This window comes from Mycobacterium sp. NGS63 (genome assembly GCF_059812295.1).
This window is the reverse complement of sequence record NZ_JCALCJ010000003.1, coordinates 219,621-275,825: the sequence shown is the minus strand read 5'-3', so window position 1 is coordinate 275,825 and position 56,205 is coordinate 219,621. Positions and strand designations below refer to the sequence as shown.

Sequence of the window (56,205 nt, the reverse complement as noted above, 5' to 3'; positions counted from 1 at the left end):
GGCGCCCGGTTCGGAATATCCCTGGCACCACAGCTCGGTGACGTCGAGGATGCGGGGCAGGAACCGCTGCTGCTGCTCGGGGGTCCCGAACGCGATCAGCGTCGGACCCAGCAACTCCTCGCCGAAGTGGTTGACCTTGTCCGGCGCGTCGGCCTTGGCGTACTCCTCGTAGAAGGCGACCCGGTGCGCGGTCGAAAGGCCGCGGCCGCCGTGCTCGACCGGCCAGCCCAGGCACGTCAAACCAGCCTTGGCCAGATGCTGATTCCAGGCCCGTCGTTCCTCGAACGCCTCGTGCTCGCGTCCCGGTCCGCCGAGACCCTTGAGGGCGGCGAATTCACCGACCAGATTGTCGGCGAGCCAACCTCGAACCTCAGCCCGGAACTCCTCGACGTCCTGCATGCCTTGTACGGTAACCTACCAAGCACTTGCTTTGTTAAGGAGTTCCCGTGTCCAGCGACCCCCGCACCGTGCCCGCGGCGCTGGATCGTCTGGCGCGCCAGTTTCCCGACCACGACGCGCTGATCACCGACGAGCGGAGCTTCACCTCGACCGAACTGCGCGACGAGGTGCACCGGGCGACGGCCGCGCTCATCGCGCTGGGCGTCCAGGCGAAAGACCGGGTGGCCATCTGGTCGCCCAACACCTGGCACTGGGTGGTCGCCTGCCTCGCGATTCACCACGCCGGCGCCGCCATGGTGCCGCTGAACACCCGCTACACCGCCGAAGAGGCCGCCGACATCCTGGCCCGCACCGGCGCGCCGGTGCTGTTCGGGATGGGGCGCTTCCTGGGCAACGACCGCGTCGCCGACCTGGACCGCGCCGAACTGCCCGCGCTGCGGCATGTCGTGCGGATCCCGATCGAGGCTGACGATGGCACCTGGGATGACTTCGTCGCTCAGGGCAGCGATAGCGACGACGTCCACGCGCGCGCCGCCGCCGTCGCTCCCGACGACGTCAGCGACATCCTGTTCACCTCCGGCACCACCGGCCGCAGCAAAGGCGTGCTGTGCGCGCACCGGCAGTCGCTGTCGGCCTCGGCATCGTGGGCGGCCAACGGCAAGATCACCGCCGACGACCGCTACCTCTGCATCAACCCGTTCTTCCACAACTTCGGCTACAAGGCAGGGATCCTGGCCTGCCTGCAGACCGGCGCGACGCTGATCCCCCACCTGACCTTCGACCCGCTGCGCACGCTGCAGGCGATCGAGCGGCACCGCATCACCGTGTTGCCCGGGCCGCCCACCATCTACCAGACGCTGTTGGACCATCCGGCGCGCCGCGACTACGACCTGAGCTCGCTGCGGTTCGCGGTCACCGGCGCGGCCATCGTGCCGGTCGTGCTGGTCGAGCGCATGCAATCCGAACTCGACATCGATATCGTGCTGACCGCCTACGGGCTGACCGAGGCCAACGGCATGGGGACCATGTGCCGCGCCGACGACGACGCCGTCACCGTCGCCAACACCTGCGGGCGCCCGTTCGCCGACTTCGATTTGCGCATCGACGATTCGGGAGAGGTCCTGCTGCGCGGGCCCAACGTGATGCTGGGCTACCTCGACGACCCGGACGCCACCGCCGCCGCCATCGACCCCGAGGGCTGGCTGCACACCGGCGACATCGGCGAGGTCGACGAGGCGGGCAACCTGCGCATCACCGACCGGCTCAAGGACATGTACATCTGCGGCGGCTTCAACGTCTACCCCGCCGAGGTCGAGCAGGTGCTGGCCCGGATGGACGGGCTGGCCGACGCGGCGGTGATCGGGGTTCCCGACGAGCGGCTGGGCGAGGTGGGCCGCGCGTTCGTGGTGGCTCGGCCCGGGTCGAACCTCGATGAGCAATCCGTGATCGCTTACACCCGTGAGCATTTGGCGAACTTCAAGGCACCACGGTCGGTGCGGTTCGTCGACGCGTTGCCGCGCAACCCCGGCGGCAAGGTGGTCAAACCACAACTGCGAGAGCTGGCGTGATGGACCTGCGACTAGACGAAGACACCCTGACCTTCCAGGCCGAAGTCCGGGAATTCCTGTCGGCCAACGCCGCTTCGATCCCGACCAAGTCCTACGACAACGCCGAAGGCTTTGCCCAGCACCGGCATTGGGACAAGGTGCTGTTCGACGCCGGCCTGTCGGTGATCACCTGGCCGGAGAAGTACGGGGGCCGCGACGCGCCGCTGCTGCACTGGGTGGTGTTCGAGGAGGAGTACTTCCGTGCCGGGGCGCCGGGGCGGGCCAGCGCCAACGGAACATCCATGCTGGCCCCGACGCTGTTCGCGCATGGGACCGACGAACAGCGCGACCGGATCCTGCCGAAAATGGCCAGCGGCGAACAGATCTGGGCGCAGGCCTGGTCGGAGCCCGAGTCCGGCAGCGACCTGGCGTCGCTGCGGTCGACGGCCACCAAGACCGACGGTGGCTGGCTGCTCAACGGGCAGAAGATCTGGAGCTCGCGCGCGCCGTTCGCCGAGATGGGCTTCGGGTTGTTCCGGTCCGACCCCGGCGCCGAACGGCACAACGGGCTGACCTACCTGATGTTCGACCTGAAGGCCAAGGGCGTCACCGTGCGGCCCATCGTCCAACTCGGCGGCGACACCGGGTTCGGCGAGATCTTCCTCGACGACGTCTTCGTCCCCGATGAGGACGTGATCGGCACCGCAGGCGACGGCTGGCGGGCGGCCATGAGCACGTCGAGCAACGAGCGCGGCATGTCGCTGCGCAGCCCCGCCCGATTCCTGGCGGCCGCGGAACGTCTGGTGGCGCTGTGGAAGGACCGCGGCTCCCCCGCGGCCTTCGCCGACCGGGTCGCCGACGCGTGGATCAAGGCGCAGGCCTACCGCCTGCAGACCTTCGGCACGGTGACCAGGCTGGCCGCCGGCGGCGAGCTCGGCGCCGAATCGTCGGTGACCAAGGTGTTCTGGTCGGACCTCGACGTGGCGATACATCAGACGGCGCTCGACATCCTGGGCGCCGACGGCGAGCTGGCCGGCGCCTGGACCGAGGGCCTGCTGTTCGCGCTGGGCGGCCCGATCTACGCCGGCACCAACGAGATCCAGCGCAATATCATCTCGGAACGATTGCTGGGTTTGCCCCGGGAGAAGCGGTAATGGACTTTGCACTGGACGAACAGCAGCGCGACTTCGCAGCCAGCATCGACGCGGCGCTTTCCGCGGCCGACCTGGCCGGCGCGGTGCGGGCGTGGGCGGCGGGCGACACCGCGCCCGGGCGCAAGGTATGGGAGCAGCTGGCCAACCTGGGCGTCACCGCGCTGGCCGTGCCGGAGAAGTTCGACGGCATCGAGGCCGAACCCGTCGACCTCGTGGTCGCCCTGGAACGGCTCGGGCGCTGGTGCGTTCCGGGCCCCGTGGCCGAATCCGTCGCGGTCGCACCGGTTTTGCTCGCTGACGACGAGCGCTGCGCCGGGCTGGCATCCGGTGAGCTGGTCGCCACGGTCGCGCTGCCCCCGCACGTCCCGCGCGCGGTGGACGCCGACACCGCCGGGGTGGTGCTGGTGGCGGGCGACCAAGGCGTCACGGAGGCCGAAGTTGGCCAGCAGCACCCGTCGGTCGACCCCAGCCGCCGGCTTTTCGATGTCGAGCCGACCGGCGGCGCGTGGCAGGCGGACGTCAAGCGCGCCTTCGAGTTCGGGGCGCTGGCCACCGCCGCGCAGTTGGTGGGCGCGGCCGAGGCGCTGCTGACCGGCGCCGTCGACTACGCCAAGCAACGCAGCCAGTTCGGCCGGGTGATCGGCTCGTATCAGGCGATCAAGCACAAGCTCGCCGACGTGCACATCGCGGTCGAGCTGGCCCGCCCCCTGGTGTACGGCGCCGCGCTGACGCTCGACCCGCGGGACGTCGGCGCGGCCAAGGCGGCCGCGTCCGAGGCGGCCCTGCTGGCCGCGCGCGTGTCGCTGCAGACGCACGGCGCGATCGGGTTCACCCAGGAGCACGACCTGTCCCTGTGGCTGCTGCGGGTGCAGGCACTACGCTCGGCCTGGGGCACGCCCGAGGTGCATCGCCGACGAGTGTTGGAGGCCCTGTGAGCGAAGAACGGGAGCTGCTGCGGGAGACCGTCGCGGCGCTGGTGGCCAAGCACGCCAACCCCGCCTCGGTGCGCGCCGCGATGGAATCCGACCGCGGCTACGACGAATCGCTGTGGCGGCTGCTGTGCGAGCAGGTCGGCGCCGCCGCCCTGGTGATCCCCGAGGAGCTGGGCGGTGCCGGCGGCGAATTGGCCGACGCGGCAACGATTTTGCAGGAGCTGGGGCGCGCCCTGGTGCCCTCTCCCCTGCTGGGCACCACCCTCGCGGAGCTCGCCCTGGTCGCGGCGGCCGAGCCGGACGCCGAGACGCTGGCCCGACTCGCCGAGGGCAGCTCGATCGGCGCGCTGGTGCTCGATCCCGACTATGTGGTCAACGGGGACATCGCCGACGTCATCGTCGCCGCCGACGGTGGACAGCTGAGCCGGTGGACCCGCTTCGGCGCCGAGCCCGTCGCGACCATGGACCCCACCCGCCGCCTGGCCCGGGTGCGGCCCGACGAGAGCGAACCGATCGGCGCCGACCCGGGCATCGCGGACACCGCGGCCATCCTGCTCGCGGCCGAACAGATCGGCGCGGCCGAACGCTGCCTGGAACTCACCGTCGAATACACCAAGAGCCGCGTGCAATTCGGCCGCCCGATCGGCAGCTTCCAGGCGCTCAAGCACCGGATGGCCGACTTGTACGTCACGGTCGCCGCGGCGAAGGCCGTGGTGTCCGACGCGTGCGACGACCCCACGCCCACCAACGCGGCCACCGCGCGGCTTGCCGCCACCGAGGCGCTGGAAACCGTTGCCGCCGAGGGGATCCAGCTGCACGGCGGCATCGCGATCACGTGGGAACACGACATGCACCTGTATTTCAAACGCGCACACGGCAGCGCCCGGCTGCTTGCCTCGCCGCGAGAGCTGTTGCGCCGCCTGGAATCCGAAGTCCTGCCGACGTGACCGACCGCGTAGCGCTGCGCGCCGGCATCCCGCCGTTCTACGTGATGGATGTCTGGCTGGCCGCCGCGGAGCGCCAGCGCAGCCATGGCGACCTGGTGAACCTGTCGGCGGGCCAGCCCAGCGTGGGCGCCCCGGAGCCGGTGCGCGCGGCGGCGGCCGCCGCGCTGCACGTCAACCAGCTGGGTTACACCGTGGCGCTGGGCATTCCGGAGCTGCGCGCCGCGATCGCCGCGGACTACCAACGCAAACACGGAATCCTCGTGGAGCCCGAGGCGGTCGTGGTGACCACCGGTTCCTCGGGCGGGTTCCTGCTGGCCTTCCTGGCCTGCTTCGACGTGGGCGACCGGGTGGCGCTGGCCAGTCCCGGCTACCCCTGCTACCGAAACATCCTGTCGGCGCTGGGATGTGAGGTGGTGGACATCCCGTGCGGGCCGGAGACCCGCTTCCAGCCCACCGCCCAGCTGCTCGCCGAGCTCGACCCGCCGGTGCGGGGCGTGATCGTCGCCAGCCCCGCCAATCCCACCGGGACGGTCATCCCCCCGGCCGAGCTGGCCGCGATCGCCTCGTGGTGTGAGGCCTCCGGGGTGCGGCTGATCAGCGACGAGGTCTACCACGGGCTGGTCTACGACGGCGCGCCGCAGACCAGCTGCGCCTGGCAGACATCGCGAGACGCGGTGGTGGTCAACAGCTTTTCGAAGTACTACGCGATGACGGGCTGGCGCCTGGGCTGGCTGCTGGTGCCCCCGGAGCTGCGCCGGGCGGTGGACTGCCTGACCGGCAACTTCACCATTTGCCCGCCGGTGCTGTCGCAGGTCGCGGCGGTGGCGGCGTTCACCCCGGAGGCCACGGCCGAGGCCGACGGCAACCTGCGCCACTACGCGGCCAACCGGGCGCTGCTCCTCGACGGCCTGCGGAGCATCGGCATCGACCGCCTGGCACCCACCGACGGCGCCTTCTACGTGTACGCCGACGTCTCGGAGCACACCAATGACTCGCTGGGCTTCTGCTCAAAGCTGTTGGCCGACACCGGAGTCGCCATCGCACCGGGCGTCGACTTCGACACCGAACGCGGCAACTCGTTCGTCCGGCTGTCGTTCGCCGGCCCCACGGCCGACATCGAGGAGGCGCTGCGCCGCATCGGCCCCTGGCTGCGGGTCAGCGGCTGAACCGCCCGGCCAGGTACTCGGCCCGGCAGGCGCTGCGGGCCAATTTGCCGCTCGTCGTGCGGGGGATGGTCCCGGCGGCCACCAGGCGAACGTCGGCGACGCGGATCTGGTGATGCCGGGAGATCGCCGCGCGCACGGTCTCGGCGATCGGGCCCAGCTCGGCGCGGCCCGCGCCGGCGGCGCGCTCGGCGACGACCACCACCTGCTCGCCGGAGCCCCCGTTTGACGAAACAGCTTCGGCGGGAACGGAAAACGCGGCGACATAACCGGAGCGGATCGCGCTCGAGGCCGCGCTGACCGTCGTCTCGATGTCGTGCGGGTAGTGGTTGCGGCCGTCGATGATGATGAGGTCTTTGATCCGGCCCGTCAGGTACAGCTCGCCGTCGACGTAGACACCGAGATCGCCGGTGGCAAGCCAGCATCCGTTGTCCGGGGCGCCCTCGGCATGGCTGTCGGAGTCGAGCCGGGACTGCAGCTTGTTGCCGAAGACGCGCCGAGTCTCGTCCTCGCGGCCGAAGTATCCGCGGCCGACATTGTCGCCGTGCAACCAGATTTCGCCCACGGTGCCGTCGGGCACCTCCGCGCCGTCGGGACCGGCGATCACCGCCCACTGGTCGATGATCGGCTGCCCGCACGAGACATGGGCGACCGCGCCCGGCGACGCCGAATCGACGACGACGGCGCGGCCCGCGCCGAGCTGTTCCCGGTCGAAGAACACGGCGCTGGCCGCGGCGTCATGCGCGATGCTGGCGACCGACAGCGTCGCCTCCGCCATCCCGTAGGACGGCTTGACCACGCGGGCCGGCAGTCCGTACGGGGCGAACGCGCTCGTGAACTGCTCGATGGCCGACATCGTCACCGGCTCCGACCCGTTGAGCAGGCATACGACGTTGCTGAGGTCGAGCTCCTCGTCCCGCGGCGGAAGTCCCCGCTGGGCCGTCAATTCGAAGGCGAAGTTCGGCGCCGCCGCCATCGTCCGGCCGCTCTTGGCGGCAATGCCCAACTGTTTGATCCAGCGGTACGGGCGGCGCAGGAACGCCATGGGATCCATCAACGCCACATGCGCACCGAAGAACGCGGTGAACACGAGCATCATCAATCCCATGTCGTGATACAGCGGCAGCCAGCTCACGCACTGAACGTCCGTGTCCAGCCCGCCGTGCACGATCATCTGCATCGCGTTGGTGTAGACGGCGCGGTGGGTGATCTCCACCCCGGCCGGCGTGCGCGTCGAGCCCGACGTGTACTGCAGGTAGGCGAGATCGTCGGTGTCGCGGGCCACGTCGGCGAACATCGAACCCAGCGACGCGGGGATCGCGTCCACCGCGAGCAACCGCGGCCGCTGGTCGGGGGCCAACGTACGGATGAACGTCCGGACCGACTCGGCCGCCCCGGTCGTGGTCAACACCGCCGTCGGCCGGCCGTCGGCCAGCACCGCCGCCAGGCGCTCGCCGTGGCCCGCCAGCGTCGGCGCGAACAGCGGGATCGCGACGTTGCCCGCGTGGACGGCGGCGAAGAAACCCGCCACGTAGTCCAGGCCCTGCGGCGCCAGGATCGCCACCCGATCCCCGGGCTTGGTGACCTGCTGCAGGCGGGCACCGATCGCGCAGACGCGCGACCACAGCTCGTTCCAGGTGAGCTCGACGAGCCGCCCATCGGGTTCCTGCGAATAGTCGATGAAGCGGTAGGCCGGGGCGTCACCGAGTTGGGCCCTGTTCGCGTCGAAATTCGACGTCAATGTCGTGCCCTCGGGCACGACGATGCTCGAGGCAATAGTGGTCAACCCGTGATCCCGACTCACGAAGGGAAAGGTTAGTAGACAGACTTACAATTCGACGTATTTAGGGGGGTATGGCGGTCATCACTATCGGCGGCTGACCAGCGGCCGATCACACCGCCCCGAGGACCTTTTCGAGGCGGGCTTCCAGCGCGCCGCGCTCGCCCGCGTCGGCCACGTTGATGCCGAACCGGCCGGCCAGGGTGTCGACGACGGCGGCCGCGTCGTCCAGCCGGATCTTCTCGCTGCCGCCGGCGCGATGGACGGTGAGGTGGCGGCCGGCCAGGTTCAGCCGGGCGTCCCCGGTGACCAGCGCGGCCATCAGGCCGGTGACGAAGTGCGACGACGGGTGGGTGGAGACGTACCAGCTGCCCACCCTCAGATCGATGTCGGGCCGGGTGCGGGTGGTGAACTCGTAGAGCGGCACCCATTCGCCCCGGAGCTGGGCCTGCAGGACCAGCCCGTCGCGGCGGTCCTCGAGCCGGTACGGCTCGTGGCTGGTCTGCTGGACGGTGCCCGTTTCGATGCGCAGCGGCGAGGTCGGTGTCTGGCCGCCGAAGCCGACGTCGACGAGGTAGGACCCCTGCGATCCGGGGAACGTCACCGCCAACACGGTGTGCGTCTGCGCGGGGAACGGCGCGTCGGGCGGCAGCATCCAGATCACCCGGCCGGCCAATCGCCGCACCCGAAAGCCGATTTCGGCGAGCACGTAGCCCATCAACCCGTTCTGTTCGTAGCAGTAGCCGCCGCGCCGCCGGTGAACGAGCTTGTCGGCCAGCGCCTCTGGGCCGAGGTCGTCGACCGGCACTCCCATCACCGGATCGAGGTTCTCGAACGGGATCGTTCGCGTGTGGGCGGTCACCAGGCTCCGCAGCGCCTCGAGATTCGGCTCGGCCGCGCCGCGAAAGTCGATGCGGTCGAAGTACGCGTTCAGATCCAGCGACATAGGGCCATTCTGTCCCGAGGGCTACTGTTCCCCCCATGCCGACCGACTTTTCGGACCTGCCAACCGCGGATCGGGAGGCGATCGGCAAGACGCTGCTCACGTTGTTGAAGGCCTTCGAGGAGCGCGACGCCACGGCCCTGCGGGCCGTGTATTCCGACGACGCCGACTGGGTCAACGCCTTCGGCACGGTCAAACGCGGGCGCGAGGAAATCGTCGACTACCTCACCGGCCTCTTCCGGGACGACAACTTCAACCGGGGCGAACTCGCCGGCCCGCCGGAAACGAGCTTTCGCGTGCTGGCCCCGGAAGTGGTGCTGGTGTCGGCACACCTCAGGGTGCAAGGTCAGGGACTCGTCGGCGGCGGCACGATCGATCGGGACAACTTCTCGTTGCGTGCCCTGCAGCGGCAGGGCGACGGGTCCTGGCTGATCGTCTCCGAGATGTTCCAGGACGCGAACACCGACGCGACCTACCGGCGCTGAAGTCGCGCTTGTTTGATCCCTGTCGAATAGGGGGACCCGGTACGGGCGGGCTGCACCTCCAATATCCACGAACGACGGAGTCCCCGATGAACACGACTGTTTGGATTGTGATCGCCGTGGTGGCGGTCCTGGTGATTGCCGCTGTGGTCGTCGCGGTGACCGCGGCGGCGCGTCGGCGCCGCCAGCGGCAGGCCGCAGAGATCCGCGAGCAGGCCAAGGTGGCGACGACCAGACTCGAACGCCGCCAGGCGCTCGCCGACGAGACGGCCGCCAGGGGGCGCGCCGCGCAGGCCGAGGCCGAAGCCAAGGCCGCCGAAGCCGCCAGGCTGCAGGAGCGAGCGGCGACCCAGCAGAGCGAGGTGGCGACGTCCCGCGACCAAGTCCAGGAACATTGGGACCGCGCCGAGCGCATCGATCCCCAGACCCCGAAACAGGAGCCCGCGGACGAGCCGGCCGACGGAGGAGCCGTCAGGCACTCACCCAGGGAAGCGTCCAACTGATGCGGCGGTGGCCCGTCCCCTCAACGGGCCATCCGGGACGCGAGCGTAACGCCAGGGCGACAGAACGCGCCGACACTCGCACTGGCGTTACGCTCGCGGAACCTCAGAGCCAGGTGTCTTGGGTGGTGGTGGTGAGGAAGGCTTCCAGGTCGTCGCGCCACTGCGCCGGCGTCGTCTTGTCGGGTTCGATGCCGGTGTAGTCGCCGCGGTAGAACAGCAGCGGCCGCGGCTTGATCTTGGGCGCTTCCGACAGCGAGTGCACCGCGCCGAACACCACGAAGTGGTCGCCGCCGTCGTGCACGGACGCCACCGTGCAATCGATGTAGGCCAACGACCGGTCGATGATCGGCGAACCCAATTCGGAAGGGTGCCAGTCGATCCCGGCGAACTTGTCGGGTTCCTTGGACCCGAATCGCGCCGACACGTCCTTCTGCTCCTCGGTGAGCACGTTGACGCAGAACCGGCCGCTGGCCTGGATCGCCTGGAAGGAGCGCGAGACCTTGGTGGGGCAGAACAGCACCAGCGGCGGATCCAGCGACAGGGCCGCGAAGGACTGGCAGGCGAACCCGATCGGGACCTCGTCGTGCACGGTGGTGATGATGGTGATCCCGGTGCAGAACTGGCCCAGCACGCTGCGGAAGGCGCGCGGGTCGATCGGCGGGGTGGTCATCAGCCCTTGAAGCCGACGCTGAAGTCGTGGCCCCACAGGCTCACCGCGGTGCTCTCCCGGGCGATCCAGTCGCCGTCGTCGACTTTCCTGCCCTCGCAACCGAATTCGACGTCGAACCCGCCCGGGGTCTTCATGTAGAACGACAGCATGAGGTCGTTGACGTGGCGGCCCAGCGTGGCCGACATCGGTACCTTGCGGCGCAGCGCCCGGTCCAGGCACAGGCCCACGTCGTCGGCCTCTTCGACCTCGACCATCAGGTGCACGATGCCGCTGGGGGTCTGCCCGGGCATGAAGGCGAGGCTGTGGTGGCGCGGGTTGCAACCCAAAAACCGCAGCCAGGCCGGCACGCCATCGGCGGGCCGGCCCACCAGCTGCGGCGGCAGCCGCATCGAGTCGCGCAGCTTGAAGCCCAACACATCCCGGTAGAAGTGCAGCGTCTCCTGGTCGTCGCGGGTGGTCAGCACCACGTGCCCCAGGCCCTGCTCGCCGGTGACGAATTTGTGGCCGTAGGGGCTGACCACCCGGCGGTGCTCCAGCGCGGCGCCGTGGAAGACCTCGAGGCAGTTGCCCGACGGGTCGGAGAACCGGATCATCTCGTCCACCCGGCGATCCGCCAGTTCGGCCGCGGTGGCCTCCTTGTAGGGCGTGCCCTCCACCTCGAGGCGCTTGCGGATCTCTTGCAGGCCTTCGGCGTTCGCGCATTCCCAGCCGGCCTCCGAGAGCCGGTCGTGCTCGCCGGGCACGATGACCAGGCGCGCCGGGAAATCGTCCATCCGCAGGTACAGCGCTCCGTCTACTGTGCCCTTGCCCTCCACCATGCCGAGCACCTTCAGGCCGTACTCGCGCCATGCCCCCATGTCGGTGGCCTCGATGCGCAGGTAGCCCAGCGACCGGATACTCATCGCGCGCCTCCCAGGAAATCTACGGTCAGCTTGTTGAACTCGTCGAACTTCTCCACCTGCGCCCAGTGCCCACATTGCCCGAAAACGTGCAGCTGCGCACGCGGGATGGTCTTCAGCGCCACCAGTGCGCCGTCCAGCGGGTTGACCCGGTCCTCCCGCCCCCAGATCAGCAGCACCGGCTGGCGCAGCCGGTGGACCTCGCGCCACATCATGCCGAGCTCGAAGTCGGCCCCCGCGAACGACATTCCCATCGCCCGGGTCGCCGTCAGCGCCTCCGGCGTGCTGGCCAGCGCGAAGCGCTGATCGATCAGCTCGTCGGTGACCAGCTTCTGGTCGTACACCATCACCCGCAGAAACGCCTCGAGATTTTCGCGGGTGGGCTCGGCGGAGAACTTGCCGAGCCGTTTGACGCCCTCGGTCGGGTCCGGCGAGAACAGGTTGACGCTCAGCCCGCCGGGACCCATCAACACCAGGCGCCCGGCCCGGTCGGGATAGTCGAGCGCGAACCGGACCGCGGTGCCCCCACCCAGCGAATTGCCCACCAGCGGAACGCGTCCCAGGCCCAGCTGGTCGAAGAGCCCCTTGAGCGCCCGGGCGGCGTAGTGGTTGAACTGCCCGTGCTCCGCGCGCTTGTCGGAGTGCCCGTAGCCGGGCTGGTCGACGGCCAGCACGTGGAATCGCTCGGCCAGCACCGGGATGTTGCGCGACCAGTTCGTCCAGCTCGCGGCGCCGGGGCCGCCGCCGTGCAGCAGCACGATCGTCTGATCGTTGCCGGCCCCGGCCTCGTGGTAGTGCAGCTTCAGCCGCCCGTCCACGTCCACTTCGGCGAAGCGCGACGTGGACTCGAACGTCAGCTCGTCCGTCGCGGTCATCACACCATGGTGTCGCCCGGCGGCAACCCGAACTCGTTGTTCCCGAAGATCACGTAGGCGCGCTCGGGGTCGTTGGCCGCGTGCACCCGGCCGGCGTGCGCGTCGCGCCAGAACCGTTGCACCGGCTGGTCATTGGCCAACGCGGTGGCGCCGGACGCCTCGAACAGCCGGTCGATCGAGGAGATCGCCCGGCCGGTGGCGCGCACCTGGTCGCGACGGGCCCGGGCGCGCAGCTCGAACGGGATCTCCTTGCCGGCCGACAGCAGCGCGAACTCGTCGGCGACGTTGCCGGACAGCTGCCGCCACGCGGCGTCGATGTCGCTGGCCGCCTCGGCGATGCGGATCTTGGCGAACGGGTCGTCCTTGGCCTTCTCACCGGCGAACGCCGCCCGCACCCGCTTGCCCTGGTGCTCGACGTGCGCGTCGTAGGCGCCGTAGGCCATGCCCACGATGGGCGCCGAGATGGTGGTGGGATGCATTGTGCCCCAAGGCATCTTGTAGACCGGGGCGGTGTTGGTCCGGTACCCGCCGGCGGTGCCGTCGTTCATCGCCTTGTAGGACAGGAAGCGGTGCCGGGGCACGAAGACGTCCTTGACCACCAACGTGTTGCTGCCGGTGCCGCGCAGGCCGACGACGTGCCACACGTCGTCGATGCGGTACTCGCTGCGCGGGATGAGGAAGCTGCCGAAGTCCACCGGCCGGCCGTCCTTGATGACCGGGCCACCCACGAACGTCCAGGACGCGTGGTCACAGCCCGACGACCAGTTCCACGAGCCGTTGACCAGGTAGCCGCCGTCGGCCACCACGCCCGCGCCCATCGGGGCGTACGACGACGAGATCCGGGTCTTGGGGTCGTCGCCCCACACCTCCTCCTGGGCCTGCTGGTCGAACAGCGCCAGGTGCCAGTTGTGCACGCCGATGATCGAGCTCACCCAGCCGGTGGAACCGCAGGCGCTGGCCAGCCGGCGGACGGCCTCGTAGAACAGGGTGGGGTCGCACTGCAGCCCGCCCCACTGCTCGGGCTGCAGCAGGGTGAAAAAGCCGACGTCCTCGAGGTCCTGGACGGTCTCGTCGGGCAGCCGGCGCAGATCCTCCGTCGCCTGGGCGCGCTCGCGGATCTTAGGGAGAAGATCGTCGATCCCAGCCAACACCGACTGCGCATCGCGCTGTTGAATGGACGTCACTAGATTTGCCTTCCGGGCCAGACTGACAGAGTGGACTTACACGAAAGACTAGAACACGTTCCGATTTGTGTCGAGCAGGGTATTCCTGCGGCTGGTAGCGGTATGAATCGGGTTTTCTGTAACATGTTCTAGTTACCAGGAAAGGACGGACGGGTCTTGACGGAAGCCGATCTGGACCAGGCGCCCGACGAGCCACTAGGCGACCACGTCCTCGAGCTGCAGATCGCCGAGGTCGTCGCCGAGACAGACGAGGCGAGGTCGCTGGTGTTCGCGGTGCCCGCGTCGCCGGGCGATCCGGACATCCCCCCGGAGCGGCTGCGGTACGCGCCCGGCCAGTTCCTGACCCTGCGCGTCCCCAGCGACCGCACCGGCTCGGTGGCGCGCTGCTACTCGCTGTGCAGTTCGCCGTTCACCGACGATGCGCTGACGGTCACGGTGAAGCGGACCGCGGACGGCTACGCGTCCAACTGGCTGTGCGACAACGCGCACGCGGGCATGCGCGTCCACGTGCTGGCGCCCTCGGGCAACTTCGTGCCCAAGACGCTCGACGACGACTTCCTGCTGATGGCGGCCGGCAGCGGGATCACCCCGATCATGTCGATCTGCAAGTCGGCGCTCGCCGAGGGCAGCGGGCGGGTGACGCTGCTCTACGCCAACCGCGACGACCGCTCGGTGATCTTCGCCGACGCGCTGCGCGAGCTGTGCGCCAAGTACCCCGACCGGCTCACCGTGGTGCACTGGCTGGAGTCGCTGCAGGGGCTGCCGAGCGCGGATGCGCTGGCGAAGCTGGCCGCGCCCTACACCGACCGGCCCGTGTTCATCTGCGGCCCCGGCCCGTTCATGGACGCCGCGCGGGTAGCGCTGGACGGGCTGCAAGTGCCCGCCGCGCAGGTGCATATCGAGGTGTTCAAGTCGCTGGACTCCGACCCGTTCGCGGCCGTCAAAATCGACGACACCGCCGAGGGTGACCAGCCCCCCGCCACCGTGGTGGTGGAGCTGGACGGCGAGACCCACACCGTGTCGTGGCCGCGCAACGCCAAGCTGCTCGACGTATTGCTCGCCAAGGGGCTGGACGCGCCGTTCTCGTGCCGGGAGGGCCACTGCGGCGCGTGCGCCTGCACGCTGCGCAGCGGCAAGGTGAACATGGAGGTCAACGACGTGCTGGAGCAGCAGGATCTCGACGAAGGCCTGATTTTGGCCTGTCAATCTCACCCGGAATCTGATTCGGTAGAAGTCACCTACGACGAGTAGTCGCCTGGCGAACCAGAAGGAGAGCGGGATGAAGCGGCTCTTAACGGGATTTGCGGCCGTTGGCGGCATGCTGGCGCTGCTCCCCGGTCCGGTCTGCTCGGCGGCGAGCAACACCGCCACCACCCTGTTCCCCTTGGACGGCCCCAACCAGCTGGAGACCCACGCCTTCCTCAACTGCTTCAAGGGCGACGGCCACTGCGACTTCACCGTCGGGGCCGACATGCGCACGCCGGACGGCGTGACCGGCTTCCCGCCCGGCCTGTGGGCGCGCCAGACCACCGAGATCCGCTCGCCGAACCGGTTGGCCTACCTCGACGTGCACGCGGCCGGCGAACACGAACGGGTGAACAAGGCGATGGGCTCCGACGAGATCACCACCGTCTACTTCGGCGAGGGGCCGCCGGACAAGTACCAGACCACCGGCCGCATCGACTCGGCCGACTGGCAGACCGGCCAGCCCAAGACCGACATCAGCGTCATCGCCTGCACGCATATCCAGGTCGTCTACCCCGGGGTCAACATCACCTCGCCCAGCACCTGCGCGCAGACGACGTTCTCCTGACATTGACTCTGCGTTGACGGCGCGACCTTCTCGCACTTTCGCGCCGTACACGCAGAGTCAACGGATTACTCGGGGAAGTCCCCGGTTTCGAGGTCTTCGAGCAGGCTCGGGCCGGCGGGGTGCCAGCCGAACCGTTGTCGGGTCAGCGCGCTGGACGAGGGCTGGTCGACGGCGAAGATGGCGCCGAGCGGGCCGAAGGTCTCGGCCGGGGCGGGCTCGACGGGCACACCGAGCCGGCGCCCGATCGCCTCGGCGATCGCCCGCATCGGGTCGCCTTCGTCACCCACCGCGTGCAGGACCGAGCCGGGCGGGGCCTCTTCGAGGGCAAGCCGGAACAGCGACGCAGCGTCGTCCCGGTGCACCGCGGGCCAGCGTTGCGAGCCGTCGCCCACGAAGGCCGACACCCCGCGCCGCCGCGCGGCCTGGATCAGCATGCCGGCGAAGCCGTAGCGACCGCCGGCGTCGTGGACCGACCGCGGCAGCCGCACCGCGGCCGAACGGACGCCGCGCCCGGCCAGGTCGATGACGGCCTGTGCGGTGCGGCCGCGCCCGGCCATCGGGCCCTCGGCGTTGAAGGGGTCCTCTTCGGTGCTCGCACGGCCGGGCACCGTGGGGGTGCCGCTGGCGAGCACCAGCGGCTTGCCGGTGCCGACGAGCGCGTCGCCGAGAGCGGCGACCGCGCGCGCCTCGTCCCCGATGGCGTCCCCGACGGCGCTGAAGTCGTGCGAGAACGCGAGGTAGATGACGCCGTCGGCGTCGCCGGCCGCGTTCTGCAGGGCGTCGAGGTCGGCGACGTCGCCGCGCAGCGGCTTGGCGCCGAGGGCGCTGACGGTCTGGGCCGCGGCCTCGGATCGGGCCAGGCCCACGACCTCGTGATCGGCGGCGATCAGTTGCGAGACGACGGCCGAGCCGATTCCTCCGCTGGCGCCGGTGACGAATACGCGCACGAGCAGCTCCGTTCATGTGATGCGACTATGGTCCCATCACTCTACACCGGTGACGGGACCATGGTCGCATCACTAAGCTGGGCTCATGGCCCGCTGGCAGCCCGACGCACGCGAACGCCTGGTCGCCGCCGCGCTGGACCTGTTCAACGAACGCGGCTACGACGAGACCACGGTCGCGCAGATCGCCGAGCGCGCCGGCCTGACCAAGAGCACGTTCTTTCGGCACTTCCCGGACAAGCGTGACGTGCTGGCGGCCGGCCAGGACGCCATCGCGCAACTGCTCCGCGAGGGCATCGCCGCGGCGCCGCCCGACGCGACGCCGCTGGCCGCGGTGTGCGCCGGCATGCGGTCGGCGGCGGCGGCGTTCACGTCGTTCAACCGGGACCTCGCGCCCAGGCTCAAGGCCGCGATCGCCGCCAGCGCCGAACTGCAGGAACGCAACGCGCTCAAGCAGATTGGGCTGGCCCTCGCGACGTCGGAGGCGCTGCAATCGCGCGGCGTGCCCGAGCCGACGGCCGCGTTGGCCGCCGAGCTCGGTGCGCTGGCGTTCAAGACGGCCTATGCCCGCTGGACAGAGCCGGACGAAGCCCGGGACTTGGGCGCCATCGCGTGCGAGGCGCTGCGCGAATTACACGCCGCCGCAGCCGATCTCGGCTAGCGCGGCAGTCCCAGTAGGCGCTCGGCGGCGACGGTGAGCAGGATCTGCTCGGTGCCGCCGGCGATGGTGAGGCAGCGCGTGTTGAGGAAGTCGTACACCGCGCGGTTGTCGACCAGCCCGCCACCGGCCGAGACGTCCATCGTGAACTCGGCCAGCGCCTGCCGGTAGCGCACGCCGATGAGCTTGCGCACGCTGGACTGCGCGCCGGGGTCCTGGCCGCCGACGGCGAGCTGGGCGATGCGCTGGTCCAGCAGCGCGCCGGTCTGGGCGGTGACGATCAGCCGGCCCAGCCGGTCCTGCTCGGCGACATCGAGATCCCTTGCCGCCAAGAGCTTCAGCAGCTCCTCCATCGGGTTGCCCAGCGCGGTCCCCGACGCCATCGCGATGCGCTCGTTGGCCAGCGTGGTGCGGGCCAGCCGCCAGCCGTCGTTGACCGTGCCGACCACCATCGCGTCGGGCACGAACACGTTGTCCAGGAAGACCTCGTTGAACAGCGAGTCGCCGGTGATCTCGCGCAGCGGCCGGATCTCGATGCCCGGGGACTTCATGTCCACCAGGAAGTAGGTGATGCCCTTGTGCTTCGGGGCGTCGGGGTCGGTGCGCGCCAGGCACACGCCCCACCGCGCCTTGTGCGCGGCCGACGTCCACACCTTCTGCCCGGTGAGCAGCCAGCCGCCGCCCTGGTCTTCGGTGCGCACCGCCTTGGTGCGCAGCGACGCCAGGTCGGACCCGGCCCCCGGCTCGGAAAACAGTTGGCACCAAAGGAATTCGCCGCGCAGGGTGGCGGGCACGAACCGGTCGACCTGATCGGGCGTGCCGTGCTCGAGGAGGGTCGGCGCCGCCCACCAGCCGATCACCAGGTCCGGCCGCGCCACGCCGGCGGCCGCCAGCTCCCGGTCGATCAGCAGCTGCTCGGCCGGGCCCGCACCGCGCCCGTGCGGCGGCGGCCAGTGCGGCGCCTGCAGCCCCGCCTCGGCCAGCGCCACCTGCCGCTTTTCGGCGGGCAGCGCGGCGACCTCGGCGACCGCGGCGGCGATCTCCGGCCGCAGGTGCTCGACCTCGGACAGGTCGATGCCCAGGCGGCGCCGCACCCCGGCCTGGGTCAGCGCGGTGATGCGGCGCAGCCAGCGCTCGGCGCCGCCCAGGAACCTGCCGATGCTGTGCACGCGGCGCAGGTACAGGTGCGCGTCGTGCTCCCAGGTGCAGCCGATGCCGCCGAGCACCTGGATGCAGTCCTTGACGTTGGCCTTGGCGGCGGTGATGCAGGTGCTCGCGGCCAACGCCGCCGCGATGGAGAACTGGTCGGCGTCGGATTCGGCGGCGGCGCGCGCGGCGTCGGCGGCGGCCACCTCGGCCTGCTCGGCGCGGCACAGCATCTCCGCGCACAGGTGCTTGACGGCCTGGAAGCTGCCGATCGGCTTGCCGAACTGCTCGCGCACCTTCGCGTAGGCGACCGCGGTGTCCAGCGACCACCGGGCGATGCCGGCGGCCTCGGCGGCCAGCACGGTCGCGGCCAGTTCCTCGACGCGGCGATCGGATATCGGGGTGGCGGGCGCGTCCGTCAGCACCAGCCGGGCCAGCGGCCGGGAGAAGTCGGCGGCCGGCAGCGGCTCGAGCTGCGCGCCGTCGCCGTCGGTGTCGACGAGCAGCCAGTCGTCGCCCGCCGGCACCAGCGCGACGCTGCCGGGCGCGCCGCCCAGCACCAATTCGACGGTTCCGGAGGCCCGGTGGTCGTCGAATTTCACGTCACCGTCGAGCGCCACCCCGGCAAAGCGTTCGCCGGAGGCCAGCGCGGCCAGCAGTTCGGGATCGTCGAGCACCAGGGTGGCCAGCGCCGTCGTGGCGACCGGCCCTGCTATCAGCGCCTTGGCCGCCTCCTCGACCATCGCGCACAGGTCCTCGACGCTGCCGCCGGCGCCGCCGTGGTCCTCGGCGATCGCCACCCCGAAGATGCCGAGGTCGGCCAGCCCGGCAAAGACCGGCCGCCACGCGCCGGCGTCGCCCTGTTCGACCGCGCGGATAGCGGCCGTCCCGCCCGGCCCCGACGTGGTGTTGCGGGCCCAGTCGCGCACCAGCGCACGCGCGGCGAACTGTTCGTCGGTGACGGTCGCTACCACCCTGGGCCTCCGCGTGATTGGTTCGACGTGACGACAAGGGCGACTAATGCCCACTAGAACGTGTTCTAATAGTGCCAGCGATCGAGCGTCAAGTCGAACGCCATCACAGCAGTACACGTCGTTGTCCCGGCTGCGGGGAGGTGGGAAATTCACCCACAGCATGCGTATCGTTTGCGAACGGACCACCTGAAAAAGGAGCACCCCCTCAGATGTCGTCAGCGAACCCGTCCCCGGATCGCGTTTCGGACTCGCAGCCGCGCGAGGTCATGAACGTGGCGGTACTGGCCGAGTCCGAGCTCGGCTCGGAGGCGCAGCGGGAACGCCGCAAACGCATCCTGGACGCCACCATGGCGATCGCGTCCAAGGGCGGCTACGAGGCGGTTCAGATGCGCGCGGTGGCCGACCGCGCCGACGTGGCGGTGGGCACCCTGTACCGGTATTTCCCGTCGAAGGTGCACCTGCTGGTGTCGGCGCTGGGCCGCGAGTTCGGCCGCATCGACGCCAAGACGGACCGCTCCGCGGTCGCCGGCGGCACCCCGTTCCAGCGGCTGAACTACATGGTGGGCAAGCTCAACCGCGCGATGCAGCGCAACCCCCTGCTGACCGAGGCGATGACGCGGGCCTACGTCTTCGCCGACGCCTCGGCGGCCAGCGAGGTCGACCAGGTCGAGAAGCTCATCGACTCGATGTTCGCCCGGGCCATGGCCGACGGCGAACCCACCGAGGACCAGTACCACATCGCCCGGGTGATCTCGGACGTGTGGCTGTCGAACCTGCTGGCCTGGCTCACCCGGCGGGCCTCGGCGACCGACGTCAGCAAGCGGCTGGACCTGGCCGTGCGGTTGCTGATCGGCGACACGGACTCCTAACTACGCCGGCGGCCCGGCGGTGCGGCCGCGCGTCAGCTCGGTGTCCAGCAGTTCGGTGACCGGCAGGCCCGAGCGCGGCGGCTTGAGCAGCAGCTCGCCGGCCCGCTGACCCTTGCGCAGGCTGGGCTGGGCCACCGTGGTCAACCCGCGGCCGATCGCGTCGGGCACGCCGTCGAACCCGGTGACGGTCATCTGCCCCGGCACGTAAATGCCATGCGCGCGAAGGTAATCCATGGCCGACAGGGCCAGGATGTCCGCGGTGCACATCAGCGCGGTGATCCGCGGGTTGGCCTCCAGCGCCGCCTTGGCGGCCGCGCCACCCGACTCGGGCAGGTGCTCGTAGCTTTCCACCACGGTCAGCGAATCCGGGTCGACGCCCGCGGCCGTCATCGCCTCCCACACGCCGACGATGCGTTCGCGTTGCACGTCGAAGGCCGGTGACCGCAGCCGCTCGGCGTCGACGAGCCCCTGCCGGCGGTCCCGGCCCAGCCGCATGGTCAGCAGTCCGATCTCGCGATGGCCCAGCCCGAGCACGTAGTCGGCCAGCTCGCGCATCGCCGCGCGGTCGTCGATGCCCACCCGCGACACCCCGGACAGGCCCTTGGGCTGGTCGACCACCACCACCGGCAGCCGCCGCTGCAGCACCACTTGCAGGTAGGGATCGTCGTCGCAGACCGAATACACCACGAACCCGTCCACCCCGGCGCCCAGCACCGCGGCCGTTCCGTCGTCGAGGCTGCGGCTGGCCCCGACGGCGACCAGCAGCAGCCCCTGCCCCAGCTCCTCGCACGACTGCGCCACTCCCGCAACGAAATCCCGCGCCGCCGGGTCGGAGAAGAAATACGTCAGCGGCTCGGCCATCACCAGGCCGACCGCGCCGGCCTTGCGGGTCCGCAACGAGCGCGCCAACGGGTCGGGACCCGGGTAACCCAGCCGCTTGGCCGTCGCGAGCACCCGCTCGCGAAGGTCGGCGGAGAGCTGATCCGGCCGGTTGAACGCGTTGGAGACCGTCGTGCGCGAGACGTTCAGCTCGTCGGCCAACGACGCCAGAGTCGCACGCCGGCGCGGGGTGGGACTCACGTTCGGTGACGCTACAGCCGATCGTCGCCACCGCACACGAGGCGCCGAAACGCAACTTTTTATTGGAAACGATTTTCATTAGTATTATGGGTCGGCTGGCGGGCCGGCGAGAGGACACGGGCGTGCGTATGAAGCGGTGGCTATCGGCCGTTCTGCTCGTCCTGCCAGGGCTGGCGGCGGTTCCCGGCTGCGCCGGTCCGGCGGACCCGCGCGCGATCACCGTTATCGCGTCGACGGACGTGTGGGGCAGCGTGGCCGGCGCCGTCACCAGGGGGCACGTCGCCGTCGAAGCCCTGGTGCGCGGCGCCGACGCCGACCCGCACTCCTATATGGCCAGCCCGTCGGACGCCGCGGCGATCACCGACGCCGCCCTCGTCGTCTACAACGGCGGCGGCTACGACCCCTGGGTGGACCAGGTGCTGGCCCGGCATCCGAAAGTGCGATCCGTCGACGCCTACTCGTTTGTCGCCCACGCGGGGCCGGGCGCCGACCCGCCCAACGAGCACGTCTTCTACGACCTGAACGTCGCCAAGTCGGTGGCCACCTCGATCGCCGACCGGATGGCGGCCATCGACCCGGCCAACGCCCTCGACTACCGCGCCAACGCCGCCGCGTTCTGCCGCGGCGCCGACGCGATCGCGATCTCCGAACACGCCATCGGCAGCGCCTACCCCGACGCCGGGGTCATCGCGACCGAGCCCGACGCGAACTACCTGCTGGCCGCGGCGGGGCTGGTCAATCGCACCCCGGCCGCGTTCAGCGCGGCCAACGAGAACCAGACCGATCCCTCGCCGGCCGACATGGCGTCGGTGCTCGACATGATCGACCACCGCCGCGTCTCGGCGCTGCTGGTCAACCCGCAGACGTCCAGCTCGGCTATCAACGGCCTGCGGGATGCCGCGCGGCGCGCGGGCGTCCCGGTCACCGAGGTGAGCGAGACGCTGCCCGACGGCAGCGACTACCTGACCTGGCAGCGCAACACGGTCGACCAGCTGCTGGCCGCGCTGCGGTCGAGCCGGTAAGCGCGGTGGCCGTCGCGCTGCGCGGCGCCCGGCTGGCGTTCGGCGACCGGGTGCTGTGGGACCACCTCGACCTGTCGGTGTCGCCGGGCGAGTTCGTCGCCGTGCTCGGGCCCAACGGCAGCGGCAAGACGTCGCTGCTCAGGGTCCTGCTCGGGCAGCTGGCGCTGAGCGCGGGCGCCGCGCTGGTGGGCGGCAGGCCCGTCACCTCCGGCAGCGCGAGCATCGGCTACGTGCCGCAACACCGCCCGATCGACCGGGACGTCATGCTGCGCGGGCGCGACCTGGTGCGGCTGGGTATCGACGGACGCCGCTGGGGCGGCGCGCCGCTGCGCTCGGCCGACCGGGCGCGCCGGCGCGCCGCCGTGGCCGGCGCGCTGCGCCAGGTCAACGGCGAACACCTGGCCGGCGTGCGCGTCGGCGTGATGTCGGGCGGGGAGCTGCAGCGGGTGCGCATCGCCCAGGCGCTGGTCAGCGACCCCCAACTGCTGCTGTGCGACGAACCGCTGCTGACCCTGGATCCCGCGAACGCGCGGCTGGTGTCGGCGCTGATCGAAAAGCGCCGCCGCGACGCCGGAACAACCGTCATCGTCGTCACGCACGAGATCAACACGATCCTGCCGTACGTGGACCGGCTGCTGTACCTGGTCGACGGCCGCTTCCAGATCGGCACCGTCGAGCAGGTGATGACCAGCGAGACGCTGTCGGAGCTCTACCGGGCCGACATCCAGGTGGTCAAGGTCGGGAACCGCTACGTCGTGGTGGGCGAGCCGGACGACGGGTGCGGCCGGTGAACCGCCGCCTCGCCGACATGCTGCACCACCTGTTCTCCTTCGACCTGACCGCGAGCCTGCTGCACCACGACTTCGTCCAGCAGGCCGTGGTGGCGGGCGCGCTGCTGGGGCTGGTGGCCGGGCTGATCGGGCCATTCATCGTGATGCGCCAGATGTCGTTCGCCGTGCACGGGTCCAGCGAACTGTCGCTGACCGGGGCCGCTTTCGCGCTGCTGGTCGGGTTCCAGGTGGGCGCCGGGGCGCTGGTCGGCAGCGCGCTGGCCGCCGCGCTGTTCGGCATCCTCGGGCAGCGCGCGCGGGAGCGCGACTCGGTGATCGGCGTGGTGCTGGCGTTCGGGCTGGGCCTGGCGGTGCTGTTCATCCACCTGTACCCCGGGCGGACCGGGACCAGCTTCGCGCTGCTGACCGGCCAGATCGTCGGCGTCGGCTACACCGGCCTGACGATGCTGGCGCTGGTTTGCCTGCTCGTCGTCGCGGTGCTCGGTACGTGCTATCGCCCGCTGTTGTTCGCCACCGTCGACCCGGACGTCGCGGCCGCGCGCGGGGTTCCGGTGCGAGCGCTGGGCGTCGTATTCGCCGCGCTGGTCGGCGTGGTGGCCGCGCAGGCCGTGCAGATCGTCGGGGCGCTCCTGGTGATGTCGTTGCTGATCACGCCGGCGGCCGCGGCGGCCCGGGTGGTCGCCTCGCCGGCGGGGGCGATCGTGGCCTCGGTGGTCTTCGCGGAGGTCGCCGCCGTCGGCGGCATCCTGCTGTCGCTGGCGCCGGGCGTGCCGGTGTCGGTGTTCGTCGCGACGATCTCGTTCGCCATCTACCTAACCTGCTGGCTGCTGGGGCGCCGCCGCGCGACGGCCCCATAAGCTGGGCGGGTGGCCGGTATCGACCTCAACGCCGACTTGGGCGAGGGCTTCGGCGTCTGGCGCCTCGGCGACGACGACGCCATGCTGCGAATTGTGACCAGCGCCAACGTCGCGTGCGGGTTCCACGCCGGCGACCCCGCCGGCCTGCTGCGGGTGTGCCGGTCGGCGGCCGAACGCGGCGTGCGCGTCGGGGCGCAGGTGAGCTACCGCGACCTGGCCGGGTTCGGCAGGCGCTTCATCGACGTCGCGGCCGACGATCTCGTCGCCGACGTCGTCTACCAGATCGGCGCGCTGCAGGCGATCGCGCGGGCGTCCGGCTCGGCGGTGTGCTACGTCAAACCCCATGGGGCGCTGTACAACACGATCGTGACCCATCGTGAGCAGGCGGCCGCGGTCGCGCGGGCGGTGGCGCTGGTCGACCCCGCGCTGCCGGTGCTGGGCATGGCCGGTTCGGCGTTCTTCGACGAGGCCGCGCGCCTCGGGCTGCGCACGGTGGCCGAGGCGTTCGCCGATCGCGCGTATGAGCCCGACGGCACGCTGGTCCCCCGCCGCGCGCCCGGCGCGGTGCTGGGCGACCCGGACGCGATCGCCGAGCGCGTGGTGGCCATGGTGACCTCGGGCCGGGTCACCGCGATCGACGGCACCGAGATCGACGTGCGCGTGGAATCGGTTTGCGTGCATGGCGATTCGCCGGGTGCGGTGCAGATCGCGACCGCGGTGCGCGACCGGGTCAGGGCCGCCGGGACCGACGTCAGGGCGTTCTGCTGATGCGGCTGAAACTGGGGCGACCCGATATCGCGCGGTATTCCGACCGGTTCGACGTGCCGGCCGCCGCCGGCGACACGCCGCTGTCGGCCACGTGGTTGGGTGTGGCGACGCTGTTGCTCGACGACGGGTCGTCCGCGCTGATGACCGACGGCTACTTCTCGCGCCCCGGCCTGGCGCGGGTGGCGGGCGGCACGGTGGCGCCGTCGGCCGCACGCGTGGACGGCTGCCTGGCCCGGGCCAAGGTGTCGCGGCTGGAGGCCGTCGTCCCGGTGCACACCCACATCGACCACGTGCTGGATTCCGCGCTGGTGGCCGACCGCACCGGCGCGCGGCTGGTCGGGGGCGAGTCCGCGGCCAACGTCGGGCGCGGCTACGGCCTGGCCGAGGACCGCCTCGTCGTCGCGACCTCGGGTGAGCCAATTCGGTTGGGCGCCTTCGACGTAACGCTGATCGAGTCGCACCACTGCCCGCCGGACCGGTTTCCCGGCACGATCGAGGCGCCGGTGGTGCCGCCGGTGCGCGCGTCGGCCTACCGCTGCGGCGAGGCGTGGTCGGCGCTGGTGCAGCACCGGCCGTCGGACCGGCGGCTGCTGATCCAGGGCAGCGCCGGCTTCGTCAAGGGCGCGCTCGCCGGGCAGCGCGCCGAGGTCGCGTACCTGTCCGTCGGCCAGTTGGGCCTGCGGCCGCGGTCCTATCTGCTCGACTACTGGGCCGAGACCGTGCGCGCGGTGGGCGCGCGCCGGGTGATCCTGGTCCACTGGGACGACTTCTTTCGCCCCCTGTCGAAACCCTTGCGGGCCTTGCCCTATGCGGGTGACGACCTGGACGTGTCGCTCGGCGTGCTGGACGAGCTGGCCGCCCGGGACAGTGTCGCGTTGCACATGCCGACGGTGTGGCGGCGCGAGGACCCCTGGGCGTGAGCGGCGCTCCGGCGCTGGCCGTCGCGCTGGTATTGCTCGCTGGCGTCCTCGCCTTCGCGGTCGTCCGGCCGCGCGGCTGGCCCGAGGCGGTCGCGGCGGTGCCGGCCGCCGCCATCGTGGTCGCGATCGGCGCGATCGCGCCCCGCCAGGCGGTCGCCGAGGTCGCCGACCTGTCGGGGGTGGTCGCATTCCTGGGCGCGGTGCTGGTGCTGGCCAAGCTGTGCGACGACGAGGGCCTGTTCGAGGCGGCCGGCGCCGCGATAGCGCGGGGCCGGGTCGGGTCGGGCGGCCTGCTGCGGCGCGTGTTCGTCATCGCGTCGCTGATCACCGCCGTGCTGAGCCTGGACGCCGCGGTGGTGTTGCTGACGCCGGTGGTGCTGGCCGCGGTGCGCCGGCTGCGAACCCGCGTGCGGCCCTACGCCTATGCCACGGCGCACCTGGCCAACGGCGCCTCGCTGCTGCTGCCGGTGTCGAACCTGACCAACCTGCTGGCGTTTCACACCGCCAACATCTCGTTCACCAAGTTCACGCTGGTGATGGCTCTGCCGTGGCTGGGCGCGGTGGCCACGCTGTACGTGATCTTCCGCTGGTTCTTCGCCGCCGACCTGCGCGTGCAGCCCGAACCCGAGGAATCCGGGCCGGCGCCGCGGCCGCCGGTGTTCGTGTTGGTCGTCGTCGGGCTGACGCTGACCGGGTTCGCGGTCGGCCAGTCGGTGGGGGTGGCCCCGGCCTGGGTGGCGCTGGTCGGCGCCGTCGTGCTCGCGGTGCGCAGCCTGCGCCGCAAGCACACCTCGGCGGCCGACATCGCGCGCTCGGCGCACGTGTCGTTCCTGGTGTTCGTGCTGGCGCTGGGCATCGTGGTGCGCGCGGTGACGGTCAACGGCGTGGACCGGGCCATGTCGGCCGTGCTGCCGTCGGGGTCGGGGCTGCCCGCGCTGCTGGCGATCGCGGCGATCGCCGCGGTGCTCGCCAACGTCGTCAACAACCTGCCGGCCACGCTGGTGCTGCTGCCGCTGGTCGTCCCCGGCGGCCCGGCGGCGGTGCTGGCGGTGCTGATCGGGGTCAACATCGGCCCCAACCTGACCTACGTGGGTTCGCTGTCGAACCTGTTGTGGCGCCGCGTGTTGCGCCAGCACGACCTCGACGCAGGCGTGGGCGAGTACACCCGGCTCGGGCTGTGCACCGTGCCGGTGGCGCTGGTGGTCGCGGTGGTCGCGCTGTGGGCGTCGATGCGGGTCCTCAGCTAGGCGCGAGCACGGATGCGGGCGCGGATGGGCGCGGCGGCGACCACCGTGAATGGCGTTGCCAGCGGGAAGTTTTCGTCGAGGGACTCGATCTCGGCGGCGCGGATGACGGTGGCCAGCGCCAGGGTGGCCTCCAGCATCGCGAAGTGATCGCCGACGCAGGAGCGCGGCCCGCCGCCGAACGGCAGGTACTGCCAACGGCTTCGGCCCTTCGACCGTTCCGGCAGGAACCGGTCCGGATCGAAGCGCAGGGGATCCTCCCACAGCGCGGGATCGCGGTGCAGCGCATAGAAACTCACGATGGCCATGGTTTCGGCCTCGACCCGGTGGCCGTCCACCACGATGTCGCGGGTGGGCGAGCGAAGCGTCCCGGACGCGGGCGGACACAACCGCAGCGCCTCGTGCAGCACCCGTACCGTCAGCTCGAGCCCGGGCACGTCTTCCGGGGTCAGCGGCCGCTCACCCAACGCGGCCACCTCAGCGCGAACCCGGTCTTGGATGTCACGGTGGTGCCCCAGCGCCCACAGCGCGTAGGTGAGGGTGGTCGAGGTGGTGTCGTGGCCGGCGAGCATGAACAGCACCAGCTCGTGGCAGATCTCGTCGTCGGTCAGCGGCAGACCCGTCTCCTCATCCTTGGCCTCGATCAGGGCGCGCACCAGCGGGGCGTCGCGATCGGGGTCGGCGCGGACCTCGTGCAGGATTTCGCCCGCCAGCCGGTGCAGGGTGTGGTTGGCCCGGCGGGCCGCGCGCTGGCCCGCGGTGGGCAGCCACCGCGGGGGGTTCACCGGCCGCGCCGCGCGGTCGGCGACCCACGCCAATGCAGTGCGCAGCGCATGGCCCACCTCGTCGGCGCGCTCGTCGAGGTCCAGCCCGAGCACCGAGCGGCCGAGCGCGCGCAGCGTCAGCCGGCGGCAGTCGGCGTCGAGGTCCACCAGCGCGCCGTCGCACCATCCGTCGGCGACGGATTGCGCCGCCGCGGCCATGTGCCCCGCGTACCGGGGCACCTGACGCTTGGTGAACATCGGCTGCAGCGCGCGTCGCCGCGGCAGCCAGCGCTCGTGGGGCAGGTCGAGGAGGTTGCCGCCCATCAGCGCCCGCAGCTCGACCATGGTGCGGGTGCGGCCGCGGTCGCAGACCTCGTCGCTGCGGCCCAACAGATCGCGGGCGCCCTGCGGGGAGGAGATCAGCACCACGTTCGGAATCAGCCACTTCGGGCCGAGCACGATCCGGGTGACGGGACCGCCGGCGTCGGCCAGCGTCTGCAGACCGTCGATGTACGAGCGCACCGCCGTGGCCTGGCGCCAATACGGAAGCGGATTCTTCGGCGCCAACGTGATCGCACCGGGCTTTTCCAGCAAGTCGACCATGCCAACTCCTCCTGTCGCTGGCACGGTAAGGCCGACTTCGCTTCGTGCGCATGCGTAGTCGGCTACTCGAATCACGCGCGGCGCGTCAGCTCGGCGCGCCCGGTCCGGCCCGGATGATCGACGCCAGTTCCTCACGCGACTGGGCCCCGACCCGCTGGCAGGCCCGATAGATGTGCCCCTCGACGGTGCGCACCGACATCACCAGCTTCTCGGCGATCTGGCGGTTGGACAGGCCCGCCACGACGAGTTCGATGACATCGCGCTGGCGGCCCGACAGCTTCAGGCCCGCCGGGGTGCGCAGCGCGGGCGTCTGCAGGCCACCGCACTCGTCGGCCAACTCCCGGGCCAGCGCCGCGGCATAGAGCCCCCGCTTGTGCTGCTGGCGGTCGTCGAACGCGACGGAGGCCTGCGCGGCGGCGTCGGCGGCGGCGGCCCGGTCACCGATGCCCCGGTAGGCCGCCGCCGCGGCCAGCAGGCCATCGCCGTCGTTGGCCGACAGCGCCTCCGCATGCAGCGCGACGGCATCGGCGAGCGGCAATGACAAGGCGGCGGCCAGCTCCCGCGCGCGGGCGGCGTCCGAGGCGTCCCCCCATTGCGCCGCGGCCTGGATGCAGGCCAATTCGTGGGTGGGCTGGTTGCGCTCGCGGGCGAGTCGCGCCGCCTCCCGCGCGCTGGCCACCGCCTCGCCCAGCGAACCGCTCGCCGCCAGCGCCCACCCAAGGGCCAGCGACAAGCCGGTGTCCATGAACAGGAAGTCCGCCGGCACGCAGGACCGCGCGCCCGCGACCGCGTCGTTCGCTTCCGCGGGCTGCCCCAGCTTGGCGTGCGCCTCGGCCAGCGCGAAATAGCTCGCCGGGCGCAAACCCGTTGTGACGGCGTGCATTTGCACCCCGGCGACGGCCTCGTGCACCAGCCGCACCGCGTCGGCGACGGCGCCCCGGACCAGCGCGGCGTTGCCCAGCAAGAAGGCGAGGTTGGCGTAGGCCAGACCCGGAACGTCGCGGGCCGAGTCGGCCAATCGCTCTGCCGTGCCGACGAACTCGTCGACCCGGCCGGTCAGCCGGCACGCCCGGCCGTACACGGCGCCGAACCAGAAGCGCATGTGCGACGCCTGAAACGACGTCGTCGCGCGGCGCAGCGCCTCCTCGGCGATGTCGCCGAGCCGATCGACCCGCCCCAGCGCCCCCATGGCCATGATCAGCGCGAGCGACGCCATCATCGCGTGAAAGTCCGGAAGCGCAGCCGATTCCAATGCGGCGCTTGCCCTTTCGGCCGCATGCTCGCAACGCGCCGACACCGCGTCCAGGCAGGCCTGCACCGCCAGCCGCGCGGACGTCTGCTCCGGCGACTCCGGGACCGCGGCGAGGCCGTCGAGGATCCGCGCGGCCTCGGCCGGGTTGCCGAGCATCCAAATCAGGTTGGCCGCGCGCACGGTCGCCCAGTGATGCCCGTCGGGCGCAGCGCCGTCGGCCAGGTCCCGCAGCGCGGCTTCGGCCTGCTCGCCACGGCCGAGCAGTACCAGGTTCATCGCCCGAACCTCGGCGGCGCCCGGTGCCCCGGCCTGCGCGGCGGCGTTGGCGAACCGGTCGGCCAGGTCGAGATCCAGCAGGGTCATCGCGTGACGCGCCGATTTCAGGTACAGCTCGGGGTCGGGGTCGAGGTCCGACTCGAGGCGCAGCAGCGCCCGGCGCACGGTGGCCTGCATGTCGTCGTCGCCGTTTTGGGCCAGGCGCGTCGCCAGCCGCCCCCGGATCGTCGACAGATACATCTCGCCGGCGGCGGCGCGGCGCAGCTCGCCGAACAGCGGGTGCGCCAGCCTGGCCGTCAGGCGGCCGGGGGCGCGTTCGACGTTCACGAGTCCCATTTCTTCGGCGGTCACCAGGTCGGTGCGGTTCACCAGGTCGCACAGCACCCCGACGGGAAGCGGCTCGCACTGCGACAGCGTGTCGACCACCAGCGCCACCCCCGGGGTGAGCCGGCCCATCTGGCGGGCGACCGTGTCGGACAGGGTCGCCGAGACCGCGACGTCGCCGTCCCACATCCAGACCCCGGCCACCTGGCGCATCCGCCCGGCCGCCATCTGATCGGTCAGCAACTGCCGGAGGAACAACGTGTTTCCGCCCGTGAGGCGCCGGAAGCGGTTGGCGCTGCGCGCGTCCACCGGCCCGCCCAGCGTGGTCTCGATGACCTCCCGGGTGGCCGCGGCCGAGAGGGGCTCGAGGACCAGGCGCGGCAGCAGCCCGTCCTTCCACAGCGCCGTCACCGCGTCGGGCTCCTCGCCGCCGGTGCGCACGGTGACCACCAGCCGCGCCCCGCCGGACTGCGCGAGCTGGTGAATGACGAGGGCCGACAGGCCATCCAGCAGGTGGGCATCGTCGACGCCGACGACGACGCGGCCGCGGCGCTGCCGCGCGACGAACGACTCGATGACGCGCCGGACGTTGGTCAGGGGGTCCGACATGGCGTCGCCCAACATGCCGATGAACGCGCCGAGGGGCAGCGCGTGCGCCGACTCGGTGCCGACGATCCATTTGGTGCGCTCGCCCGCGGCCTCGGCGCGCCGCAGCACTTCGCGCGCCAGCCACGTCTTGCCCACCCCGGCGGCCCCCGCGATCACCACGCCGGAATGGTTGCCAGAACTGCCCAGGGCGCGGCGAATCGTGCCCAATTCGCTGTCGCGCCCCGTCAGCAGCTCGCCGCTGGTCACGCCGTGACTATAGCCGTGCGCGGGCGCGGCGCGGGCCCTGAATTCGGCGTTTCCCCCCGACCGCGGCTGGCGTTTGCCGGGTCCGCGAGCCTAAGACGCGTAGTCGACTACGCTATCGGCGCCCGCGCCGCGCCGTGAGCATGGCTTTTATTAGCCGGCGACCTGTAAAGGCGGTGCGTCATGCGCGATCACGCGGTGGTGTTGGGAGCGAGCATGGCCGGCCTGATGGCCGCGCGGACGCTCGCCGACTTCTACGACACGGTGACGGTGGTGGAGCGGGACGCGCTCTGCGACGGCGACACCGCCCGCCGCGGCGTGCCGCAGGGGCGCCACCTGCACGGCCTGCTGGCCCGTGGCGCCCAGGTGATCGAGGAGCTCTTCCCCGGCATCCTCGCCGAATTGGTCTCCGACGGCGCCCAGTACTTCGACGGCGCGGACCTGTCGCAGTGGTACTACAACGTGGGCGGGCACCCGATGGTGCGCAGCGGCAGCACCCCGTCGGTCACGAGCTACCTGATGACACGGCCCTTCTTGGAGGATCACGTGTACAGACGCGTGCGCACCATCCCCAACGTCACGCTGATCGACCAACACGACGTCGTGGCGCTGGTCCCGGCGCCGGATCGCCGGCGCATCACGGGCGCACGGGTCGTCGCCCGCCGCACCGGCGAAGAGTCCACGCTGGACGCCGACTTGGTGGTCGATGCGACGGGGCGCGGCGCCCGCACCCCCTTCTGGCTGGACAGCCTGGGCTACGGCCGCCCGGCCGAGGACCGTGTCGTGGTGCACATGACCTACATGACCCAGGTGGTGACCATGCCGCCGGATGCGCTGCACGAGCTCGGATTCCTGGTCGGGTTCGTGCCGGGCCGGCCGCGCGGGCTGGGCATGCTGCACTGCGAGAACGACACCTGGGTGTTCACCGTGATGGGCATCGCCGGTTGCGAACCGCCGCGGGATTTCGCGGGCATGCGCGACTTCGTCGAGGACTGCGCGCCGGCCCACATGCTCGCGGCGGTGCGGGAGGCCCGCGTCGTCGGAGAGCCGGCACGCCACTGCATGCCGTCGAGTCAGTGGCGCCGCTACGACAAGATGCGCCGGTTTCCCGACGGCCTGCTGGTCATCGGCGACGCGATCTGCAGCTTCAACCCGATCTACGGCCAGGGCATGACGGTGGCGGGACTGGAGGCCGGGGCGCTGCGCGACTGCTTGTCCAGCGGGACCGAGGATTTGGCGCGGCGCTTCTTCCGCGCCGCGGCGGGACCGATTCGCCGGGCGTGGCAACTGTCGGCCACCCCGGACCGCAGCCTGCCCGAAACCGACGGCGCGCCAACGCTACTGGAGCGACTGCTCACCGGCTACGTCGACCGGGTGCTCGCCGCCGCCGAAGACGACGCGGGCGCCGCCGAGCAGTTCCACCGGGTGGCGTCGTTTCTGGATCCGCCCAGTCGGCTGCTGCGCCCCGGCATCATGTGGCGCGCCGCCCGCGCCAACCACCGTCAGCGCCCCGACCGGCCGACGGGCGGGACCGGGAAGCCGGCATCGTCGCAGGCGCAGCGCTCCGGCCCGGCGGACGACGATTGCGCCATCCTGGCCTGGTAACCGACCTAGCGACGGTAGGCCGGCGGCAGCGGCATGCCGAGCCCGGCCAGCACACCGCGCAGCCGCGCCGGGTAGTCGGTGATGATGCCGTCGACGCCGTAGCCGATCTGCTCGCGCATGGCGACGGCGTCGTTCACCGTCCACGGAATGACCTTGAGCCCCAACGCATGCGCGCGGTCGACATACGGCCTGCCGGTAACCAAAAGGTAGGCGGGCGACACCACATTGGCGCCCAACACCCGCGCCCCGATCATCGGGTCGCCGGAACCCGGCGGCCAGGTCTCGTCGTCGTACAAGGCCGACAACGGGATGGACGGCTCGGCCCGGCGCACCATGGGCAGGGTCCGCCAGTCGAAGCTCTGGATCTCCACGCGGTCGACCCTGCCCGCTGCCCGGACCGCGGCCAGGATCACGTCGACGAATTCCCGGGGCTCGGCCGACGCGCCGGGTTGCCCGGCCTCCACCTTGGTCTCGATGTTGTATCGCACGTCGGCGTCATACGAGTCGGCGAGCGCGAAAACCCGCGGCAGGGTCGCAATCCTGTTGCCCCGCACCACCTCCGCGTCGGGAAACTCGGGTAGCCGCCGCCCGCAGTCCAGGGTCTCGACCTGCGCCAGGGTCAACTCGTGCACCAGCTTCCCGACGTAGGGGTAGGACGGGTCGCCGGCGAACGCCGGTGACGTGTCGGCGCACTTGGCCGCGTCGATCCTCGGGTCGTGCCACACCAGCGGCTGGTGGTCCTTGGTGATGACGACGTCGAGTTCCAGTGTGCTGACACCGGTTTCGATCGACTTGGCGAAGCCGCGCAGCGACTGCTCGGTGGTCTCGCCCCGGCCGCCGCGATGGGCCTGCAGATCGAACGCATCCGGTTGAGCGGCAGCCGGCACGGGCGCGGCAAGAATCGCCAGCGCCACCAGCGCTCCCAACCTCCGGGAGCAGACGCTCGAAACTGGGCCGAAACCCCGCCACCGCGCCGAGCGTGCAGCTGCTGCGATATTTCGCGCCGATTTTCGCAGTGACTGCACGCTCGGTGTTGTCGCTACCGGCACAAAAGGTCAGCCCCTGCGCTGGCGCGCGATTTCGGCGAGTACCACCCCGGCGGCCACCGAGGCGTTCAGCGATTCGGTGTGACCGGCCATCGGGATCGACACCACCTGGTCGCAGGTCTGCCGCACCAGTCGCGACAGGCCCTTGCCTTCCGAGCCGACGACGACCACCAGCGGGTCGGTGCCGTCCAGGTCGTCCAGCGCGGTGTCGCCGCCGGCGTCCAAGCCGACGACGCGCAGCCCGCCGCCGGCCCAATCCTTAAGCGCCCTGGTGAGGTTGGTGGCCCGCGCGACCGGGACGCGGGCCGCGGCGCCGGCGCTGGTGCGCCAGGCCACCGCGGTCACCGAGGCGGAGCGCCGCTGCGGGATCAGCACGCCGTGGCCGCCGAACGCGCCGACCGAGCGCACGATGGCGCCGAGGTTGCGGGGGTCGGAGATGTTGTCCAGCGCCACCAGCAGCGCGGGCGGCGAGCTTTTCGCGGTTGCCAACAGGTCGTCGGGGTGGGCGTAGTGGTACGGCGGCACCTGCAGCGCGATGCCCTGGTGCAGGTGGTTGGCGGTCATCCGGTCCAGGTCACCGCGCGGCACCTCCAGGATCGCGATACCCAGATCGGCTGCGCGGGCGACGGATTCGGTGAGCCGCTCGTCGGCCTCGGCGCCCAGCGCGACGTAGAGCGCGGTGGCCGGGACGCCGGCGCGCAGGCACTCCACCACCGGGTTGCGGCCGAGCACCGTCTCGGACTCGTCGGTGCGGCCCCGCGCCGGGCGGCGCGCCTGTGCCTGGGCGCGCTTGGCGGCGGGATGGTTGGGGCGCATGTGCGCCGGAGGGGTGGGGCCGCGCCCCTCGAGGCCGCGGCGCCGCTGGCCGCCCGAGCCGACGACTGCGCCCTTCTTGGTGCCGGCTTTGCGTATGGCCCCGCGGCGCCGCGAGTTACCGGCCATCTACTTGCCGTCTCCGCCCAACGTCCACTGTGGCCCGTCGGCGGTGTCGGTGACCTCGATGCCGGCGTTCTTCAGCCGATCCCGGATCTCGTCGGCCAGAGCCCAATTGCGTTGGCGGCGCGCCTCTTCCCGGTTTTCGATCTCGGCCGCCACCAGCACGTCGACTGCGGCCAGGGCGGCCGACGTCTCGTCGCGGGATTCCCAGCGTTCGTCGAGGGGGTCGCAGCCCAGGATGCCCATCATCGCGCGGATCGCGCCGGCGTGGGCCAGCGCGCCCTCGTGGTCGCCGGCGTCGAGCGCCCGGTTGCCTTCGGCGCGGGCGTGGTGCACCTCGGCCAGCGCGATCGGCACCGCCAGGTCGTCGTCGAGGGCGGCGGCGAAGCGCGGGGTCCAGTCACCGGGGCACACGGCACCCACCCGGCCGCGCACCCGGTGCAGGAATTCCTCGACGCCGACATAGGCCTTGACCGCGTCCTGCAGGGCGGCCTCGGAGTACTCCAGCATCGAGCGGTAGTGCGCGCTGCCCAGGTAGTAGCGCAGTTCGGCCGGCCGCACCCGCTGCAGCATCGCCGGGATGGACACCACGTTGCCCAGCGACTTGCTCATCTTTTCCCCGCCCATCGTCACCCAGCCGTTGTGCAGCCAGAAGCGGGCGAACCCGTCGCCTGCGGCGCGGCTCTGCGCGATCTCGTTTTCGTGGTGGGGGAAAATCAAATCCATTCCGCCGCAATGGATGTCGAATTCGGGGCCGAGGTAGGTGCGGGCCATCGCCGAGCATTCGATGTGCCAGCCGGGGCGCCCGCGGCCCCACGGCGACGGCCACGACGGCTCGCCGGGCTTCTCGCCCTTCCACAAGGTGAAGTCGCGCTGGTCGCGCTTGCCGGTGGCCACGCCCTCGCCCTGGTGGACGTCGTCGATGCGGTGCCCGGACAGCTGGCCGTAGTCGGGGTAGCTGAGCACGTCGAAATAGACGTCCCCGGCGGCCGCGTACGCGTGGTCGGTTTCGATCAGCCGTTCCATTAATTCGATCATCTGGGTGATGTGCCCGGTGGCGCGCGGCTCCGCCGACGGCGGCAGCACGTCCAACGCGTCGTAGGCCGCGGTGAACGCGCGCTCGTGGGTGGCGGCCCACTCCCACCACGGCCGTCCCGCCGCGGCGGCCTTGGCAAGGATCTTGTCCTCGATGTCGGTGACGTTACGGATGAATGCGACGTCGTAGCCGCGCGCGATCAACCAGCGACGCAGGATGTCGAAGGCCACGCCACTGCGGACGTGCCCGATGTGCGGCAGCCCCTGCGGGGTCGCGCCGCACTGGTAGATGGAGACGTGCCCGGCGCGCAGCGGAACGAAGTCACGCACGGCACCGGCCGCCGTGTCGTGTAGCCGCAAACGGGCGCGATCGGTCACGACGTGCCAGCTTACCTGGTAGTTCGCCGCGCCCGGCTCAGCCGGTGGGGACGATCAGCGCGGTGGCGATGGCGGCCACGCCCTCGCCGCGGCCGGTCAGGCCCAGCCCGTCGGTGGTCGTCGCCGACACCGACACCGGCGCCCCCAGCAGGCCGGACAGCAGCCGCTGCGCCTCGTCGCGGCGCGGACCGACCTTCGGGCGGTTGCAGATCACCTGCACCGCGGCGTTGCCCACCCGGAACCCCTGCCCGGCCAGCAGTTCGACGACGTGGCGCAGCATGTCGGCGCCCCGGACGCCCTTCCAGTGCGGGTCGTCGACCCCGAACACCTCCCCGATGTCGCCCAGCCCGGCCGCCGACAGCAACGCGTCGCACAGCGCGTGCGCCCCGACGTCGCCGTCGGAGTGGCCGGCGCAGCCGTCGGCGCCGGAAAACAGCAGCCCCAACAGCCAGCACGGCCGCCCGGCTTCGATCGGGTGCACGTCGGTGGCCACACCGACCCGGGGCAGCCCGGTCACCGGCGCACTACCGTTTCGGCCAGCAGCAGGTCCAACTTGGTGGTGATCTTGAACGCGAGCGGGTCGCCGTCGACCACCTGCACCTGGGCGCCCAGGGCCTCCACCAGCGACGCGTCGTCGGTGAAATCGGCGCTGCCCGCGCGCTCGTGGGCGCTGCGCAACAGCTCGGCGGCGAAGCCCTGCGGGGTCTGCACGGCCCGCAGTCCGGCGCGCTCGGGCGTGCCCAGCACCACCCCGTTGGCGTCCACGGCCTTGATGGTGTCAGACAGTGGCAGCGCGGGCACGACGGCGCGATGACCCGACCGCAACGCGTCGACCACGCGCGCGATCATCGCCGGCGGCGTGAGCGCGCGGGCGGCGTCGTGCACCAGAACGAACTCGGCGGGCCCGGGCACGCCGGAAAGCGCCGCCAGCGCCAGCCGCACCGATTGCGTCCGGTCTACGCCGCCGGCCACGACGGTGGCTCGCTCGCCCAGGAGCCGGCCGGCCTCCTCGATCCGGTCGGCGGGGACGGCCACCACGACGTGGTCGACGACCCCGGAATCGAGCAGCCCCGAGACGGCGCGTTCGAGCAGGGTGCGACCGTCGAGTTCACAGAATGCCTTCGGGACGCCGGCGGCCAGGCGTTCGCCCGAGCCTGCTGCCGGTACGACGGCAACTACGGTGCCCATGACGAGGCGTCAGGGCCTTCAGGAAGCGGCGGCCAGAACCTCGTCGAGGATCGTCTCGGCCTTGGCGTCATCGGTGCTCTCGGCCAGCGCCAGCTCACCGACCAGAATCTGGCGGGCCTTGGCCAGCATGCGCTTCTCGCCGGCGGACAAGCCCCGCTCCTGGTCGCGGCGCCACAGGTCGCGCACCACCTCGGCCACCTTGTTGACATCGCCGGAAGCGAGCTTCTCCAGGTTGGCCTTGTAGCGGCGGGACCAGTTCGTCGGCTCTTCGGTGTGCGGGGCGCGCAGCACCTGGAAGACCTTGTCGAGGCCCTCCTGTCCGACCACGTCGCGGACACCGACGTACTCGGCGTTTTCTGCGGGCACTCGAACGGTCAGGTCACCCTGCGCCACTTTCAAGACGAGATACTCTTTTTGCTCCCCTTTGATGGTCCGGGTTTCGATCGCCTCGACTAACGCAGCACCGTGATGTGGGTAGACAACGGTGTCGCCGACCTTGAAGATCATCTGATTCGAGCCCCTTTCGTTACTTCAGTCTAACACGGCGCCCCGGGCCTTGTGGAACAACGGTGCAGGTCAGGGGCACATCGCGGATAGATTAGGGGTTGACAGGCGGACCAAGACGTGCAAGGGGTCACACTACGCCCGCCCGTATTCGACTCGTGCAAGCACCCCATCCGGGCCCTGCCGCGCTGGTCGGGTGCCCTGCGCTACCGCCGCAAACGCGTCCCTACTACTGTGCATAGTTGAAAAGTTGCCGAGCAGGAGGCATTGAGTGAAGCGCTTCGCCCTCGTCGGTCCGGTCGCCCTGGTCGCCGCCTTGCTCAGCGGCTGCGGAGCGGGCCAGATCTCCCAGATGTCCACCCAGGAGCCCGCCGTCAACGGCAACCGGGTCACGATCAACCACGTCGCGCTGCGCGACATCCGCATGCAGGCCGTGCAGACCGGCGACTTCCTGCAGCCGGGGAAGACGGTGAACCTGGTGGCGGTGGCGGCCAACCAGTCGCCGGACGTCACCGACCGGCTGGTGAGCGTCACCAGTGACGTCGGCAAGGTGACCATCGACGGCGACGGCCGGCTGCCCGCCGGCGGGATGCTCTTCATCGGCAAGCCCGACGGCCAGAACGTGGCGCCCGGGCCGCCCGACACCAACAGCAACTTCGTCAAGGCCACCGTCGCTTTGGCCAAGCCCATCAGCAACGGCCTGACCTACAACTTCACGTTCAACTTCGAGAAGGCCGGGCAGGCCAGCGTGCTGGTCCCGATCTCGGCCGGGCTGGGCCCTCAACCGGCCTGACCTGATCGGCCTGTCACCCGCGACTTGTCGCACCCTCCCGATACCGTCATGGCGTGGCACAAGCGCGTTCGCAATACCGCTGTTCGGAATGCCAGCACGTCACCGCCAAGTGGGTCGGCCGCTGCCTGGAATGCGGCACCTGGGGCACCGTCGACGAGGCGCCGGTGCTCGCCGCGGTCGGCGGCGGCCGCCGGGCGGGCGGGGTCCCGGTCGGCGCGTCGCGGGCCGTCCCGATCAGCTCGGTAGAGGCGCACGGCACCCGGCACTGCCCCACGGGGATTCCGGAACTGGACCGCGTGCTGGGGGGCGGGGTGGTGCCCGGCTCGGTCACGCTGCTGGCGGGTGATCCGGGGGTCGGCAAGTCCACGCTGTTGCTCAAGGCCGCGCATCGCTGGGCCCAGGCGGGCCGGCGGGCGCTGTACATCTCCGGTGAGGAGTCCGCCGGGCAGATCCGGCTGCGCGCCGACCGGATCGGCTGCGGCGGTGACGAGATCTACCTGGCCGCCGAGTCCGACCTGCACACGGTCCTCGACCACATCGCGACGGTCAAGCCCGCCCTGGTCATCGTCGACTCGGTGCAGACCATGTCGACCACCGAGGCGGACGGCGTGGCCGGCGGGGTCACCCAGGTTCGCGCCGTCACCGCGGCGCTGACCGCCGCCGCGAAGGCGAACGGCGTCGCGCTGATCCTGGTCGGCCACGTCACCAAGGACGGCGCCATCGCCGGGCCGCGCTCGCTGGAACACCTCGTCGACGTGGTGCTGCACTTCGAGGGCGACCGCAACGGCTCGGTGCGGATGGTCCGCGGGATCAAGAACCGCTTCGGCGCGGCCGACGAGGTCGGCTGTTTCATGCTGCACGACAACGGCATCGAGGACGTGGCCGACCCGTCGAACCTGTTCCTGGACCAGCGGCCGGCGCCGGTCCCCGGCACCGCCATCACGGTCACGCTGGACGGGAAGCGTCCGCTGATCGGCGAGGTGCAGGCCCTGTTGGCCACGCCGCCCGCCGGTTCGCCCCGGCGCGCCGTCAGCGGCATCGACCACTCCCGCGCCGCGATGATCACCGCGGTGCTGGACAAGCACGCCCGGTTGAACGTCGCGGTCAACGACATCTACCTGTCGACCGTGGGCGGCATGCGGTTGACCGACCCGTCGGCCGACCTGGCCGTCGCGGTCGCGCTGGCCTCGGCGTACGCGAACCTGCCGCTGCCCACGACGGCGGTGATGATCGGCGAGGTGGGGCTGGCCGGCGACCTGCGCCGGGTGTCCGGGATGGAGCGGCGTTTGGCCGAGGCCGCGCGGCAGGGCTTCAACCTCGCGCTCATCCCGGACGGCGACGACCCGCGCCGGCAAATAGTGCCCGACGGGATGCGGGCGTTGCGGGCGCCGACCATCGTCGCGGCGCTGCAACACATGAAAGCCATCGCCGCGCCGGGTAACGGCTGGACGCGTGAGGCGATGGGGCCGCAGAATGACTGGCTGTGAGCCGTCCGACACTGCGTGAGACCGTCGCCCGCCTGGCGCCGGGCACCGGGCTGCGCGACGGCCTGGAGCGAATCCTGCGCGGCCGCACCGGCGCGTTGATCGTGCTCGGCAACGACGAGAACGTGGAGGCCATCTGCGACGGGGGGTTCGCCCTGGACGTCCGCTACGCGCCGACGCGGCTGCGCGAGCTGGCCAAGATGGACGGCGCCGTCGTGCTGTCCACCGACGGCAGCCGGATCGTTCGCGCCAATGTGCAGCTGGTCCCGGACCCGTCGATACCCACCGACGAGTCGGGCACCCGCCACCGCTCGGCGGAGCGGGCCGCGATCCAGACCGGCTACCCGGTGATCTCGGTGAGCCACTCGATGAACATCGTGACGGTCTACGTCGCCGGCGAGCGCCACGTGGTGGCCGATTCCGCGACCATCCTGTCGCGGGCCAACCAGGCCATCGCCACCCTGGAGCGCTACAAGATGCGGCTCGACGAGGTCAGCCGGCAGCTGTCGCGCGCGGAGATCGAGGACTTCGTGACGCTGCGCGACGTGATGACGGTGGTGCAGCGGCTCGAGCTGGTCCGGCGCATCGGCCTGGCGATCGACTACGACTGCGTCGAGCTCGGCACCGACGGGCGCCAGCTGCGGCTGCAGCTCGAGGAGCTGTTGGGCGGCAACGACATCGCGCGGGAACTGATCGTGCGCGACTACCACGCCAGCCCCGAGCCGCTGTCGGCCGAGCAGATGGGCGCCACCCTCGACGAGCTGGACGCGCTGTCGGACACCGAGCTGCTCGACTTCACCTCGCTGGCAAAGGTTTTCGGGTACCCGTCCACCGCCGAGGCGCAGGATTCGGCGCTGAGCCCGCGCGGCTACCGCGCGATGGCCGGCATCCCGCGGCTGCAGTTCGCCCACGTGGACCTGCTCGTCCGGACCTTCGGAACGCTGCAGGGCCTGCTGGCGGCCAGCGCCAACGACCTGGAATCGGTGGACGGCATCGGCGGGATGTGGGCCCGCCACGTGCGGGAGGGGTTGTCGCAGCTGGCGGAATCGACGATCGCCGACCCGCTCAGCTGAGCCGGATCAGCCCGCGGGAACGGGGCCCGGGGCGCCGCCCGGCGGGGCCTCCGGCGGCGGCGCGAGCGCCGGCTGTCCGGGCTGGCCCGGTACCGGCCCGGGCGGCGGGGGCGGTTGGTTCAGGATGAAGGGAACCGGCATCGAACGCAGGTTGCCCAGCTGCACGACGAGGTTGTAGGTGCCCGGGCCGATCGCCGGCCGCGGCAGCGGGCAGTGCGGCGCCGAGCCCATGCCCGTCCAGGTCACCGCCGTCGTCACCTGCTCGCCCGGCGTGAACGTCTTGACCAGGGTCTCGTTCGACGGAGCGCAGTCCAGGTTGGACCACAGCCGCTTGTTGTCCAGCGAGTAGACGTAGGCGGCCAGCACCGCGGCCCCGACGTCGCGCTTGCAGGACACCAGGCCGATGTTGGTCACCACCATGGTGAATTTCGGCTGGTCGCCGATGAAGTACTGGGGCGCGTTGGTCAGGCCCTTGACGGCCAGCGTCGAATCGGGGCAGTCATCGCCCTCCTTCAGCACCGGCGGCGGCTGCACCGCGGCGGTCGGGGTGGGCGACTCGGGGTTTTGGCCCTGCGGCGGCGCCACCGGGGTGACGCCCTCCTGCCCCGCGGGCGGGGGCGCCTGGCTCGGCGGCGCCGCGGGCTTGCTTTGAGCGGTGTTGGGCTTGTCCGCGCTGGCGGGTTTGGCGCCCGCGCTGTTGCCCATGAAGGCGATGATCGTGGCGACCGCGATCCCGATCACGACGACCGCGATGCCCAGGGCCAGGCCCCTGCGCCGCCAGTAGATCTCGGTGGGTAGCGGGCCACGCGGTTCCAGATCCAGCACGATCTCACCGTAAGCCCAGGTCACGCGGATTTGTCCGACCCGCCTCGGCGTGTCGTGCGGTTAGCTGCCCTCGAACTGGGGCGAGCCGTGTTAGTGGAGGCCCGCGGGCCGCCCGTTATTCGCCGATGTCGCCGACGCTGTCGACCAGCGCCGCCTTCCCGTCGGCCAGGTGATAGGTGACGCCGGCGATGCCGAGGGTGCCCGCCGAGACCCGCTCCGCGATGGCCGACGAGCGCGACATCAGCTGGGCGGCCGTCTCGCGCACGTGCCGCGCCTCGAACTCGTCGACGCGGCTCAGCCCGTCGCGGCGGCCCATCAAAATCGACGGCGCGACCCGCTCCACCAGGTCACGCACGAACCCGCCCGGTATCTCGCCTTCGTCGAGCGCGCTCAGGGCGGCCTTGACCGCCCCGCAGCTGTCATGCCCGAGGATCACGATCAGCGGCACGTTGAGGACCGCCACCGCGTACTCGATGGAGCCCAGGACCGCCGAATCGATGGCCTGTCCGGCGGTGCGCACCACGAAGGTGTCGCCGAGGCCCTGGTCGAAGAGGAGCTCGGCGGCGACCCGGCTGTCCGAGCAGCCGAAGATCACCGCGATCGGCTGCTGACCGGCGGCCAGGCTGGCCCGACGGTCGACGCTCTGGTTGGGATGCGCGGGCTTGCCCGCGATGAATCGCTCGTTACCCTCTTTGAGTGTTTTCCATGCTGTTGCCGGGTTGGTAGTGGGCATGGCACACATCATGCCCGAACTGCTCGACTGGTATGAGCGGTCCCGCCGCGAACTGCCCTGGCGCGAGCCGGGCGTCAGCGCGTGGCAGATCCTGGTCAGCGAGTTCATGTTGCAGCAGACGCCGGTGGCCCGGGTGCTCCCGGTCTGGACGGACTGGGTACGCCGCTGGCCCACCCCGTCGGCCACTGCGGCCGCCAGCGCCGCCGACGTGCTGCGGGCCTGGGGCAAGCTGGGCTACCCCAGGCGGGCCAAGCGACTGCACGAGTGCGCCGCGGTGATCGCCCGCGACCACGGCGACGTGGTGCCCGACGACGTCGAGACGCTGCTGACGCTGCCCGGCGTCGGCCGCTACACCGCGCGGGCGGTGGCCTGCTTCGCCTACCGCCGGCCGGTGCCGGTGGTGGACACCAACGTGCGCCGGGTGGTAGCCCGCGTCGTGCACGGCCGGGCCGACGCCGGGGCGCCATCGGCGGCACGCGACCACGCTGACGTCTCGGCGCTGCTGCCGAAAGACGAACGGGCGCCTGAATTTTCGGTGGCGCTGATGGAGTTGGGCGCGATCGTGTGCACCGCGCGCGCCCCGCGGTGCGGGTTGTGCCCGTTGCCCGAGTGCGCGTGGCGGGCGGCTGGCTATCCCGCCGCGTCCGGGCCGGCGCGGCGGGTGCAGACGTACGCCGGCACCGACCGTCAGGTCCGCGGGCGGCTCCTGGATGTGTTGCGCGCCAACGATTCCGCGGTCACGCGCGCCGAGCTGGATGTGGCGTGGCTGACCGACACCGTCCAGCGGGACCGCGCGCTGGAATCGTTGCTCGCCGATGGCCTTGTGACCCGGACCGTCGACGGCCGGTTCGCTCTGGCCGGTGAGCACTAGCGGCGATCACAGGCGCGGCGGGGCCGCGCGCCGTGGGTCGCCGCCACCGCATTAGCGGCGAACCCGCTTCGGCACAACGCGACACGCCGCCGCGCGCGCGTTCCAGGTGAGTTTCATATCCGCGTCTTACCCTGCCGATGTGCCCAGCGAGGTGTCCAGGCGCGCGGTACTCGGCGGGATGAGCCTGCTGCCGCTGGCCGCCGCCATGCGGGGCGGGCTGCCGGCCGCCTCGGCCGACGCGGGTTACCGGTTCCTGTCGGCGCACCAGGCCGCGGTCCTCGACGCCGCGACCCGCCGCCTGATCCCTGGCCCGCAAGACTGCCCGACCGAGCTGGGCAGTCCGGGGGCGCACGAGGCCAACGTGGTCAACTACCTGGACCGGATGCTGTCGGTCTTCGACGTCACGCCCGCCGACGTGCATGCCGGCGGCCCGTGGAGCAACCGCGCCGGCGGTTCGGTCGACTACATGGCCGCCTTCGTCCCGCTCAACCGCGCCCAGGCCTACGCGTGGCAGCAGCGCCTGACCCAGCTTCGCAACCAATACACAAGCGGCATCGCACTACTCGATCAGCAGGCCGGCGGCGACTTCACCGCGGCGCCGGCGGTCCGCCAAGACCTCATCCTTGCCCAGGGTCCGGCGGCGGCGTTCGCAAACGTTCTGTTCGGCCACACGATCGAGGCGATGTACAGCGTCCCCGAGTACGGCGGCAACGCAAACCTGGTGGGCTGGAAGGGGATCAAGTACCCCGGGGACTCCCAACCCCGCGGATACACCGCCGCCGAGGTCGAGGCCGCCCAATGGGACGTGGTCGTCGTCAGCGACATCATCAACCGCCTGCGTCAGGGCTGGGAGCAGCTCGTCGCCAAACTTGGCGGGAAGGGCGGCGTGAGTGCCAGCCACTAAGGCGATCATCGTCGGCTCCGGCGCCGGCGGGTCGACGGTGGCGATGCAGCTGGCCGAAAATGGTTGGGACGTGGTGATATTCGAGAAGGGTTCGAACTATTTCACCAACCTGGACGGGACCGGGCCGCTCGGGACGACGTTCGCCAACGACGAACTCAAGGCGCTGTACCGCTACTTCGAGCAGCCCGACCCGCTCGCCTACCCGCGCACCTATCGCACCAGCGCCGCCCAGCCCGCCGGCTACGTGGGCCCGGTCAACGAACTCCCGGTGACCGTCGGCGGCGGAACGACCCATTGGGACGCGAAGGTCCCACGGTTCTGGGACATCGACTTCAAGGGGCTGTCGATGCTCGGCCCGCAGCCCGGCGCGGACGTGCAGGACTGGCCGTTCGAATACAGCGAGATCGCACCGTACTACGACGCGATCGAAACGCTGCTCGGGACGCAGGGCGACATCAGGCTGATCCCCACACTGACCCGGCAGCACGCGCCGCGTGCCAGGCCGTTCCCGATGCCCCCCGGTCCGCAGCAGCGCTCGTCCACGCTGATCGCCAAGGGCGCCAAGCGAATCGGTCTGCATCCCTACCCGTTCCCGATGGCGATCAATTCGGTCGAGTACGACGGCCGCCCGGCGTGCAACGACTGCGGATTCTGCAGCGACTACGGCTGCCCGATCTCGGCGCGGGTGGGTGCGCTCGCGCCGCTGCGGCGCGCGTTGCGGACCGGGCGGGTGCAGCTGCACCCCGAGACCACCGTCACCAAGGTCAACTTCACCGGCCGGCGGGCTACCGGCGTCTCCTATCTCGACCCGCAGGGCAATCCCGGCGGGGAGAACGCCGACGTCGTGGTGCTGGCCGCGTCGGCGATCGAGACGTCACGGCTGGCGCTGCTGTCCGGGCTGCCCGACGCCAGCGGACGGATCGGCACCCGGCTGATGTTTCACAACTTCGTCGACGGCTTCGGCATCTACCTCGACCAACGGGTGCACGCCTACCGCGGGCGCTCGACCACGCAGTGCATGGAGGACTTCTGCAACCCCGACTTCCCCGGGGCCCGAATCGCGGCGAAGCTGGCCGGCCTGCCCTACATCCGCGGCGGGCTGTGCGAGCTGGGCGGCAGCCAGGACCCGATCACGGAGGGCAAGTTCTACCAGGAGATCCTGGGATTCCTGCCGGGCGTGCAGCTGTTCGGCGGCCCGTTCAAGGACCTGATGCGCGCCTCGCTGTTGCGCGACCGGCTCGCCGGGGTCAACTTCATCGGCACCGACCTGCCCTACCTGACCAACAACGTCACCCTGGACCCGTCGGTCACCGACCTCAACGGCCAGCCGGTGGCCCGCGTGACGTGGGCGCCCGGACGGCACGAGCTGGTCGCCCAAACCTTCTTTCTGGTGCCCATCACCGCGATGATGGCGGCGGCCGGCGCGCAGCTGTTCGCCGCCATCCCCGACGGGCTGGAGCGGAAACTGGGGGGCGGCACCCCGCCGAACACCAAGCACGTGATGGGTGGGATGCAGATGGGGGTGTCCCCCGCGACGAGCGTCGTCGATCCGACCGGGCGCATGCACCAGATGGACAACGTCTACGTCGCCGACGGCAGCGTGTTCGTCACCTCGGGTTGCCAGAACCCGACCAACACGCTGATGGCGGTGGCGCTGCGCATCGCAGTCGGGCTCACCGGCGGGCGGTGACCCCGAGAAAGGACTCCACGGCTTCGCGGTAGGCGTCCGGCGCCTCGTCGTGGATCAGGTGACCCGACCCCGGTACGTGCAAATAGGTTGTCGGGGAATCGCTTTGGGCCATCCGGCGCATCTGGCCCGGCGGGGCGACGGAGTCGCCGGCCTCGATGAGCAGCGCCGGGACCCGCACGGCCGCCCACTGCGCCCAGTAGTCGCGGGTGCCCCATTCGGCCGCGATCTCGATCCAGCGCGCGGTGTGCCCGTGCAACCGCCAGCCGCGTTCGGTGCGGTCGAAGGCGTCCAGGAAATACTGCCCGGCCACCGGCCCGAATTCGGCGAATACCCGCTCGGCGGAGTCGAATTCGACCGGCAGCGCGTGCAGCCACGGCTCCCACGGGCCGGTGGTGCGGCCGCGGAAGTCCGGCGCCATGTCCTCGACCACCAGCGCCGAGACCAGGTCCGGACGCTCCGCGGCCAAACACCACGAGTGCAGGGCACCCATCGAATGCCCGACCATCCGGGCCGGCGTCCCCAGCGCGCCGACCGCGTCGGCCAAATCGGCCACGAACCGTTCGGTGCTGATCGGGTGGGGATCGTCGACGTCACGCCCGCGGTGCCACGGGGCGTCGTAGGTGTACACGGTGCCCAGCCGGGTCAGCCACGGCAGTTGCCGCGACCAGGTGCTGCCCCGCCCCATCAGGCCGTGCACCAGCACCAACGGCGCGCCCTGCCCGCCGCGGCAGGTCAACAGATCGCTGGGCATGCGGGGCACGGTAGCCTAGCCACATGCCCGTGGTGAAGATCAACGCAATCGAGGTACCTGCCGACGCCGGGCCCGAGCTGGAGAAACGGTTCGCCCATCGCGCGCACGCGGTGGAGAACCAGCCCGGTTTCCTCGGCTTCCAGCTGTTGCGCCCGATCAAGGGTGAGGACCGCTACTTCGTGGTGACGCACTGGGAGTCCGACGAGGCGTTCCAGGCGTGGGCGCAGGGCCCCGCAATCGAGGCCCACGCCGGACACCGGGCCAATCCCGTGGCGACCGGCGCATCGCTGCTGGAATTCGAGGTCGTGCTGGACGTTGCCGCAAGCGAACAGGCTGGCTAGCGCGCGACGCCGCGGCGCGGCGGTGGGATTGGCCGCGGCCCTGGTGGTGACCCTGGCGCCGGGTTGCGCACCGTCGCCCGCCCCGCACGCGAACGCGGCGAACCCCGGCCGGCAGATCGACACCCGCACGCCCCCGGGTATCCGGGCCCAGCAGACCCTGGACATGCTCAACTCCGATTGGCCCATCGGTCCGGTCGGGGTCGCCACCCTGGCCGCGCCCGACAAGGTCGAGTCCGTGGAAACCACCATGGAGGGGCTGTGGTGGGATCGTCCCTTCACCCTCGACGCCGTCGACCTCAGCGCCAGCGTCGCCACGCTGCACCTGGTCACGTCGTACGGGGCGCGGCAAGACATCCGGATACACACCGACGACGACGGCCGCGTGGACCGGTTCGACGTCGACACGCACGCACCGAAGGTCACCTCGTGGCGCGACGTCGACGCCGTACTGGGCAAGACGGGGGCGCGCTACTCCTACCAGGTCGCCAAGGTCAATGACGGTCACTGCGACCCGGTGGCCGGGACCAACACCGGCGAATCATTGCCGCTGGCATCGATTTTCAAGCTGTACGTGCTGCACGCCCTGGCCGGCGCCGTCCGGAGCGGCACGGTGTCCTGGGACGATCAGCTCACCGTCACCGAGAAGGGCCGCGCGGTTGGTTCGTCGGGCCTGGAACTGCCTGTGGGAGCTCATGTTTCGGTCCGCACCGCCGCCGAGAAGATGATCGCGACCAGCGACAACATGGCCACCGACCTGTTGATCGGTAGGTTGGGCACGCACGCCATCGAGGACGCGCTGGCCACGGCGGGCCATCACGATCCGGCCAGCATGACGCCGTTCCCCACGATGTACGAGCTGTTCTCCGTCGGCTGGGGCCGGCCGGATCTGCGCGAGGAATGGAAGCGGGGATCCCCGCAGACGCGCGCGCGGCTGCTCGAGCAGGCCAATTCCACGCCCTATCAACCCGATCCGACCCGCGCGCACACCCCGGCCTCGACCTACGGCGCGGAGTGGTACGGCAACGCCGAGGACATCTGCCGGGTGCACGCGGCGCTGCAGGCCGACGCCGTCGGGGCCGCCGCGCCCGTCCGGCAGATCCTGTCCGCGGTGGCCGGCATCCAGCTGGACCGGAACGTGTGGCCCTACGTCGGTGCGAAAGCCGGTGGCCTGCCCGGTGATCTGACCTTCAGTTGGTACGCGGTCGACAAGACCCGGCAGCCGTGGGTGGTGAGCTTCCAGCTGAACTGGCCCCGCGATCACGGCCCGTCGGTGACCGGCTGGATGTTGCAGGTCGCCAAGCAGGTCTTCGCGCTGATCGCGCCCCGCTAGCGCTCACAGGCGCAGCGTCCAGCCGCCGTTGCGGAAATGCAGCACGGTGCGGCTGACCGGCGGAATGTCGATGCGCCAGAACGCTTCCGGGGGCGCGCCCAGTGCCCGCAGGATGGCCGCGCGGATCACCGCCGGATGCGTCACGGCCACCGCGGGCGCCGCGTCGCCGGTCAAAGACTCCAGCCATCCGGCCACCCGTTGGATGAGCCCGGCGATCGACTCACCGCCGTGCGGCGTGCGGGACGGGTCGGTCAGCCACGCCTCGAGGTGGGCGGGGACCGCGGCCCGCAGCGTCTGCCCGCACCATTGGCCGCAGTCGAGGTCGGCCAACAGCGGCTCGGTCGCGGCGCGCAGGCCCAGCAGCTGAGCGGTCTGGCGGGCGCGCCGCTCGGGCCCGGAGAACTGGCGCGCGTCGCCGCCGATCTCAAGGCGCCCAGCCCGTTCGGCCTGGCGCCGGCCGATGGCGTTGAGCGGCTCGTCGGCGGGAAAACGCCCGGCCGCCATGGCGTCGGTCATCGCGTGCGCCACCAGGGTCAGCCGGACGACCTCGGTCACGCGGGGACCCGTTCCTCCAGCGGACGTCGCACAAGCGTCGCGAACACCAGGCCGATCGTCGCCCACAACACCAGCTGAGTGGCCAGGGCGACCAGCCGGAACTCGTAGAGGACGTCGGCGGGGAAGCCGGGCGGTGTCTCGTCGGTGGCCGGCAGGAGGACCGCCACCACGGCGATCGCTGCGACATAGGCGCCCGCCGCGAGCAGCCCCGAGTTCCACCCGCCGAGCCGGGCCGTCAGCCGGCCGGCCAGCCACACCGCGGCGATCGCCAGCACCACCGACGCCAGCACCATCACCAGGTACCAGCCGGTGCGTGCCCCGATCGTGTCCGCCTGGCCCACTGCGGGCGGATTCGGCGGGTATTTCACGAACGGCACCAGATCCACCGCGACGAACGCACCCGCCGCGAGCAGCGCCGAAAGTGCTCGCGGCCCAACGCTTGTCGCGCGCGCGGTAACGACGCAGAACAACACGCCGAACAGGGCGCCCATGGCCACGCCGAAGATCAGCACCCCGAAACCCAGCCCGGCGTTGGCCTGCACGCCGCGGGTGAACAGCTCGGCGCCGTGCTCGTGCACGCCGTGGGCGTCGAGGGCGTCGGCGCGACCGTCCTCGAAGGCGATGGCGCGCCCGATCACCGGCTCGGCGCACAGGCGGGCGAACAGGAAGGCCAGCAGCGCGCCGGCGGCGCCCGCCAACAGACCGCGCGCGATCAGACGCTTTTCCACGCCGGTCAGTGACAGGGGAAGCCGAGCAGATGGCGCGCGTCGTGCAGGAACTCGTGCACGTGCGAGTCGCTGCCGAACAGCGACACCGCACCCTGGTCGATGCCGACGAAGTACAGCGCCAGGAGCGCCAGGAAGGTGGTCGCCGCCAGCCAGAGCGCGGCGCGGGCCGCCGACAGGTCGAGCAAACGGCTGCGGCCGCCGGTCAGTTGGGGATTGGACACGTCGGCTCCTTCCGGGGATTGCGCGTCCCCGCCGGTGACGACGGGCCACGGGTCTGACTGTAGACAGTGGCGCGACCGTTCTGGACTCTCACCAGATTCCGTTGCCCGTCAGGACAGGAGCCAGTGTAGGGCAGCTACTGCGGTTCGGGCGCGCTGTGCGCCCCGGCCTTGGCCAGGTCCGGCTCGGCCGGCGGCTTGCGGGTTCCCGTGAACGTGAACACCGCGTCCTCGCCGGCGCCCTCGCCGTCCCAGTTGTCCACGTCGACCGTGACGACCTGCCCCGGACCGACCTCCTCGAACAGGATCTTCTCCGACAGCTGGTCCTCGATCTCGCGCTGGATGGTGCGCCGCAGCGGGCGCGCGCCCAGCACCGGGTCGAAGCCGCGCTTGGCCAGCAAGGCCTTCGCCTTGTCGGTCAGCTCCAGGGCCATGTCCTTGCTCTTGAGCTGGCCCGCGACCCGGCCGATCATGAGGTCGACCATCCGGATGATCTCGTCCTTGGTCAGCTGGTGGAAGACGATGATGTCGTCGATGCGGTTGAGGAACTCCGGGCGGAAGTGCTTCTTCAGCTCGTCGTTGACCTTTTGCTTCATCCGCTCGTAGTTGTTCTCGCCGCCACCCTGGGTGAAGCCCAGCCCGACCGGCTTGCTGATGTCGGAGGTGCCCAGGTTGGACGTGAAGATCAGCACGGTGTTCTTGAAGTCCACCGTGCGGCCCTGGCCGTCGGTGAGCCGGCCGTCCTCGAGGACCTGCAACAGGCTGTTGTAGATCTCCTGGTGCGCCTTCTCGATCTCGTCGAAAAGCACCACAGAAAACGGCTTGCGCCGCACCTTCTCGGTGAGCTGGCCGCCCTCCTCGTAGCCGACGTATCCCGGCGGCGCGCCGAACAGCCGCGACGCGGTGAACCGGTCGTGGAACTCGCCCATGTCGATCTGGATGAGCGCGTCGTCGTCGCCGAACAGGAAGTTGGCCAGCGCTTTGGACAGCTCGGTCTTACCGACACCGGACGGGCCGGCGAAGATGAACGAGCCCGACGGGCGCTTGGGGTCCTTCAGCCCGGCGCGGGTGCGGCGGATCGCCTTGGAGACCGCCTTGACCGCGTCCTCCTGACCGATGATCCGCTTGTGCAGCTCGTCCTCCATGCGCAGCAGCCTGGTGGTCTCGGCCTCGGTCAGCTTGAACACCGGGATGCCGGTCCAGTTACCCAGCACCTCGGCGATCTGCTCGTCGTCGACCTCGGCGACCACGTCGAGATCGCCTGAACGCCACTGCTTTTCGCGCTCGGCGCGCTGCGCGACGAGTTGCTTCTCCCGGTCGCGCAGGCTGGCGGCCTTCTCGAAGTCCTGGGCGTCGATCGCCGATTCCTTCTCCCGGCGTGCCTCGGCGATCTTCTCGTCGAACTCGCGCAGGTCCGGCGGCGCGGTCATCCGGCGGATGCGCATCCGCGCGCCCGCCTCGTCGATCAGGTCGATCGCCTTGTCCGGCAGGAACCGGTCGTTGATGTAGCGGTCCGCCAGGGTGGCCGCGGCCACCATCGCGCTGTCGGTGATCGACACCCGGTGGTGGGCCTCGTAGCGGTCGCGCAGGCCCTTGAGGATCTCGATGGTGTGCTCCACCGTCGGCTCGCCGACCTGCACGGGCTGGAAGCGGCGCTCCAGCGCGGCGTCCTTCTCGATGTATTTGCGGTACTCGTCGAGCGTGGTGGCGCCGATGGTCTGCAGCTCCCCGCGGGCCAGCTTCGGCTTCAGGATGCTGGCGGCGTCGATCGCGCCCTCGGCGGCGCCCGCACCGACCAGCGTGTGCAGCTCGTCGATGAACAGGATGATGTCGCCGCGGGTGTTGATCTCCTTGAGCACCTTCTTCAGGCGTTCCTCGAAGTCACCGCGGTAGCGGCTGCCCGCGACCAGCGACCCCAGGTCCAGCGTGTAGAGCTGCTTGTCCTTCAGCGTCTCGGGGACCTGGCCGTGCACGATGGCCTGCGCCAGGCCCTCGACGACGGCGGTCTTGCCGACGCCGGGCTCGCCGATCAGCACCGGGTTGTTCTTGGTGCGGCGGGAGAGCACCTGCATCACCCGCTCGATTTCCTTCTCGCGGCCGATGACCGGGTCGAGCTTGCCCTCCATCGCGGCGGCGGTCAGGTTGCGCCCGAACTGGTCGAGCACCAACGACGTCGACGGCGAGCCGGACTCGCCGCCGCGGCCGCCGGTGCCGGCCTCGGCGGCCTCCTTGCCCTGGTAGCCGCTCAGCAGCTGGATGACCTGCTGGCGCACGCGGGTCAGCTCGGCGCCCAGCTTGACCAGCACCTGGGCGGCCACGCCCTCACCCTCGCGGATCAGGCCCAGCAGGATGTGCTCGGTGCCGATGTAGTTGTGGCCGAGCTGCAGCGCCTCGCGCAGGCTCAGCTCGAGGACCTTCTTGGCGCGCGGGGTGAACGGGATGTGCCCGGACGGGGCTTGCTGGCCCTGGCCGATGATCTCCTCGACCTGGCTGCGGACGCCCTCCAGCGAGATCCCCAGTGACTCCAGCGACTTCGCCGCGACGCCCTCGCCCTCGTGAATCAGGCCCAACAGGATGTGCTCGGTGCCGATGTAGTTGTGGTTGAGCATCCGGGCCTCTTCTTGCGCCAGGACGACGACCCTGCGGGCACGGTCGGTAAATCGTTCGAACATCGGTGGTTACCTGCTCTCCCTCACATCGGTACTTCAAGTCGTTGTCGGCGCAAGCGCCGACGTTCGCGTACCTGCCATCCACTGTAATGGTCGGCCTGCCGGGGTTCCTAACTGTCGCGGCGCCCGGCGCAGCGCAACGGATACACGCAACAGTTAACGAGTAAAACCACCAAAGCGTTTCCCGCCGCGACCGTCGGCCGGTTCGCCGCGAGCGAAAGTGAAAATTGCCGACGCCCGGGTCCTGGGACAGGTCCGGGCGCCGGCAAGCGGTTGTCAGGTCGCCGCGTGGAACGCGTCGATGACGTCGGCCGGGATCCGGCCCCGCGTCGACACGTTGTGCCCGTTGCGGCGGGCCCATTCCCGGATCGCGGCGCTTTGCTCGCGGTCGATCGCGCCGCGGCCGCGTCCCGAGCCGGAACGCCCGCGCCGCCGGCCCCCGACGCGCCGTCCCGCGGCCACCCATTGCTTCAAATCGTTGCGCAGTTTCGTGGCATTCTTGGACGAAAGATCAATCTCGTAGGTCACCCCGTCAAGCCCGAATTCCACAGTTTCGTCGGCTGCGCCCGCACCGTCGAAATCATCGACCAAGGTGACGGTCACTTTTTTCGCCATTAGCTTACCCTCGCGTTTCGTCCTGAGCAGTTGCAGAGCAGTTTGGATAGACTCCCCGGCCACCAATCTGCCATAACTGGACGCGATCTTCAATCCAACTCGCAACGCACTCAGTTGAGTTTGAGAGCTTTCAGATCGACTGCGGGCGAACAATCGGGAACAAAACTGTCTCTCTAATTGACAGTCCGGTCAATGACATCAGCAAGCGGTCGATACCCATTCCGGTTCCCGTGCACGGCGGCATCCCGTACTCGAGCGCGGCGAGAAAGTCTTCGTCGAGCGCCATCGCCTCGTCGTCGCCGGCGGCCGCGGCGCGCGCCTGCGCGGCGAACCTGTCGCGCTGCACCACCGGATCGTTCAATTCGGAATATCCGGTGGCCAGTTCGACTCCGCGCACGTAGAGGTCCCACTTCTCCGTGACACCGGGGATGCTGCGGTGCTGGCGCGTCAAAGGTGTTGTCTCCACAGGGAAATCCTTGACGAAGGTGGGCGCGGTCAGCGCGTTGCCGACCTGGTGCTCCCACAGTTCCTCGACGAGCTTGCCGTGCCCGTAACCCCGGTCGTCGGGAACCTCGAGGCCGAGCCGGTCGGCGATGGCGCGCAGCCGGTCGACCGTCGTGTCGGGGCTGATCTCCTCACCGAGCGCCGCCGACAGCGAGGGATACATTTGTATCGACGCCCATTCTCCGTCTATGTCGTAGACGCTGCCATCGGGCAACGGCAGTTCTCGGGTACCGATCGCCTCGTCGGCGACCTCTTGAATAAGCTCACGCGTGACGATCGCCGAATCGTCATAGGTTCCGTAGGTCTGGTAGGTCTCCAACATGGCAAATTCCGGAGAATGCGTCGAATCGGCACCTTCGTTTCGGAACACGCGATTTAACTCGAAGACCTTGTCGAAACCCCCCACGATGCAGCGCTTGAGGAACAGTTCGGGCGCGATCCGCAGGTACAGATCGATGTCGAGCGCATTGGAATGCGTGATGAACGGCCGGGCCGCGGCGCCGCCGGCCAGCGTCTGCAACATAGGGGTTTCGACTTCGAGAAACCCGCGCCGCTCCAGCGCGTGGCGAATCGCGCGGATCACGGCGATTCGCTGCCGGGCCACGGTGCGGGCCTCGGGACGCACGATCAGGTCGACGTAGCGGCGCCGGACCCGCGTCTCTTCGTTCATGTCCTTGTGCGCGACCGGCAGGGGCCGCAGCGACTTGGCCGCCATCCGCCAGGAGTCGGCCAGGACGGACAACTCGCCGCGCCGCGAGCTGATCACGTTGCCGTGCACGTAGACGATGTCGCCGAGGTCGACGTCGGCCTTCCACGCGTCCAGCGCCTCTCGGCCGACCTTGTCGAGGCTGATCATCACCTGCAGGGCGGTGCCGTCGCCGTCCTGCAGCGTCGCGAAGCACAGTTTCCCCGAGTTGCGCGCGAAGATGACGCGGCCGGCGACGCCGACGACGTCGTCGGTGGCCGTGTCGACCGGCAGATCGGGGTGGGCGGCGCGAACCTCGGCCAGCGTGTGGGTGCGTTCGATGGCGACCGGGTAGGGGTCGGTCCCCTCCGCCAGCAGGCGAGCGCGCTTGTCCCGGCGGATCCGGAACTGCTCGGGGAGGTCGGGCTCGGCTGCGCTCACGACCTGCCAGCTTAAAGGACGGGCCGGCGCGGGTGCCGACGCCGTCGAGCCTGCACACAGAGCGCGAAATTCGCCCGGAAGCCGCGCTGTACGCAGATTCGATGCGGGAGGTCGGCCCTAACGCGCCGTCTTCAGGCGGCCGCGCTGGGTTTCCTGATTGCGCTCGAAGACCAGCCGCAGGCCCTGCAAAGTCAGGTGCTGGTCGTAGTGGTTGACGGTGTGCAGTTCGGGCAGCAGCAACGGGGCGGTGTGGCCGGTGGCCACCACCTCGACCTGCTCTCCCAGGTCGCCGGACTCGCGGATGCGCTGGACCAGGCCGTCGACCAGCCCGGCGAACCCGAACACCGCGCCGGCCTGCATGCACTCCACGGTGTTCTTGCCGATCGCCGAGCGGGGCCGGGTCAGCTCGACGCGGCGCAGCGCCGCCGAGCGGGCCGCGGCGGCGTCGGAGGAAACCTGCACACCAGGGGCGATGGCGCCGCCGAGGAACTCGCCCTTGGCCGACACCACGTCCACGCAGATCGAGGATCCGAAATCGACGACGATGGCCGCAGTGCCGAATTTGTGGAACGCGGCCAGGCAGTTGACGATCCGGTCGGCGCCCACTTCCTTCGGGTTGTCGACCAGCAGCGGGATGCCGGTGCGCACCCCCGGCTCGATGAGCACGTGCGGCACCGACGGCCAGTACTGGTCGAGCATGATCCGCACCTCGTGCAGCACCGACGGGACCGTCGACAGCGCGACGGCGCCGGTGAGCCGTTCGGAGTCGTCACCGATCAGGCCGTCGATGGTCAGCGCCAGCTCGTCGGCGGTGATCTCGGATTCGGTGCGAATCCGCCACTGCTGCACGACCTTTGCGTGCTCCTTGGCGCCCGACAGCAACCCGACGACGGTGTGCGTGTTGCGGACGTCGATGGCCAGCAGCACGGCTACCGCGCGCCGATCCGGGGGTCCAGCAGCTCTCCCACATTGGCCGGGACACCGTCGGGCACGAACGCCGGGTCGTGCCCCAGGTCGATCGGCTTGTTGTCGGCGTCGACGAACACGATCCGCGGCTGATAGGCGCGTGCCTCGGCGTCCTCCATCGTCCCGTACGCGATGAGGATCACCAGGTCGCCGGGGTGCACGAGATGAGCTGCGGCGCCGTTGATTCCGATCACCCCGCTGCCGCGCTCGCCGGTGATCGCGTAGGTGACCAGCCGGGCGCCGTTGTCGATGTCGACGATCGTCACCTGTTCGCCCTCGAGCAGGTCGGCGGCCTCCATCAGGTCGGCGTCGATGGTCACCGAGCCGACGTAGTGCAGGTCGGCCTGCGTGACGGTGGCGCGGTGGATCTTCGACTTGAGCATCGTCCGTAACATCAGTTCCTCCAAGATGATTCGACACGGGTGTCCGGCCCCAAGGGTGCCGGCATAGTTGCTTCGCCTGCTCCGACTTCGATCGCGATGTTGTCCAGAAGCCTGGTGTTGCCGAGCCTGGCGGCCACCAACAGCCGCCCCGGGCCGCCGGGTTGCAGCGGGCCCAGCTGCGCGTCGCGCAACTCCAGGTAGTCGACGGAAAGCGCGGGCACGACGCCCAGCACGGCGCGGGCGGCGTCCAGCGCGGCGTCCGCGCCGGCCGGTGCGGCGTGGGCGGCGGCCGCCAGCGCGGCCGACAGCGTGCCGGCCA

56 protein-coding genes (2 of these 56 running past the window's edge) are annotated in these 56,205 nt (G+C 70.7%); 26 read left to right on the top strand and 30 right to left on the bottom strand.

Annotation, left to right across the window (positions count from 1 at the left end; genetic code table 11):
• Positions 1 to 399: the 5' end (the start) of an acyl-CoA dehydrogenase IpdE1 gene (gene ipdE1, locus AC5Y4Z_RS08230; RefSeq protein ID WP_499962465.1), read on the bottom strand. It extends 750 nt beyond the left edge of the window; the window shows 399 of its 1,149 coding nt (coding positions 1–399); the start codon lies at positions 397 to 399; its stop codon lies off the left edge, out of view.
• A gap of 47 nt (positions 400 to 446) precedes the next feature.
• Between ipdE1 and fadD3 the strand changes: the two genes are divergently transcribed.
• From fadD3 to AC5Y4Z_RS08205, 5 genes are read left to right on the top strand one after another with little or no spacing between them, the layout of a single operon-like run.
• Positions 447 to 1,967 carry a 3-((3aS,4S,7aS)-7a-methyl-1,5-dioxo-octahydro-1H-inden-4-yl)propanoate--CoA ligase FadD3 gene (fadD3, locus tag AC5Y4Z_RS08225; RefSeq protein ID WP_499962463.1) on the top strand — a complete coding sequence of 507 codons (1,521 nt, stop codon included), beginning with the start codon at positions 447 to 449 and terminating at the stop codon, positions 1,965 to 1,967.
• Complete coding sequence (locus AC5Y4Z_RS08220) at positions 1,967 to 3,100, top strand: acyl-CoA dehydrogenase family protein (protein ID WP_499962461.1); 1,134 nt, start codon at positions 1,967 to 1,969, stop codon at positions 3,098 to 3,100. The genes fadD3 and AC5Y4Z_RS08220 overlap by 1 nt, the downstream gene beginning before the upstream one ends.
• Complete coding sequence (locus tag AC5Y4Z_RS08215; RefSeq protein ID WP_499962459.1) at positions 3,100 to 4,035, top strand: acyl-CoA dehydrogenase family protein; 936 nt, start codon at positions 3,100 to 3,102, stop codon at positions 4,033 to 4,035. Before AC5Y4Z_RS08220 ends, AC5Y4Z_RS08215 begins: the two co-directional genes overlap by 1 nt.
• Positions 4,032 to 4,979, top strand: a complete 948-nt coding sequence (ipdE2, locus tag AC5Y4Z_RS08210; RefSeq protein ID WP_499962457.1) for an acyl-CoA dehydrogenase IpdE2 — start codon at positions 4,032 to 4,034, stop codon at positions 4,977 to 4,979. The genes AC5Y4Z_RS08215 and ipdE2 overlap by 4 nt, the downstream gene beginning before the upstream one ends.
• Positions 4,976 to 6,145 (top strand): pyridoxal phosphate-dependent aminotransferase, encoded by a 1,170-nt coding sequence (locus tag AC5Y4Z_RS08205; protein ID WP_499962455.1) that lies wholly within the window; start codon positions 4,976 to 4,978, stop codon positions 6,143 to 6,145. Before ipdE2 ends, AC5Y4Z_RS08205 begins: the two co-directional genes overlap by 4 nt.
• Here the strand turns inward: AC5Y4Z_RS08205 and AC5Y4Z_RS08200 are convergent.
• The gene (locus AC5Y4Z_RS08200) at positions 6,135 to 7,928 is read right to left on the bottom strand and encodes a fatty acyl-AMP ligase (RefSeq protein ID WP_499962453.1); all 1,794 of its coding nucleotides are present in this window, start codon (positions 7,926 to 7,928) and stop codon (positions 6,135 to 6,137) included. The genes AC5Y4Z_RS08205 and AC5Y4Z_RS08200 overlap by 11 nt on opposite strands.
• A 106-nt stretch (positions 7,929 to 8,034) precedes the next feature.
• Positions 8,035 to 8,868 carry an arylamine N-acetyltransferase family protein gene (locus tag AC5Y4Z_RS08195; RefSeq protein WP_499962451.1) on the bottom strand — a complete coding sequence of 278 codons (834 nt, stop codon included), beginning with the start codon at positions 8,866 to 8,868 and terminating at the stop codon, positions 8,035 to 8,037.
• Between the two features lie 35 nt (positions 8,869 to 8,903).
• Here AC5Y4Z_RS08195 and AC5Y4Z_RS08190 point away from each other — a divergent pair, with 35 nt between their 5' ends.
• Both AC5Y4Z_RS08190 and AC5Y4Z_RS08185 read left to right on the top strand, forming a co-directional pair.
• Positions 8,904 to 9,350, top strand: coding sequence for a YybH family protein (locus tag AC5Y4Z_RS08190; protein WP_499962450.1), 447 nt, complete (start codon positions 8,904 to 8,906; stop codon positions 9,348 to 9,350).
• An 86-nt stretch (positions 9,351 to 9,436) separates the two neighbouring features.
• The gene (locus tag AC5Y4Z_RS08185) at positions 9,437 to 9,850 is read left to right on the top strand and encodes a hypothetical protein (RefSeq protein WP_499962448.1); all 414 of its coding nucleotides are present in this window, start codon (positions 9,437 to 9,439) and stop codon (positions 9,848 to 9,850) included.
• A gap of 103 nt (positions 9,851 to 9,953) precedes the next feature.
• Here AC5Y4Z_RS08185 and hsaB read toward each other — a convergent pair whose 3' ends face one another.
• The 4 genes from hsaB to hsaA are packed head-to-tail and all read right to left on the bottom strand — an operon-like array spanning position 9,954 to position 13,478.
• Positions 9,954 to 10,520 (bottom strand): 3-hydroxy-9,10-secoandrosta-1,3,5(10)-triene-9,17-dione monooxygenase reductase subunit, encoded by a 567-nt coding sequence (gene hsaB, locus AC5Y4Z_RS08180; RefSeq protein WP_499962446.1) that lies wholly within the window; start codon positions 10,518 to 10,520, stop codon positions 9,954 to 9,956.
• Positions 10,520 to 11,422, bottom strand: a complete 903-nt coding sequence (gene hsaC, locus AC5Y4Z_RS08175) for an iron-dependent extradiol dioxygenase HsaC (RefSeq protein WP_499962444.1) — start codon at positions 11,420 to 11,422, stop codon at positions 10,520 to 10,522. The genes hsaB and hsaC overlap by 1 nt, the downstream gene beginning before the upstream one ends.
• Positions 11,419 to 12,294, bottom strand: a complete 876-nt coding sequence (gene hsaD / locus AC5Y4Z_RS08170; RefSeq protein ID WP_499962442.1) for a 4,5:9,10-diseco-3-hydroxy-5,9,17-trioxoandrosta-1(10),2-diene-4-oate hydrolase — start codon at positions 12,292 to 12,294, stop codon at positions 11,419 to 11,421. The genes hsaC and hsaD overlap by 4 nt, the downstream gene beginning before the upstream one ends.
• Positions 12,294 to 13,478: a 3-hydroxy-9,10-secoandrosta-1,3,5(10)-triene-9,17-dione monooxygenase oxygenase subunit gene (gene hsaA / locus AC5Y4Z_RS08165; RefSeq protein ID WP_499962440.1), complete on the bottom strand. Its 1,185-nt coding sequence runs from the start codon at positions 13,476 to 13,478 to the stop codon at positions 12,294 to 12,296. The genes hsaD and hsaA overlap by 1 nt, the downstream gene beginning before the upstream one ends.
• Before the next feature lie 156 nt (positions 13,479 to 13,634).
• Between hsaA and AC5Y4Z_RS08160 the strand changes: the two genes are divergently transcribed.
• Positions 13,635 to 14,729, top strand: a complete 1,095-nt coding sequence (locus tag AC5Y4Z_RS08160) for a 2Fe-2S iron-sulfur cluster-binding protein (protein ID WP_499962438.1) — start codon at positions 13,635 to 13,637, stop codon at positions 14,727 to 14,729.
• Between the two features lie 28 nt (positions 14,730 to 14,757).
• Positions 14,758 to 15,291: a hypothetical protein gene (locus tag AC5Y4Z_RS08155; RefSeq protein WP_499962436.1), complete on the top strand. Its 534-nt coding sequence runs from the start codon at positions 14,758 to 14,760 to the stop codon at positions 15,289 to 15,291.
• A 65-nt stretch (positions 15,292 to 15,356) separates the two neighbouring features.
• On the opposite strand, the gene AC5Y4Z_RS08150 is transcribed toward AC5Y4Z_RS08155, so the two are convergent.
• Positions 15,357 to 16,238 (bottom strand): SDR family oxidoreductase, encoded by an 882-nt coding sequence (locus tag AC5Y4Z_RS08150; protein WP_499962435.1) that lies wholly within the window; start codon positions 16,236 to 16,238, stop codon positions 15,357 to 15,359.
• Positions 16,239 to 16,323: 85 nt separating this feature from the next.
• Between AC5Y4Z_RS08150 and AC5Y4Z_RS08145 the strand changes: the two genes are divergently transcribed.
• Positions 16,324 to 16,896 carry a TetR/AcrR family transcriptional regulator gene (locus AC5Y4Z_RS08145; protein ID WP_499962433.1) on the top strand — a complete coding sequence of 191 codons (573 nt, stop codon included), beginning with the start codon at positions 16,324 to 16,326 and terminating at the stop codon, positions 16,894 to 16,896.
• Here the strand turns inward: AC5Y4Z_RS08145 and AC5Y4Z_RS08140 are convergent.
• A complete protein-coding gene (locus AC5Y4Z_RS08140) occupies positions 16,893 to 19,013 on the bottom strand; it encodes an acyl-CoA dehydrogenase family protein (protein WP_499962431.1) in 2,121 nt (706 codons plus the stop codon). The genes AC5Y4Z_RS08145 and AC5Y4Z_RS08140 overlap by 4 nt on opposite strands.
• A 272-nt stretch (positions 19,014 to 19,285) precedes the next feature.
• Between AC5Y4Z_RS08140 and kstR the strand changes: the two genes are divergently transcribed.
• Positions 19,286 to 19,882, top strand: coding sequence for a cholesterol catabolism transcriptional regulator KstR (gene kstR, locus AC5Y4Z_RS08135; protein ID WP_499963282.1), 597 nt, complete (start codon positions 19,286 to 19,288; stop codon positions 19,880 to 19,882).
• Here the strand turns inward: kstR and AC5Y4Z_RS08130 are convergent, their stop codons facing one another.
• A complete protein-coding gene (locus tag AC5Y4Z_RS08130) occupies positions 19,883 to 20,962 on the bottom strand; it encodes an Rv3575c family transcriptional regulator (protein WP_499962429.1) in 1,080 nt (359 codons plus the stop codon).
• A gap of 128 nt (positions 20,963 to 21,090) precedes the next feature.
• On the opposite strand from AC5Y4Z_RS08130, the gene AC5Y4Z_RS08125 reads away from it, so the two are divergent.
• Genes AC5Y4Z_RS08125 through AC5Y4Z_RS08100 form a run of 6 tightly spaced genes read left to right on the top strand, consistent with a single transcriptional unit; the run spans position 21,091 to position 26,567 of the window.
• Positions 21,091 to 21,984 carry a metal ABC transporter solute-binding protein, Zn/Mn family gene (locus AC5Y4Z_RS08125; RefSeq protein WP_499962427.1) on the top strand — a complete coding sequence of 298 codons (894 nt, stop codon included), beginning with the start codon at positions 21,091 to 21,093 and terminating at the stop codon, positions 21,982 to 21,984.
• Positions 21,985 to 21,989: 5 nt separating this feature from the next.
• Positions 21,990 to 22,775, top strand: a complete 786-nt coding sequence (locus AC5Y4Z_RS08120; RefSeq protein ID WP_499962425.1) for a metal ABC transporter ATP-binding protein — start codon at positions 21,990 to 21,992, stop codon at positions 22,773 to 22,775.
• Positions 22,772 to 23,632, top strand: a complete 861-nt coding sequence (locus tag AC5Y4Z_RS08115) for a metal ABC transporter permease (protein WP_499962423.1) — start codon at positions 22,772 to 22,774, stop codon at positions 23,630 to 23,632. Before AC5Y4Z_RS08120 ends, AC5Y4Z_RS08115 begins: the two co-directional genes overlap by 4 nt.
• A 9-nt stretch (positions 23,633 to 23,641) precedes the next feature.
• Positions 23,642 to 24,400 carry a LamB/YcsF family protein gene (locus AC5Y4Z_RS08110; protein ID WP_499962421.1) on the top strand — a complete coding sequence of 253 codons (759 nt, stop codon included), beginning with the start codon at positions 23,642 to 23,644 and terminating at the stop codon, positions 24,398 to 24,400.
• A complete protein-coding gene (locus tag AC5Y4Z_RS08105) occupies positions 24,400 to 25,320 on the top strand; it encodes an MBL fold metallo-hydrolase (RefSeq protein WP_499962419.1) in 921 nt (306 codons plus the stop codon). Before AC5Y4Z_RS08110 ends, AC5Y4Z_RS08105 begins: the two co-directional genes overlap by 1 nt.
• A 14-nt stretch (positions 25,321 to 25,334) precedes the next feature.
• Complete coding sequence (locus tag AC5Y4Z_RS08100) at positions 25,335 to 26,567, top strand: SLC13 family permease (protein WP_499963280.1); 1,233 nt, start codon at positions 25,335 to 25,337, stop codon at positions 26,565 to 26,567.
• On the opposite strand, the gene AC5Y4Z_RS08095 is transcribed toward AC5Y4Z_RS08100, so the two are convergent.
• Positions 26,564 to 27,931, bottom strand: coding sequence for a cytochrome P450 (locus AC5Y4Z_RS08095; RefSeq protein WP_499962417.1), 1,368 nt, complete (start codon positions 27,929 to 27,931; stop codon positions 26,564 to 26,566). The genes AC5Y4Z_RS08100 and AC5Y4Z_RS08095 overlap by 4 nt on opposite strands.
• A gap of 85 nt (positions 27,932 to 28,016) precedes the next feature.
• Positions 28,017 to 30,638, bottom strand: coding sequence for a helix-turn-helix transcriptional regulator (locus AC5Y4Z_RS08090; protein ID WP_499962415.1), 2,622 nt, complete (start codon positions 30,636 to 30,638; stop codon positions 28,017 to 28,019).
• Positions 30,639 to 30,818: 180 nt separating this feature from the next.
• Between AC5Y4Z_RS08090 and AC5Y4Z_RS08085 the strand changes: the two genes are divergently transcribed.
• Complete coding sequence (locus AC5Y4Z_RS08085) at positions 30,819 to 32,240, top strand: FAD-dependent oxidoreductase (RefSeq protein ID WP_499962413.1); 1,422 nt, start codon at positions 30,819 to 30,821, stop codon at positions 32,238 to 32,240.
• Between the two features lie 5 nt (positions 32,241 to 32,245).
• On the opposite strand, the gene AC5Y4Z_RS08080 is transcribed toward AC5Y4Z_RS08085, so the two are convergent.
• From AC5Y4Z_RS08080 to carD, 6 genes are all read right to left on the bottom strand, one after another.
• Positions 32,246 to 33,157, bottom strand: coding sequence for a glycerophosphodiester phosphodiesterase (locus AC5Y4Z_RS08080; protein WP_499963278.1), 912 nt, complete (start codon positions 33,155 to 33,157; stop codon positions 32,246 to 32,248).
• Positions 33,158 to 33,295: 138 nt separating this feature from the next.
• Positions 33,296 to 34,228, bottom strand: coding sequence for a 23S rRNA (guanosine(2251)-2'-O)-methyltransferase RlmB (gene rlmB / locus AC5Y4Z_RS08075; RefSeq protein ID WP_499962411.1), 933 nt, complete (start codon positions 34,226 to 34,228; stop codon positions 33,296 to 33,298).
• Positions 34,229 to 35,635 (bottom strand): cysteine--tRNA ligase, encoded by a 1,407-nt coding sequence (gene cysS, locus AC5Y4Z_RS08070; protein ID WP_499962408.1) that lies wholly within the window; start codon positions 35,633 to 35,635, stop codon positions 34,229 to 34,231. It abuts the gene before it with no gap.
• Between the two features lie 37 nt (positions 35,636 to 35,672).
• On the bottom strand, positions 35,673 to 36,152 hold the full coding sequence (ispF, locus tag AC5Y4Z_RS08065; protein ID WP_499962407.1) for a 2-C-methyl-D-erythritol 2,4-cyclodiphosphate synthase: 480 nt from the start codon (positions 36,150 to 36,152) through the stop codon (positions 35,673 to 35,675).
• Entirely contained in the window at positions 36,149 to 36,823 is a 675-nt protein-coding gene (ispD, locus tag AC5Y4Z_RS08060; protein ID WP_499962405.1) for a 2-C-methyl-D-erythritol 4-phosphate cytidylyltransferase, read from the bottom strand. Before ispD ends, ispF begins: the two co-directional genes overlap by 4 nt.
• Before the next feature lie 18 nt (positions 36,824 to 36,841).
• A complete protein-coding gene (gene carD / locus AC5Y4Z_RS08055; protein WP_003419482.1) occupies positions 36,842 to 37,330 on the bottom strand; it encodes an RNA polymerase-binding transcription factor CarD in 489 nt (162 codons plus the stop codon).
• Between the two features lie 268 nt (positions 37,331 to 37,598).
• Between carD and AC5Y4Z_RS08050 the strand changes: the two genes are divergently transcribed.
• The 3 genes from AC5Y4Z_RS08050 to disA are packed head-to-tail and all read left to right on the top strand — an operon-like array spanning position 37,599 to position 40,677.
• Positions 37,599 to 38,120, top strand: coding sequence for a copper chaperone PCu(A)C domain-containing protein (locus AC5Y4Z_RS08050; protein ID WP_499962403.1), 522 nt, complete (start codon positions 37,599 to 37,601; stop codon positions 38,118 to 38,120).
• Positions 38,121 to 38,173: 53 nt separating this feature from the next.
• Positions 38,174 to 39,607, top strand: coding sequence for a DNA repair protein RadA (gene radA / locus AC5Y4Z_RS08045; RefSeq protein WP_499962401.1), 1,434 nt, complete (start codon positions 38,174 to 38,176; stop codon positions 39,605 to 39,607).
• Positions 39,604 to 40,677 carry a DNA integrity scanning diadenylate cyclase DisA gene (gene disA / locus AC5Y4Z_RS08040; RefSeq protein ID WP_499962399.1) on the top strand — a complete coding sequence of 358 codons (1,074 nt, stop codon included), beginning with the start codon at positions 39,604 to 39,606 and terminating at the stop codon, positions 40,675 to 40,677. The genes radA and disA overlap by 4 nt, the downstream gene beginning before the upstream one ends.
• A gap of 6 nt (positions 40,678 to 40,683) precedes the next feature.
• Here disA and AC5Y4Z_RS08035 read toward each other — a convergent pair whose 3' ends face one another.
• Entirely contained in the window at positions 40,684 to 41,502 is an 819-nt protein-coding gene (locus AC5Y4Z_RS08035) for a hypothetical protein (RefSeq protein ID WP_499962397.1), read from the bottom strand.
• Positions 41,503 to 41,617: 115 nt separating this feature from the next.
• On the bottom strand, positions 41,618 to 42,235 hold the full coding sequence (locus AC5Y4Z_RS08030) for a carbonic anhydrase (RefSeq protein ID WP_499962395.1): 618 nt from the start codon (positions 42,233 to 42,235) through the stop codon (positions 41,618 to 41,620).
• On the opposite strand from AC5Y4Z_RS08030, the gene AC5Y4Z_RS08025 reads away from it, so the two are divergent.
• From AC5Y4Z_RS08025 to AC5Y4Z_RS08015, 3 genes are all read left to right on the top strand, one after another.
• The gene (locus AC5Y4Z_RS08025; RefSeq protein WP_499962393.1) at positions 42,234 to 43,106 is read left to right on the top strand and encodes an HhH-GPD family protein; all 873 of its coding nucleotides are present in this window, start codon (positions 42,234 to 42,236) and stop codon (positions 43,104 to 43,106) included. The two genes, AC5Y4Z_RS08030 and AC5Y4Z_RS08025, sit on opposite strands and share 2 nt — an antisense overlap.
• Before the next feature lie 139 nt (positions 43,107 to 43,245).
• A complete protein-coding gene (locus tag AC5Y4Z_RS08020; RefSeq protein WP_499962391.1) occupies positions 43,246 to 44,010 on the top strand; it encodes a gluconate 2-dehydrogenase subunit 3 family protein in 765 nt (254 codons plus the stop codon).
• On the top strand, positions 43,997 to 45,700 hold the full coding sequence (locus tag AC5Y4Z_RS08015; RefSeq protein WP_499962389.1) for a GMC oxidoreductase: 1,704 nt from the start codon (positions 43,997 to 43,999) through the stop codon (positions 45,698 to 45,700). Before AC5Y4Z_RS08020 ends, AC5Y4Z_RS08015 begins: the two co-directional genes overlap by 14 nt.
• Here AC5Y4Z_RS08015 and AC5Y4Z_RS08010 read toward each other — a convergent pair.
• Positions 45,684 to 46,460 carry an alpha/beta fold hydrolase gene (locus AC5Y4Z_RS08010; RefSeq protein WP_499962387.1) on the bottom strand — a complete coding sequence of 259 codons (777 nt, stop codon included), beginning with the start codon at positions 46,458 to 46,460 and terminating at the stop codon, positions 45,684 to 45,686. The genes AC5Y4Z_RS08015 and AC5Y4Z_RS08010 overlap by 17 nt on opposite strands.
• Before the next feature lie 14 nt (positions 46,461 to 46,474).
• Here AC5Y4Z_RS08010 and mhuD point away from each other — a divergent pair, with 14 nt between their 5' ends.
• A complete protein-coding gene (gene mhuD, locus AC5Y4Z_RS08005) occupies positions 46,475 to 46,792 on the top strand; it encodes a mycobilin-forming heme oxygenase MhuD (protein ID WP_499962385.1) in 318 nt (105 codons plus the stop codon).
• Positions 46,767 to 48,122, top strand: coding sequence for a serine hydrolase (locus AC5Y4Z_RS08000; RefSeq protein WP_499962383.1), 1,356 nt, complete (start codon positions 46,767 to 46,769; stop codon positions 48,120 to 48,122). Before mhuD ends, AC5Y4Z_RS08000 begins: the two co-directional genes overlap by 26 nt.
• Before the next feature lie 3 nt (positions 48,123 to 48,125).
• On the opposite strand, the gene AC5Y4Z_RS07995 is transcribed toward AC5Y4Z_RS08000, so the two are convergent.
• From AC5Y4Z_RS07995 to panC, 9 genes are all read right to left on the bottom strand, one after another.
• Entirely contained in the window at positions 48,126 to 48,677 is a 552-nt protein-coding gene (locus tag AC5Y4Z_RS07995; RefSeq protein WP_499962382.1) for a histidine phosphatase family protein, read from the bottom strand.
• Complete coding sequence (locus tag AC5Y4Z_RS07990) at positions 48,674 to 49,405, bottom strand: CbtA family protein (protein WP_499962381.1); 732 nt, start codon at positions 49,403 to 49,405, stop codon at positions 48,674 to 48,676. Before AC5Y4Z_RS07990 ends, AC5Y4Z_RS07995 begins: the two co-directional genes overlap by 4 nt.
• A 5-nt stretch (positions 49,406 to 49,410) precedes the next feature.
• The gene (locus AC5Y4Z_RS07985; protein WP_499962380.1) at positions 49,411 to 49,626 is read right to left on the bottom strand and encodes a CbtB domain-containing protein; all 216 of its coding nucleotides are present in this window, start codon (positions 49,624 to 49,626) and stop codon (positions 49,411 to 49,413) included.
• 134 nt (positions 49,627 to 49,760) lie between these two features.
• Positions 49,761 to 52,295: an ATP-dependent protease ATP-binding subunit ClpC gene (gene clpC1 / locus AC5Y4Z_RS07980; protein WP_499962379.1), complete on the bottom strand. Its 2,535-nt coding sequence runs from the start codon at positions 52,293 to 52,295 to the stop codon at positions 49,761 to 49,763.
• A gap of 273 nt (positions 52,296 to 52,568) precedes the next feature.
• Positions 52,569 to 52,907 (bottom strand): histone-like nucleoid-structuring protein Lsr2, encoded by a 339-nt coding sequence (gene lsr2 / locus AC5Y4Z_RS07975; RefSeq protein WP_297725261.1) that lies wholly within the window; start codon positions 52,905 to 52,907, stop codon positions 52,569 to 52,571.
• Positions 52,908 to 53,037: 130 nt separating this feature from the next.
• Complete coding sequence (gene lysS, locus AC5Y4Z_RS07970; RefSeq protein ID WP_499962377.1) at positions 53,038 to 54,537, bottom strand: lysine--tRNA ligase; 1,500 nt, start codon at positions 54,535 to 54,537, stop codon at positions 53,038 to 53,040.
• 117 nt (positions 54,538 to 54,654) lie between these two features.
• Positions 54,655 to 55,464, bottom strand: a complete 810-nt coding sequence (locus AC5Y4Z_RS07965) for a type III pantothenate kinase (RefSeq protein WP_499962375.1) — start codon at positions 55,462 to 55,464, stop codon at positions 54,655 to 54,657.
• A gap of 2 nt (positions 55,465 to 55,466) precedes the next feature.
• The gene (gene panD, locus AC5Y4Z_RS07960; RefSeq protein ID WP_499962372.1) at positions 55,467 to 55,898 is read right to left on the bottom strand and encodes an aspartate 1-decarboxylase; all 432 of its coding nucleotides are present in this window, start codon (positions 55,896 to 55,898) and stop codon (positions 55,467 to 55,469) included.
• Positions 55,898 to 56,205, bottom strand: partial view of a pantoate--beta-alanine ligase gene (gene panC / locus AC5Y4Z_RS07955; RefSeq protein ID WP_499962370.1) — the final stretch only. It continues 631 nt past the right edge of the window; the window shows 308 of its 939 coding nt (coding positions 632–939); its start codon lies beyond the right edge, outside the window; the stop codon is at positions 55,898 to 55,900. The genes panD and panC overlap by 1 nt, the downstream gene beginning before the upstream one ends.

Excerpts from the sequence above, each read along its gene's own strand:
- panD (WP_499962372.1), bottom strand. The coding sequence starts at position 55,898 with ATGTTACGGACGATGCTCAAGTCGAAGATCCACCGCGCCACCGTCACG.
- clpC1 (WP_499962379.1), bottom strand. The coding sequence starts at position 52,295 with ATGTTCGAACGATTTACCGACCGTGCCCGCAGGGTCGTCGTCCTGGCG.
- AC5Y4Z_RS08105 (WP_499962419.1), top strand. The coding sequence starts at position 24,400 with ATGCGGCTGAAACTGGGGCGACCCGATATCGCGCGGTATTCCGACCGG.
- AC5Y4Z_RS08195 (WP_499962451.1), bottom strand. The coding sequence starts at position 8,868 with ATGTCGCTGGATCTGAACGCGTACTTCGACCGCATCGACTTTCGCGGC.
- rlmB (WP_499962411.1), bottom strand. The coding sequence starts at position 34,228 with ATGGCCGGTAACTCGCGGCGCCGCGGGGCCATACGCAAAGCCGGCACC.
- AC5Y4Z_RS08220 (WP_499962461.1), top strand. The coding sequence starts at position 1,967 with ATGGACCTGCGACTAGACGAAGACACCCTGACCTTCCAGGCCGAAGTC.
- lsr2 (WP_297725261.1), bottom strand. The coding sequence starts at position 52,907 with ATGGCGAAAAAAGTGACCGTCACCTTGGTCGATGATTTCGACGGTGCG.
- AC5Y4Z_RS08025 (WP_499962393.1), top strand. The coding sequence starts at position 42,234 with ATGGCACACATCATGCCCGAACTGCTCGACTGGTATGAGCGGTCCCGC.
- AC5Y4Z_RS08185 (WP_499962448.1), top strand. The coding sequence starts at position 9,437 with ATGAACACGACTGTTTGGATTGTGATCGCCGTGGTGGCGGTCCTGGTG.
- AC5Y4Z_RS08030 (WP_499962395.1), bottom strand. The coding sequence starts at position 42,235 with ATGCCCACTACCAACCCGGCAACAGCATGGAAAACACTCAAAGAGGGT.
- AC5Y4Z_RS08125 (WP_499962427.1), top strand. The coding sequence starts at position 21,091 with ATGAAGCGGTGGCTATCGGCCGTTCTGCTCGTCCTGCCAGGGCTGGCG.
- AC5Y4Z_RS08095 (WP_499962417.1), bottom strand. The coding sequence starts at position 27,931 with ATGGTCGACTTGCTGGAAAAGCCCGGTGCGATCACGTTGGCGCCGAAG.
- hsaC (WP_499962444.1), bottom strand. The coding sequence starts at position 11,422 with ATGAGTATCCGGTCGCTGGGCTACCTGCGCATCGAGGCCACCGACATG.
- AC5Y4Z_RS08215 (WP_499962459.1), top strand. The coding sequence starts at position 3,100 with ATGGACTTTGCACTGGACGAACAGCAGCGCGACTTCGCAGCCAGCATC.
- hsaD (WP_499962442.1), bottom strand. The coding sequence starts at position 12,294 with ATGACCGCGACGGACGAGCTGACGTTCGAGTCCACGTCGCGCTTCGCC.
- AC5Y4Z_RS08145 (WP_499962433.1), top strand. The coding sequence starts at position 16,324 with ATGGCCCGCTGGCAGCCCGACGCACGCGAACGCCTGGTCGCCGCCGCG.
- mhuD (WP_499962385.1), top strand. The coding sequence starts at position 46,475 with ATGCCCGTGGTGAAGATCAACGCAATCGAGGTACCTGCCGACGCCGGG.
- ispD (WP_499962405.1), bottom strand. The coding sequence starts at position 36,823 with ATGGGCACCGTAGTTGCCGTCGTACCGGCAGCAGGCTCGGGCGAACGC.
- AC5Y4Z_RS08155 (WP_499962436.1), top strand. The coding sequence starts at position 14,758 with ATGAAGCGGCTCTTAACGGGATTTGCGGCCGTTGGCGGCATGCTGGCG.
- carD (WP_003419482.1), bottom strand. The coding sequence starts at position 37,330 with ATGATCTTCAAGGTCGGCGACACCGTTGTCTACCCACATCACGGTGCT.
- AC5Y4Z_RS08085 (WP_499962413.1), top strand. The coding sequence starts at position 30,819 with ATGCGCGATCACGCGGTGGTGTTGGGAGCGAGCATGGCCGGCCTGATG.
- AC5Y4Z_RS08190 (WP_499962450.1), top strand. The coding sequence starts at position 8,904 with ATGCCGACCGACTTTTCGGACCTGCCAACCGCGGATCGGGAGGCGATC.
- hsaB (WP_499962446.1), bottom strand. The coding sequence starts at position 10,520 with ATGACCACCCCGCCGATCGACCCGCGCGCCTTCCGCAGCGTGCTGGGC.